Source organism: Serratia sp. 14-2641 (genome assembly GCF_001692375.1).
Classification (GTDB): Bacteria; Pseudomonadota; Gammaproteobacteria; order Enterobacterales; family Enterobacteriaceae; genus Chania; species Chania fonticola_C.
The window spans coordinates 187-57857 of record NZ_LXKR01000028.1 but is presented as its reverse complement, the minus strand read 5'-3'; the positions used below and the strand labels follow the sequence as shown (position 1 = coordinate 57857).

The window sequence follows — 57671 nt, the reverse complement described above, 5'->3', positions numbered from 1 at the left end:
TCAGGATATGCTGATCCAGTATGCGGTGAATATTGTTGCCGCGATCGTGATTTTTATTATTGGTTCAGTGGTGGCTCGCGTAGTGAGTAATGCGCTCAGCCGCGTGATGAAGCTGCGTGGCATCGATGCCACCGTGGCGGATTTCCTGGCTGCGATGGCGCGTTACAGCATCCTGGCGTTTACCTTTATTGCGGTGCTGGGGCGTATTGGTGTTCAGACCACCTCAGTGATTGCCGTGCTGGGTGCCGCTGGCCTGGCTGTGGGTCTGGCACTACAAGGTTCACTTTCCAACTTTGCAGCCGGTGTGCTGCTGGTGGCCTTCCGTCCGCTGCGGGCCGGGGAGTTTGTCGATCTGGGTGGCGTTTCCGGCACGGTAGATCAGGTGCAGATCTTCTCCACTACGCTGCGTACTTCAGATAACAAAACCATTGTGGTGCCGAACGGTAAAATCATCGCGGGCAATATCATCAACTATTCCCGTGAGCCAAACCGCCGCGTGGATATCGTGGTGGGTGTAGCTTACGACGCTGATATCGATCTGGTGAAGAAAGTATTGGGTGACGTGATCGCGGCAGATAAGCGCATCATGCACGATAAAGGCGTGACTGTTCGCCTCAATGAAATGGCCCCTTCTTCACTGAACTTTGTGACCCGCTCTTGGACCACCAATGCCGAGTACTGGAACGTGTACTTTGATCTGATGGAAAACTTCAAGCGTCAGTTGGATGCTCACCAGATCGGTATTCCATACCCACAGATGGACGTGCATGTCCGCCATGTAGCGAAAGCGGCAGAGCAGCCGGAGTAATGATCTGACGTTCCCTCACTTTCTAGTGAGGGAACGGATTTCAATCAATCAAACAAACGGTGCTAACGGATCGGCGGCGGCAAAGGCCACTTCACGTTCCGCCTGCGGGGGATAGATCAACTCGTTGGTAATGGAGACTTTGATTTTCTTTCCCTCTTCTTTGGTGAATTTCACCACCTGATCCCAACCTTCGCTGTAGACCGCGCCCCAGGCCCCCAGATCCAGACAGGTAACGTAATTCACCTGGCGGTAGGGCAAGGGTTCAATACCGATCAGATCGGCAGCGACGTTATGGCCGACAAAGCGCCCTAACATAATGGCGTGCTGGCAGGTCATCAGGGCGTGATTGCCTTGATCGTCAGTACGGGCAAAGGCGACATCGCCGGTCGCATAAACCGCGTTTTGCCCAATCACTCTTAACTGCTGGTCGACATGCAGCCTGCCTTGCGGATCGCGCTCACCCGGGATTTGCCGGGTTAACGGGCTGGCCTGTACACCCACGGTTAAAATCACCGTGCTGGAGGCGATATGTTCGCCGTTTTTCAGCGTCAGCCCGCTCTCGTCAATGGCCTTAATCTCGCAATTCAGCCGCCACTCGACACCCAACTCTACCGAGGCTTGGCTAATCACGTCGCGCAGTTGCTCGCTGTAACGGCCTCCTGCCACTGGGCTGCGATCGACGACAATCACACGAATTGCAGCTGAGTCACCGAGGATCGCCCGTAAGCGTGCAGGCATTTCGGTGGCCACCTCAATACCGGTAAAGCCGCCGCCACAAACGATGACGGTATTACGTGCGGCGCTCTCAGGTTGCTCGGCCAACGCAGCAAGATGCCGCTCCAGGCGGGCTGCGCTCTCCATTTTATCGACGTCGAAGGCGTACTGCTGTGCTCCTGGTAGGGCATGAGTGATGTGGCTACCGGTCGCCATGATCAGACGATCGTAACGTACGGCAGTCAGTTGGTCCTGCTCGTTGTGGTACCAAACCTGCTGGCTGGCGCTATCAATCTCACTGGCAACCCCGGCGAGGAATTTTACCCCGGTTACTGCGAATAATGGCAGCAGCGGAGCGGCGTAGTTTTCCACCTCGGACTCATAGAAACGTGGGCGAATACGCAGCTCTGGCTGGGGGGCAAGCACGGTAATCTCGATATCGTGACGACCGTGGAGATCGGCTAATCGTGCCGCGCTCAATGCCGCCCACATCCCTGCAAAACCGGCACCCAGGATAAGAATTTGTTGTTTCATACTGTCACTCCGCTGTTGTTTCATCTGCACATTGGCTTAATCATTAACTGCGACTATATTGATCGTAGTTGAGATCATCAAGCCTTTTACACGCTATTCTGGATGTGGTTTGTTTAATTAATTGAATTTTATCATCTTTTAATTATTTATGGCGTGGAGGCATGCTGGCATTGCATCGTTGAAGGGAAGAAATTACTATTTAACTCAGAATTAATCGTGCGGAGAACACATGGCGTTCTACAGTTCCGGGGTGGAGTATGGCATCCATAGCCTGATGTGTATGGTCGATAGCAAAGGCGAAGGGCGCGAGATGAGCGTGCGTGAAATCGCTGAATTGCAGGGTGTGCCTTATGACTACCTGGCCAAGATATTCACCAAGTTTTCCAAGGCTAAACTGGTTGAAAGCACCGAGGGTAAAGGCGGTGGCTTCCGGCTGGCCAAACCGGCCGATCAGATCACCGTGCTGGATATCGTGGCGGCTATCGACGGTGAAAAGGCAATCTTCGACTGCAAAGAGATACGCCAACGCTTGGCCGTATTTGATGCAACTGCGCCCGACTGGGCCTGTGAAGGCATTTGCGGCGTACGCCAGGTGATGAATATTGCCCAGCAACGTATGGAAGAGGCGCTATCACAACATACCGTGCTGGATCTGGTGCGGCGGATGTTGAGAAAGGCGCCAGATGTCTTCCCGATTCAGATTGAAGAGTGGATCGATCATCGCCGTAACGATTGAGCATTAGCATTACTGATGCCTGATTAGAAATATCCATTTCCCCTAATAATTTTCTCTTCGTATGATGCGCGTGTTGAACAGCACACGCCGCTTTCCCGGCGCTGATATTGCCAGAAGGAACACCATGTTAGCCATCTATCTGCAAGGCTTTGCCTTGAGCGCCGCGATGATCCTGCCGCTTGGCCCACAAAACGTGTTTGTGATGAACCAGGGGATCCGCCGCCATTATCATCTGATGACCGCCTCGCTGTGCGCGTTGAGCGATATCATTCTGATTTGCGCCGGTATTTTTGGCGGTAGCGCCTTGCTCAGCAGTTCACCAATGCTATTGGCGTTGGTGACCTGGGGCGGCGTTGCTTTCCTGCTGTGGTACGGCTGGGGGGCTTTCCGTACCGCGTTTAGCCAACATCTGGAGCTGACAGCGGCGCAAGAGATGAAGCAAAACCGCTGGCGCATTGTGGTGACCATGTTGGCTGTCACCTGGCTGAACCCGCACGTGTACCTCGATACCTTTGTGGTGCTCGGCAGCTTGGGAGGGCAACTGACGCCAGACATTCGATCCTGGTTTGCCCTTGGCGCGGTCAGTGCTTCGGTCGTCTGGTTCTTTGCCTTGGCATTGCTGGCCTCATGGCTGGCTCCGTGGCTGAAAACCCTGACGGCACAACGGATTATCAACGTTCTGGTCGGGCTGGTGATGTGGGTCATTGCACTGCAATTGGCCTGGCATGGGCTAACCGCTAATTGGTAATAATCGGCCGTAGGAGCGAGCCGGGCGCAGCATGCGGCGCCCCTACAGCCCGATTAGCCCTTATATTTGTCACTAATCCGAATTCCATGGGCGGCAGGATGTGTTAGCTTTGAAGGCAAGCATTTAGTCATTCAAGGAGACACTGTGAAGCTTAAAGCATTGGCCATGGCCGCAATGATTGGATTAGGCACGTTACCTCTGGCGCTGCAGGCAGCAGAAGTACCTGAAGGGCCGCATGTGGTCACTTCCGGTACGGCCAGCGTGGACGCCACCCCGGATATTGCTACGCTGGCGATCGAAGTCAGCGTCTCTGCCAAAGATGCCGCCCAGGCGAAAAAACAGGTTGATGAACGCGTAGCGCAGTATTTTGACTTCCTGCAGAAAAACGGCATTGATAAGAAAGATATCAATGCGGCCAACCTGCGTACCCAGCCAGAATATGACTATCTGAAAACCGGTGAATCGCAGCTGAAAGGCTACCAGGCCGTGCGCCAGGTGCAGGTAACCTTGCGCCAGTTGGATAAACTCAACGAGCTGTTGGACGGTGCGCTGAAATCGGGTTTGAACGAAATTCGTGCGGTTGAGCTTGGGGTAGCCAAGCCAGAGGTTTATCGCGAGCAGGCACGTCAGAAAGCGATTGAAAATGCCACTCAGCAAGCCGCTTCGTTGGCGCAGGGCTTTAAGGCCAAGCTGGGGCCGGTGTACAGCATTCGCTATCACGTTGCCAACTACCAGCCGATGCCGGTAGCTCGCATGTTTAAAGCCGCTTCTGCGGCACCGGAAAGCGATGCCGCTCAGACTTACGAGCAACAAAGCATTCACTTCGACGATCAGGTGGACGTGGTGTTCGAGCTGAAAACCAACGCCGCGCAGTAAGCAATCTCTTACCTGGGCGCGGCGTCATGCTGCGCCTTTAATCCTGCCTTAATACCTGATGCCCATGCGAAAGCAGCGCATCGGTGACCTTACGCATCATGCGGCTTTCCGGTGCAAAGCGGTGCCAGAACAGCATACGGCGCTGGAACAGACCCGGTGTCAGGTCGATCAGTTCTCCGCTGGCCAGCTCTCTCTCAATCTGCAAATGCGGGATCATACAGCAGGTGGTGCCTTGCCGTGCCAATTGAACAAACGCCTCTGACGAGTTAACGATATGGCAGGGAACGCTGCCCGGCGAGAGATCGAAGTTCTGCTGTAAAAACGCCTGATGCATATCATCAAGATGATCGAATGCCACCGCCGGTGCCTTCAGCAGGGCGGAACGGGTCACGCCATTAGGGAAATAGCGATCGGCAAAGGCTTTCGAGGCGACGAACAGATAATCCAGCGCGCCCAACCGATCGACCAGGCAGCTCGGCAGCGGCTGCGGCTGGATACTGACCGCGCCCACCACTTCCCCCCGGCGCAGACGTTCCTGCGTGCGGGTTTCGTCTTCCACCTGTAAATTCAGGCGCACCGGGGAATCGGCCAGCACCGGTTTTAGCGCCGGTAACAGCCAGGTTGCCAGGCTGTCGGCGTTGACCGCCAGTGACAGCAACAGCGGCGTATCGACCCCATTGTCATTCCCTAACCACTCCTCTTCCAGCAGCTCGACCTGATGCAGCAAGGCCAACAGTTTTTGACCCTGCTCGGTTGGGCGCGGTGGCACGGTGCGTACCAGTAGCGGTTGGCCGAACAGGTTTTCCAACTGTTTGATGCGCTGGGATACCGCCGATTGGGTGATGCAAAGTTTTTGTGCCGCGCGCTCAAAGCCACGCTCACGGATCACCGCGTCCAGCGCTTGCAGCGTTCTATAGTCTGGGCGTTTCATCGGAGAGAAGATCCCTTTTAGTAAGTTGATTCAGGCACTATGCCACATTTTTGCACTTTCTCAGGTGAAAAAATCCCGCCGCTCTTTTCAGAGCGGGTGTCGTAGGGAGGGGCAGAAATGTGCGTCAGGTTAAATAAGTGTGTTTTAGCCTAAGTTGCCATCAGTGATTTACCCTATAATACGCACACGTTTTCGTACATAGGCAATGAACACATCATGACTCAGGATGAACTGAAAAAAGCGGTAGGCTGGGCAGCATTGGAATACGTGAAGCCTGGCACTATCGTGGGCGTGGGCACCGGCTCGACTGCGGCTCACTTTATCGATGCGCTGGGTTCGATCAAACACCAGATCGAAGGTGCGGTATCCAGCTCAGACGCGTCGACCGCCAAGCTGAAAAGCCTGGGGATCCACGTTTTCGATAGCAATGAAGTGGATTCGTTGGATATCTACGTTGACGGTGCCGATGAAATCAACGGCCACATGCAGATGATTAAAGGCGGTGGCGCAGCGCTGACCCGCGAAAAGATCATTGCTGCCATTGCCCGTCAGTTTATCTGCATTGTCGATTCCACCAAGCAGGTTGATGTGCTGGGTAAATTCCCGCTGCCGGTAGAAGTGATCCCGATGGCTCGCTCCTACGTGGCTCGTGAACTGGTCAAGCTGGGCGGCCTGCCGGAATACCGCCAGAACGTTGTAACCGATAACGGCAACGTGATCCTGGATGTGTACAACCTGGAAATCCTCGATGCCATAGCGTTGGAAAACAAAATCAACGGCATTGCTGGCGTGGTTACCGTTGGCCTGTTTGCCAACCGTGGCGCGGACGTCGCGTTGGTTGGCACACCGGATGGCGTAAAAAAAGTGGTCAGATAATCTGGCCGTAAAGCGGTGAGCCTGCTGACAAAGTCTCAGCCGGTTCGCCGCTTTTTACTGGCTTACGGTCCGCCACGCATAATTCTTGTCTTAAAATATCTTTTCTTAAAACGGGCGAATTTGGTGACATATGTCACATTCCGTTAATAACCTCCGTTAAGCTTCTGCCTAAATCTTTCCCAATGGCATTTTCCACCAGAAACCACCGACATCGCTGAGCCTTGTACTAACGGGCAGGCAATCGTTTGTATTGCCGGGCGCGTTATTTTTGTTATGTTGGAGGGACGTGCTGTTGATTTTGGGTTGCTGCCAGTGTGGTGGCAATTTGAAAGCTATCCCCGTCGTGTGGTTTAAAGGATGACGGGTATAAAGGGGAAAACAGCCGCTTCTGAAGTCTGAACATAGGGTCGGGTAAATGGCAAAAGTATCATTGGAGAAAGACAGGATTAAGTTCCTGTTGGTAGAAGGGGTTCATCAGAGCACCGTGGATAACCTGCGTGCTGCCGGATATAGCAACATCGAATATCACAAAGGTGCGTTAGACACCGAAGCGCTGAAGGCATCGATCCGTGATGCACACTTCGTGGGTATCCGATCGCGCACGCATCTGTCCGAGGAAGTCTTCGCGGCCGCAGAGAAGCTGGTTGCGGTGGGCTGTTTCTGTATCGGCACCAACCAGGTTGATTTGAAAGCGGCGACCAAACGCGGCATTCCGGTGTTTAACGCGCCTTTCTCCAATACTCGATCCGTGGCCGAAATGGTGCTGGGTGAGCTGCTGTTGATGCTGCGCGGGATCCCAACGGCCAACGCCAAGGCACACCGTGGCCAGTGGCAGAAACTGGCCGTGGGCTCGTATGAAGCGCGGGGCAAGAAGCTGGGGATCATCGGCTATGGCCATATCGGTACTCAGCTCGGCATCCTGGCGGAAGGCCTGGGGATGAAAGTGTTCTTCTACGATATCGAGAACAAGCTGCCGCTGGGTAATGCCCAACAGGTGCGCCATCTGTCCGATCTGCTCAATATGAGCGACGTGGTCACGCTGCACGTGCCGGAAACGCTGTCGACCAAGAACATGATCGGCACCGAAGAGCTGGCGCTGATGAAGCCAGGTGCGATCCTGATCAACGCCTCACGCGGCACCGTGGTGGATATCCCGGCACTGTGTAACGCCTTGGCGAGCGACCATTTGGCCGGTGCGGCAATCGACGTGTTCCCGGAAGAGCCTGCAACCAACAGCGATCCGTTCAATTCTCCACTGTGCGAGTTCGATAACGTGTTGTTGACGCCGCATATCGGCGGTTCAACCCAGGAAGCGCAGGAGAACATCGGTGATGAAGTAGCTGGCAAGCTGGCGAAGTATTCCGATAACGGCTCAACGCTGTCTGCGGTCAACTTCCCTGAGGTGTCGCTGCCAGCACATGGCCCGAACGCCAGCCGTTTGCTGCATATTCATGAAAACCGCCCAGGCATCCTGACGCAGATTAACCAGATCTTCGCTGAAGAAGGGGTGAACATCGCGGCCCAGTATCTGCAGACCAGCTCGGAAATCGGCTACGTGGTTATCGATATCGAAGCGGAAACTGAACGTGCTGATGCAGCGTTGCAACGTATGAAAGCGATCGAAGGGACCATCCGCGCCCGCTTACTGCTGTAATCGGTAACCGACGGAACACCAAGGCCGGAGCAATCCGGCCTTTTGCTATGCGGAGATTGGCCAGGCCCAGGTTTGTGATGGGGTGATAATCTCTGGCAGAGGGATATCCCATTGCTCCACCGGCAGGGCGCTAACCTGTTGGCAATCGTGCGCAATCCCCAGCGGATAGGGGCCTGCGTGCTGCCAGTTTTGTAAGGTGCGATCGTAAAACCCGCCGCCCATCCCCAGACGTTGCCCTGCCGAATCGAAGGCGACCAGCGGCGTCAATACCACATCCAACAGTGACACAGGTAAGACGTGGCGGACATCGAGCGCTGGCTCAAGGATTTTGAAGCGGTTACTCACCAGCGGCGTTTGCGCAGTGTAATGCAGGAATAACAGGTTGCCAGGGCTGAATGGATGCAAAACGGGCAGATACACCCGTTTACCCAGCTGCCACAGCCGCTCGATCAGCGGGCCTGTATCTAGTTCGCCATCAAAAGAGAGAAACGCCGCAATGTGTCTGGCTGCCTGAATGCGTGGATGTTGCGCAATATTGCTGGCCATTTGCTGGGCGAAATCATGCTGTTGAGCGGGCGTTAAGGCACGGCGTCGTTGGCGTATTTCGTTACGGATGAGTTGGCGTTGCTGAGCGAACTGAGGTTGCAAAGACATAGTGTTAGATTCGCCAGTAGTGGTGAGTTAACACACTGAAAACGCAGGTGAAGGGATCTCCGAGATGCCGTCGCAGGCTGTAACCCTTGAACCCATGGTTCAAGGTGAACGTGCTGTCACAATCTTAAGGCTTCTCGGACGGGCCGAGCATGCACACCGATCGTGGATCATCACATTCTGTTGGTACTAAATATCGGCTCAGGGGACTGGCCCGCTGGCAAACATCTCAGAGAAATTTTTCACTCATTGCCGGAGCCTTCAACTCCAGCAACTTAAGTTATTCGAATTGTGCATCCTGACGTTCAGAGATGCGACCCTGTTCAAGCAGCGCTTGTTCAATGGTCTGTTGCAGCATACGAATTCGTTGTTCCATATTGGCCGCATAGTCACGCGTTTTCAAGCGTTCTTGAGCAAGTTCGTGACAGACGTTCAATGCTGCGATAAATACGAGTTGCTCTGTATTTGTGACTCTAGTGCGAACTTTAAGATCTTGCAACCGTTGGTTAAGATCTTCTGCTGCCATGTTCAACGCATCTTGTTGTTCTGGCGGGCAATTGACTCTTAACGAGCGGCCAAAAATTTGAATATCTACCGGTTGTGCAGACATGCCACCTTCCTGCCTAAATTTCGCGCCAGCACCGGTCAGCCATTGCCGGGCCACCGAAGCGGGCGCCACTATATATACCTGGGTACCAAGATTCAACACTTTTTCAGTACCTGGTTGTAATCTACCGCGCCTAACATTACCAAACAAAAAACGGTTGCAAAATGCGTATTTACCGTACGTTTGCCCGGACTGCGCTGATTATAACTAGCCACTGAGGTGTTGCCTCAACTGGTATACCAACGGACCTTGGTGGTAGCATAACACGAACTTATCCTGCCAACGATGACGAATGCGCATGTCTATACAGAATACATTTCCAAGTTACCAATCTTTGACCGTGGCTCTTAACCAGCAGGCGGTTGCTTTGACCGCAGCCGAGATGCACGGTTTGATCAGTGGCCTGCTGTGCGGTGGCAACCGTGATGCCAGTTGGCAGACGCTGGTGTTTGATCTGACCAACGAAGGCATTGCCTTCCCGCAGGCGTTGAGCCAACCGTTACAGCAACTGCATGAAATCACCCGTGATACGCTGGAAGATGACGAATTCATGTTCCAACTGATGATGCCGGAAGGCGAAACCGTCAGCGTGTTTGACCGTGCGGATGCCTTGGCAGGTTGGGTAAACCACTTCCTGTTGGGGCTGGGCATGATGCAGCCGAAGCTGGCGCAGGTGAAAGATGAAGTGGGCGAGGCGATCGACGATCTGCGTAATATCGCTCAACTGGGTTATGACGAAGGCGAAGACCAGGAAGAACTGGAACAGTCGCTGGAAGAAGTGGTGGAGTACGTGCGCGTTGCTGCGCTGCTTTGCCATACTGAATTTACCCGCCAGAAACCGACGGCCCCGGAAAATAAAAGGCCAACGTTGCACTGACCGGCGGATCCCACGTCCGTTGGCCGAGAGCGCTGATAACCCCTACTGACTGCGTTCAGCAGGTGGCATAAACCGATTTCAGGAGATGTGATGACCCAGCAGGAATTCCATAAACGCCGTCAGGCTTTGTTGGCACAGATGGCTCCGGCCAGCGCGGCAGTGATTTTCGCCGCACCGGAAGCGACGCGTAGTGCAGACTCTGAATATCCTTACCGTCAGAACAGTGATTTCTGGTATCTGACCGGTTTCAACGAGCCGGAAGCGGTGTTGATCCTGGTGAAGAGTGATGAAACTCATAACCACAGCGTGCTGTTCAACCGCGTACGCGATCTGACGGCAGAAATCTGGTTTGGCCGCCGTTTGGGTCAAGACGCGGCTCCGGCCAAGCTGGGGGTAGACCGCGCGCTGGCCTTCGACGAAATCAACGATCAACTGCACCTGCTGCTCAACGGCCTGGACGTGGTGTATCACGCGCAGGGGCAATATGCCTATGCCGATGAAATCCTGTTCGGCGCGCTGGATAAACTGCGTAAAGGCTTCCGCCAGAATCTGGAAGCCCCTGCAACCCTGACGGATTACCGTCCGTGGCTACATGACATGCGCCTGTTCAAATCGGCAGAAGAGGTTGCCGTTATGCGCCGCGCCGGTGAAATCAGCGCCATGGCGCATACCCGTGCGATGGAAAAGTGCCGTCCGGGCATGTTCGAATATCAGCTCGAAGGGGAGATCCTGCACGAGTTTAACCGCCTGGGCGCCCGCTTCCCGTCTTATAACACCATCGTCGGCAGCGGAGAAAATGGCTGCATCCTGCATTACACCGAAAACGAATGTGAAATGCGTGACGGTGATTTGGTGCTGATTGATGCCGGTTGTGAATATCGTGGTTATGCTGGCGATATTACCCGTACCTTCCCGGTTAACGGCAAGTTCAGTAAGCCGCAGCGTGAGGTATATGACATCGTGCTGGCGTCGATCAACAAGGCGCTGGAAATGTTTAAACCGGGTATCAGCATTCGCGAAGTGAACGATCAGGTCGTTCGCATCATGATCGCCGGATTGGTTGAGCTGGGCGTGATGAAGGGCGACGTGGAACAGCTGTTTGCCGAGCAGGCACACCGCCAGTTCTTTATGCACGGCCTGAGCCATTGGTTGGGGCTGGATGTGCATGACGTGGGCCACTATGGCTCAGCGAGCCGCGATCGCGTGCTGGAGCCAGGCATGGTGTTGACGGTAGAACCTGGCTTGTATATCGCACCGGATGCTGATGTGCCGCAGGAGTATCGCGGTATCGGTATCCGCATCGAAGATGACATCCTGATCACCCAGGACGGTAATGAGAATTTGACCGCCAGCGTGGTGAAGGATGCCGACGCGATTGAAGCCCTGATGGCGGCGGCCAGATAACATGAGCGTAATCATTGTGGGCGGTGGGATGGCGGGCGCTACGTTGGCGCTGGCGATTTCATCTTTGACTCAGGGCAAGGTGGCCGTCGATCTGGTGGAGGCAACCCTGCCAGACGATCGTGCGCATCCTGGCTTTGATGCACGGGCTATTGCTTTGGCGCAGGGAACCTGCCAACAACTGACGCGTATCGGCGTTTGGGCTGCGTTGCGGGACTGTGCCACGGCGATCACTCACGTCCACGTCAGCGATCGCGGGCATGCCGGTTTCGTGAACCTGCATGCGCAGGACTATCAGGTGGAGGCGTTGGGGCAGGTGATTGAACTGCACGACGCTGGGCAGCGGTTATTCGCCCTGCTGGCAAAGGCCCCTGGGATCACCCTGCATTGCCCGGCTAAAGTGGTCGATGTGCTGCGTACCGTCGATCGCGCTGAAGTGCAGTTGGATAACGGGCAGCGCCTGACGGGCCAGTTGCTGGTAGCGGCGGATGGTTCACGTTCGGCGCTGGCGCAGGCCTGCAATATCCAGTGGCAGCAGAGTGATTACCCGCAGTTTGCCACCATTGCCAACGTTTCGACGGCCGAGGCTCCGCAAGGGCGGGCGTTCGAACGTTTCACCCGCTACGGGCCGTTGGCGCTGTTGCCGATGTCTGGCGGGCGTAGCTCGCTGGTGTGGTGCCACGCTCGGGAAGCTCGTCAGCAGGTCGATAGCTGGAGTGATGAGCGTTTTCTCAGTGAGCTGCAACAGGCCTTCGGCTGGCGGCTGGGCAAGATGCTGAAGGCGGGTAAGCGCCACAGTTACCCCCTTAGCCTGCTGAGGGCCAATCAGCACGTTAGCCATCGTCTGGCGCTGGTTGGCAACGCGGCGCAAACGCTACATCCGATCGCCGGGCAAGGATTCAATCTGGGTTTGCGAGACGTGATGTCGCTGGCGGAAACCCTGGCAGAAGCCGCGCAGGCTGGCACCGATCTGGGTGACTATGCGCTATTGAGCCAATATCAGCGACGTCGGCAACAGGATCAGCAGGCGACCATCGGCGTCACCGACGGTTTGATCCGCCTGTTTGCCAATAGCTACGCGCCGCTGGTCGCCGGGCGTAATCTGGGGCTGATGGCAATGGAGCAGCTACCGGCCATGCGCGATGCCTTTGCCAAACGCACGTTAGGCTGGGTTGAACGCTGATTTATTCCCTCATATTCCTTGTCGGAGAGGGTTGGGTCGAAGTTGGGATGAACACTAATTTTTGCCCTACCTGCCTTGCCGAAGTAGGGCAATATTTTGATAAAAGTCACCGAATCAGCTCCCTCTCCCTGTGGGAGAGGGTTGGGGTGAGGGGCAAATTTAAGGAACTCAAGCAGCATGCAATCATTTGATGTGATTATCGCCGGTGGCGGTATGGTGGGATTGGCACTGGCCTGCGGTTTGCAGGGCAGTGGCCTGCGCATAGCGGTGCTGGAACATCGGCAGCCAGATTTATCACCGCTGCCAGAACAGCCAGCGTTGCGCGTATCTGCCATTAACGCCGCCAGCGAGCGCTTGCTGCAAAGCATTGGCGTGTGGGATGAGATCCGCAACCTGCGCGCCAGCCCGTATAACGCGATGGAAGTCTGGGATCGTGACAGCTTCGGCAAGATCGCGTTTCGCGGCGACGAATGTGGTTTCAGCCATCTCGGCCATATCATAGAAAACGAGGTGATCCAGCAGGCGCTGTGGCACAAGGCGGCCACCTTGGCCGATGTGACGTTGCTCGCCCCGGCTGCGCTGAAACAGGTGGCATGGGGGGAAAACGACGCCTTCGTCACGCTGGAAGATGGCCGTATGTTAACCGCCCGGCTGGTGATCGGTGCCGACGGAGCCAACTCCTGGCTGCGTCAGCACGCCGATATCCCGTTGACCTTCTGGGACTACCGCCACAGCGCGCTGGTGGCCACTATTCGCACCGAAGAGCCCCATTTGGCTACGGCCCGCCAGGTGTTTCATGGCGAAGGGATCCTGGCTTTCCTGCCGTTTAGCGATCCGCATTTGAGTTCTATCGTCTGGTCGGTTGCGCCAGAAGAAGCTGAACGGCTGCAACAGCTGGAACCGGAAGCCTTTAACCGCGAGCTGGCAATGACCTTCGATATGCGTCTGGGCAACTGCAAGCTTGAAAGCGAGCGGCTGACCTTCCCGCTTACCGGGCGATACGCTCGCAGCTTTGCCGCCCATCGTCTGGCGCTGGTGGGGGATGCGGCACATACCGTGCATCCACTGGCCGGACAGGGGGTGAACCTGGGCTTTATGGACGCCGCCGAGCTGATATCCGAGCTGAAACGCCTGCAACGTCAGGGCAAGGATATCGGCCAGCATCTGTATCTGCGCCGTTATGAACGCCGCCGCAAGCACGGTGCCGCAGTGATGCTGGCGAGTATGCAAGGGTTCCGCGAACTGTTTGCAGGCCATAACCCGGCGAAGAAGCTGCTGCGCGACGTGGGCTTAAGGCTGGCCGACAGTCTGCCGGGCGTGAAGCCGAAACTGGTGCGCCAGGCCATGGGGCTTAACGATTTGCCGGACTGGCTCGCCTAGTCAGCTTGGAGCTGACAAACCTCACTACGGGGCGCCACATACTGCGCCCGCGAATCTGCATGTTTACCCGTCATCGATTTCCCTTATATCTCCCTTCGTTTGAGAAATTCTAATTTAAGGCAGAATTTCTCATTACTTTTTCTAATTCCATGGTCGGTTATCAAAAACCGAAATTCTCTATCCCAGCCCCTGTTTGTTATATAACTTCGGATTTTTGCCGCTTTAATTGTTAATTTTGTGCCTCAAAGCGCATTTTTCCAGTGAAAAACTCTGCAAACTAACGCGGCATTTTACTGACCCTGAACTCGGTCGAACCTATTTTAACTTATGGTTAATAGGGGCGTTCGGTGTTAACGTCAGGGCAAAGGTATCGTTTGCGTCGTTAACCATTGGCGAGGCAATTGTGTTGAGCAGCCAGCGTGTTTCGCGCAATCAGGCCCGCGAGCTACACCCGCCTTATTGCGTAATAACACCCTGTCTTCGGCTACTTGAGTGGAAAGAGGGAAAAGATGGCAAAGCAAACCCCACTGTACGACCAGCACGTGGCGTGCGGTGCGCGCATGGTTGATTTTCATGGCTGGATGATGCCGCTGCACTATGGCTCCCAGATTGATGAACACCACGCCGTGCGTCAGGATGCCGGCATGTTCGATGTCTCCCATATGACCATCGTGGATCTGCGCGGTGCTCGTACCCGTGAATTCCTGCGTTATCTGCTGGCGAACGATGTCGCCAAACTCACTCAATCGGGTAAAGCGCTGTATACCGGCATGCTGAATGCGTCCGGCGGTGTGATCGACGATCTGATCGTCTATTTCTTTACCGAAGACTATTTCCGCCTGGTGGTGAACTCCGCCACCCGTGAAAAGGATCTGGCCTGGATCGAACAGCATGCGGCTCCGTTCAACGTTGAGCTGACGGTGCGTGACGATCTGGCGCTGGTTGCGGTGCAAGGCCCACAGGCCAAAGAGCGCGCCGCCACCTTATTTACCCCAGAACAGAAGCAGGCTGTAGAAGGCATGAAACCTTTCTTCGGCGTGCAGGCGGGGGATCTGTTTATTGCTACCACCGGCTATACCGGAGAAGCGGGCTATGAAATTGCCCTGCCGAAAGAGCAGGTGGTGGATTTCTGGCAGAAACTGCTGGCTGCTGGGGTAAAACCTGCCGGGCTGGGCGCTCGCGACACCCTGCGTTTAGAAGCCGGTATGAACCTCTACGGCCAGGAAATGGACGAAGGTGTTTCACCACTGGCTGCCAATATGGGCTGGACCGTTGCCTGGGAACCGCAGGATCGTCAGTTTATCGGCCGTGAAGCGTTGGAACAGCAGCGCGAAAATGGCACCGAACAACTGGTCGGCTTGATCATGACGGAAAAAGGCGTATTACGTAATGAGCTGCCGGTACATTTCACCGATGCTAACGGTCAACCTCAGGTTGGGGTGATCACCAGCGGTTCTTTCTCACCGACCTTGGGCTTCAGCATTGCGCTGGCAAGGGTTCCGGCCGGTATCGGTGAGCAGGCCATCGTACAGATCCGTAACCGTGAAATGCCGGTGAAAGTCTGTAAGCCAGGTTTTGTTCGTGCCGGTAAGTCACTGATCAATTAGTTTTTATTCTTCGAAGGAGTAGCAGGCCAATGAGCAATGTGCCAACAGAATTGAAATACGCCACCTCCCATGAGTGGGTGCGTGATGCAGGCAACGGCGAATACGTTGTCGGTATCACCGAACACGCGCAGGAACTGCTGGGCGATATGGTCTTTGTCGATCTGCCGGAAGTCGGCACCACGGTTTCCGCGGGTGATGACTGTGCCGTCGCAGAGTCGGTCAAGGCCGCTTCCGATATTTATGCGCCAATCAGCGGTGAGATCATCGCGGTTAACGGCGAACTGGAAAGCTCCCCAGAGCTGGTCAACAGCGAGCCATACGGTGAAGGTTGGCTGTTCCGCATCAAGGCATCCGATGCGACAGAGCTAGACAAGCTGCTAGATGCGGGTGCTTACCAGGCCTCCATCGACGAATAATCACTATCACGCCCCACTACCCTGTGGGGCGTTTTGCAGTTCAGGCTATATCCCGTACCCCGCAAGCATTCAGGAATTTGTAGCAATGACTCAGACACTCAGCCAACTTGAACACAGCGAAGCGTTCATCGAGCGCCACATCGGCTCTTCCGCAGAGCAACAGCAGCAGATGCTGGAAGCCGTGGGCGCTCGCTCGCTCAGCGCGCTGATCCAGCAGATTGTGCCAGCCGATATCCAACTGCCAGGGCCTCCGCCGGTAGGCGATGCGGCCACGGAACATCAGGCGCTGGCCGAACTGAAGGCGATTGCCTCACAGAATCAGCGCTACAAATCCTATATCGGTATGGGTTACAGCGCGGTGCTGACGCCGCCGGTGATCCTGCGCAACATGCTGGAAAACCCAGGTTGGTATACCGCTTATACCCCTTATCAGCCGGAAGTGTCGCAAGGCCGCCTTGAGGCGCTGCTCAACTTCCAGACGCTGACTCTCGATCTGACCGGGCTGGATCTGGCCTCTGCCTCTTTGCTGGATGAAGCTACCGCTGCCGCAGAAGCGATGGCGTTAGCCAAACGTGCCAGCAAACTGAAAGACGCCAACCGCTTCTTTGTGGCTGATGATGTGCACCCACAAACGCTGGACGTGGTGCGTACCCGTGCCGAGACCTTTGGCTTTGACGTGATCGTCGACAAACCGGCGAAGGTGTTGGAGCTGCAAGGCGTGTTTGGCGTACTGCTGCAACAGGTTGGCACCACCGGTGAGCTGCACGATTACAGCGCCCTGTTGGCAGAACTGAAAACGCGCAAAATCATCACCAGCATGGCAGCCGATATTATGGCGCTGGTGCTGCTGACGGCACCGGGCAAGCAAGGGGCCGACGTGGTATTCGGTTCTGCACAACGCTTTGGCGTACCAATGGGCTACGGTGGCCCACACGCGGCGTTCTTCGCCTGCCGTGACGAATTCAAACGCTCGATGCCTGGCCGTATTATCGGGGTGTCCCGCGATGCTGCCGGCAATACTGCGCTGCGTATGGCGATGCAAACCCGTGAGCAACATATCCGCCGTGAAAAGGCCAACTCGAATATCTGTACCTCGCAGGTGCTGCTGGCCAATATCGCCAGTCTGTATGCGGTGTACCATGGTCCACAAGGCCTGCAACGTATCGCCGGGCGTATCCATCGCCTGACCGATATTCTGGCCGCGGGCCTGCAACAAGCGGGTCTGACACTGCGCCATCAAACCTGGTTCGATACGCTGACCGTGGAAGTGAAAGACAAGGCGGCGGTGCTGGAACGCGCGCTGGGCTTTGGCATCAACCTGCGTACCGATATCCACGGGGCAGTCGGCATCACGCTGGATGAAGCCACTTCCCGTGAAGATGTGCAGACGCTGTTTGCCCTGTTGGCAGGCGATAACCACGGTTTGGATATTGATGCGCTGGATGCAGCCGTGAGCAAAAACAGCCAGTCGATCCCGGCGGCCATGCTGCGTAAAGATCCGATCCTCACGCATCCGGTGTTTAACCGCTATCACAGCGAAACCGAGATGATGCGCTATATGCATCGTCTGGAGCGTAAAGATCTGGCGCTGAATCAGGCGATGATCCCGCTGGGTTCCTGCACCATGAAGCTGAACGCCGCTGCGGAAATGATCCCGATCACCTGGCCTGAATTCTCTGAACTGCACCCGTTCTGCCCACCAGAGCAGGCCGCAGGTTATCAAGTGATGATTGGGCAACTTTCTCAATGGTTGGTGCAACTGACCGGTTACGATGCGGTGAGCATGCAGCCTAACTCGGGCGCTCAAGGTGAATATGCCGGTCTGCTGGCGATCCGCCGCTATCATGAAAGCCGCAATGAGGCAGGGCGTAATATCTGCCTGATCCCAAGCTCGGCGCACGGTACCAACCCGGCTTCTGCCCAGATGGCGGGCATGGGCGTGGTGGTCGTGGCCTGTGACAAGAACGGCAACATCGATCTGCACGATCTGCGGGTGAAAGCCGAGCAGGCCGGGGAAGCCCTGTCCTGCATCATGGTGACCTACCCGTCAACCCATGGCGTGTATGAAGAAACCATCCGCGAAGTGTGCCAGATCGTGCATCAGTTTGGCGGCCAGGTTTACCTTGACGGCGCCAACATGAATGCGCAGGTGGGGATCACCACACCGGGCTATATCGGCGCGGACGTATCGCACCTCAACCTGCATAAAACCTTCTGTATTCCTCACGGCGGTGGCGGCCCAGGCATGGGACCTATCGGCGTGAAGTCTCATCTGGCACCGTTCGTTCCAGGCCACAGCGTAGTACAGATTGATGGCGTCACCACCCAGCAGGGCGCGGTTTCTGCTGCACCGTTCGGCAGCGCCTCTATCTTGCCGATCAGCTGGATGTATATCCGCATGATGGGCGCGGAAGGGCTGAAGCAGGCCAGCCAGGTGGCGATCCTCAATGCCAACTACATCGCAACCCGCCTGAAAGACGCTTATCCGGTGCTGTATACCGGCCGCGATCACCGCGTGGCGCACGAATGTATTCTGGATATCCGCCCGCTGAAAGAAGAGACTGGCATCAGCGAGATGGATATCGCCAAGCGCCTGATCGACTACGGTTTCCATGCGCCGACCATGTCGTTCCCGGTGGCAGGCACGCTGATGGTTGAACCAACCGAGTCGGAAAACAAGGTGGAGCTGGATCGCTTTATTGATGCGATGCTGGCAATCCGCAGCGAGATTGACCGCGTGCAGCAAGGCGAATGGCCACTGGAAGACAACCCATTGGTCAATGCACCGCACGTGCAGGCGGAACTGGTTAACGACTGGCAGCATGCTTACAGCCGCGAGCTGGCAGTGTTCCCGATAGCGGGTGTGCGTGAGAACAAATACTGGCCGAGCGTGAAGCGCCTGGATGATGTCTACGGCGATCGTAACCTGTTCTGCTCTTGCGTACCGATGAGCGACTACGAATAACACCATCTGCCAAAACGATGATCGAGGGACACTGCATGATGCCGTGTCCCTTTTTTATTGCAGCACCGCAGCGATTGCTGTTCACTGATTAACCTATCTTTGAGCAGCAGTTGTCTGGCTTGCCCTCGTGAGTACCCGCTATTATTTCTGATCTCAACAGCAAGGAACCGTAATGACAAAAGTAGTGTTAGTGACCGGTGCCAGCCGGGGCATAGGCCGTGCGACGGCGTTATTGCTAGCTCAGCAGGGCTATGCGGTGGGTGTCAATTATCTGCGTGATAGTACTGCTGCTGAGTTAGTGGTGGCGCAGATCCGCCAACAGGGTGGCAAGGCACTGGCTCTGCAGGCAGATATCGCCGAGGAAGCAGAGGTGGTGGCGATGTTTGCCGAACTGGAAACCACGTTGGGGCCAATCAGCGCTTTGGTCAATAACGCAGGCATTCTGTTCCAACAGGCGAGCATTGAGCAACTCACCGCCGAGCGGATCAATAAGGTGCTGACGACTAACGTCACCGGGTATTTTCTCTGCTGCCGCGAAGCGGTAAAACGTATGGCGCTACGGCATGGTGGGCAGGGCGGAGCGATCGTCAACGTGTCTTCCGCAGCGTCGCGACTTGGGGCTCCGTGGGAATATATTGACTATGCGGCGTCAAAAGGGGCGGTGGATACGTTGACTACCGGTCTGGCGTTGGAAGTGGCGGCACAGGGGATACGCGTCAACTGTGTTAGGCCGGGTTGTATTTACACCGAGATGCATGCCAGCGGAGGAGAGCCGGGGCGGGTAGATCGTGTGAAGTCTGCGTTGCCAATGCAGCGGGGTGGTCAGCCAGAGGAAGTGGCGCAAGCTGTTGCCTGGCTGCTTTCCGATGCGGCGTCCTATGTCACCGGCAGTTTTATCGAAGCCGCTGGCGGACGTTAAGTACGGCAATCGCGGAGTCCCCTCACCCCGCCCCTCTCCCACAGGGAGAGGGAGCCAGTTCAGTGTGATGGTCAGGTGCCGTGATCACTCTGCTTCCCGGTGCAAAGGAAACTGATTCAGGAGGTTGGTTGGGCAGGTTTCTGTAACTGATAGCAACTCGATCGGTCCCTCTCCCAAAGGGAGAGGGAGCCAGTTAAGTGTGGTGGTCAGGTGCCGTGATCACTCTGCTTCCCGGTGCAAAGGAAACTGATTCAGGAGGTTGGTTGGGCAGGTTTCTGTAACTGATAGCAACTCGATCGGTCCCCTCTCCCTGTGGGAGAGGGTTAGGGTGAGGGGCATTACTTCAGCCAGCCTTTACGCTGTGCATCCTGCAAATGCTGCTCCAAATATTGCCACAGCTCGGGATGGATATCGGCAATCATCGTATTTCGGTCCAATACCTGTTGCAGGCTGATATCATTCTCTACCCAGCTCTGACCGCCGTTGTGCAGGTTCATCAGCATTGGCATGCAGCGATCCAGCACCAGTGCAAAGCGGGCATCGGCGCTTTCGCCTGCTTCATACTCCTGCCACAGCGCGGTGAAAACGCCACGTTGAGGTTCCGGCAATATCCCAAACAGCCGTTTTGCCGCCGCCACTTCCTGATCGTGGATCGCCGCCCGTGCCGCCAGATCGTAAACCATGACGTCACCGGCATCGATCTCGACGATATCGTGCAGCAGAGCCATCTGGATCACGCGCTGAATATTCACTTCATCGCTGGCATAAGGGGCCAGACTCAAGGCCGCAATGGCAAAGTGCCAACTGTGCTCGGCCGAATTTTCCTGACGTTGGGTGCCCATCACCTTGGTACGGCGTTGCACGCTTTTAAGTTTGTCGATTTCCATCAGAAACTGGATGGTTTGAGTCATGGAGCCAAAGTCTAACGCGGGTACAGCGGATGACATGGTACGAACCTCGAGGTGAATGATGGGGTACCCGCCGTCTTCCAGCCGTAACTGAAATCCATAGGGTGCAAAGCATATCGATTGTAGCCCAGCGGGCTGAGGATTTCGATGTTAGCGTGGTGTTACAAGCATACACAGTTTTATTTTAGCGTACACGTGTACACTGGAATCGTTCTCAGTTAATCTCATTTGCAGTTAATTCGCACAATATGCGTTGTTTTGAGGGGTTGCGCGGTATGGGGAAAAAGGACGAAGTGAAAGTCGGGGCAGACCAGTTGCCCGCCACGGCTTATCCATGGGCAGAGGAAATTGCCAATAGCATCAGCCACGGTATCGGTTTGGTGTTTGGGGTTGTCGGCCTGGTGCTGCTGTTGGTTCAGGCGGTAAACGACGGCGCTGGGGTAACGGCCATCACCAGTTATAGCCTGTATGGCGGCAGTATGATCCTGCTGTACCTGGCTTCTACGCTGTATCATGCTATTCCACATCAGGGAGCCAAGCACTGGCTGAAAAAATTTGACCACTGCGCTATCTACCTGCTGATCGCCGGAACCTATACGCCATTCCTGCTGGTGGGCCTGGACTCACCGTTGGCGCGAGGGCTGATGGTGGTGATCTGGGGGCTGGCGCTGTTCGGCGTGATTTTCAAACTGGCATTTGCACACCGTTTCGAGGTGCTGTCGCTGGTGACCTATCTAACCATGGGCTGGTTGTCGCTGATCGTGATATATCAGTTGGCAATGCGCCTGGACGTCGGTGGAGTCACTTTACTGGCGGTGGGCGGTGTGGTGTATACGCTAGGGGTGATTTTCTACGCCTCGAAACGCTTCCGTTTTGGCCATGCGATCTGGCACGGTTTTGTGCTCGGCGGCAGTGTGTGCCACTTCATGGCGATCTACCTTTACGTATAACCTGCCCGTCTGTTGTCGATATATTGCCAAAGCGTTTCTTTTGGGTTAAAAAGAGGCGCTTGTTTCTTTCGGGTATCCAGCAAGCCTTAGCTTTATTTCTGAGCCCGCCAAACCTCTCGCTTTCAAGTCGCAGGGGGTTGGCTGCGCTTGCTGCTGGCTGACCTGCATCTTGAGATCTATGGGGTATTTGCACCTTCCGGTGCCTTTAATCATTACCCAGGACTCTTCACTATGATCGTTCGTTTATCCAAAGCCCTGCTGGTTTGCGCTATTGCGCTATTTGCCTCACTGGTAGCCTTTGGCAATATCACCGATTACGACACCAACTTCGCTTTCGTACGCCATGTTTTTATGATGGATACGATCTTCCCTGATGCCACTATCACCTATCGTTCCATTCAGTCGCCATGGCTGCATCAGGTGGGATATATCGGCATTATTGCGTTGGAAACCCTTACCGCTATTTTGTGTTGGATTGGGGGGATCCGCCTGCTGTGTGGCCTGAAATTGCCTGCGGCCAGCTTTAACCGGGCCAAGACTTTTGCCATCGCAGGGTTGACGTTAGGCTTCCTCACCTGGCAGGTGGCCTTTATGTCGGTTGGGGGCGAGTGGTTTGGCATGTGGATGTCAAAACAGTGGAACGGGGTGCCCGATGCCTTCCGCTTCTTTGTCACTATTTTGCTGGTGCTGATTTATCTGGTGCCGCGTGATGGGGAATTGGACGAATAACTCGTCTGGCCGCAGGCGCGATGCCTGCGGCCAAACCACTTACTTTTCTTCTGCCAGTGAGTAAGGCAGAGGCTTGATGGCGAGCTGACTGCTGGCATCATCGCGTACGCGCAGCACGCTGTCCGCTTCCAGATCGTTATTCATCACCACCTGTACCCACAGCGTTCCGTCAGCCAGCGAGATTGCCGCCAGCACGCTGCCGGTGCGGCGCCAGTTGTCACCCAGCTTCAACTCCAGATCGTCACCCGCCTGTGGAGCTTGGCTGCCTTTACCTTCCAGCCAGTACAGGGCACGTTTGTTGGCCCCTCGGAACTTGGCGCGAGCCACCATTTCCTGCCCGGTGTAGCAGCCTTTGCTGAAGCTGATCCCCTCCAGCGCCTGAAGATTGGTCGCCTGAGGGATCAACTGCGCACTGTTTGCTGCATCAATCACCGGATAACCGGCCTCGATATCCAGTGCCAGCCATTGGCGGCTGTCGTTCAGCTCAGCCTGTCCTTCCAGCTTGGAGGCTAGCAGAGCGGCGGTTTCTGCCGTGGTAATCAGCACAAAACGTTCTGCTGGCAGCGCAAAGTGCAGCAAGGTGGTATCGCTATCTTGCACCACTTGATGTTCTGCATCCGGCAGGGTGCTAAACACCTTCGCCAATGCGGCCCGCGCCTCAAGGCCAGCGAGGCCCAGCAGCACCGCATTGCTGTCTGCCGCGATGGTGATTTTGGAGAACACCGCGTATTTCTTTATTTCCGCCAGTTGGCTTTCCAGCACGCTGCGGCGCTCAAGATAGGCAAAGCCTTCACCGCGGTAGAATAAACGCAGGTTGCTCCACATTTTGCCTTTGGCATCGCAATGGCCGCACAGCACGTGTTGATCGGCCGCCAGTTTGTCGATATCAGCCGTTACCTGGCCTTGAAGATATTTTACCGTGTCTGGCCCGCTCAACTGCACCATGGCCCAATCTTCCAGTGAGATCAGCGTCAGTGGCAAATGGGAAGAGGCGGAAGGTTGACGGGGTGGAAAAGGAATATTGAACGCCATAATCGGTTCCTGCTGCATGTTTAGCATACCTGTTGGGGTTGCTACCATGGTAAAAGAGGTGGCTGGCTTTGCAAACAGTTATTACCAGGCAGCGCTTTTTTTGACATTTTACGTTTTGTTGGGTGAACGCCCTTCCCGGCGAGTATGTCAAATTGTTACTCTAGGCGCTTACGGCCAACGAGACCCAATTGCACCCAAATCGTTGGCTGACGGAATTAAATTGCGCGCGCGTTGCCATACCAAGTGTCGGTTGCCCAAGAGCATGGCAAGCCATGCCGAAAAGAGGTTAGTCATAACAACATGGATATTAATAATAAAGCACGTATTCACTGGGCCTGCCGCCGCGGCATGCGCGAGTTGGATATCTCGATCATGCCGTTTTTCGAACATGAATACGATACGCTGAGTGATGCAGACAAGGCCGTATTCATCCGCTTGCTCGAATGTGACGACCCCGATTTGTTCAACTGGCTGATGAATCATGGCGCTCCGCAGGATCAAGATCTGCAGAGAATGGTGTCCCTGATCCAAATGCGAAATAAAGCCCGTGGCCCAGTGGCGATGTGATGTCCGCGTTTCCTGGCGTACCCAGTTAGTCTCATTGCTGACTCACGGCCTGCTCATTTTGCTGATCCTGATCGCCCCGTGGCCGGAAGGCTATGGCCCGATCTGGTTAGTGCTGTTGACGTTGGTGGTGTTTGAGTGCATTCGCAGCCAAAAGCGCATTGCATCCAGGCAGGGAGAACTGCGGTTGCTGGCTGAACGCCGGATTGAGTGGCATGGCCAGGAATGGCTGATGGTGAACAAGCCCTGGATGCCTGGGTTCGGTATTTTGCTGTCGCTTCAACAGATCGACGGCAAGAAACGCCATCGGCTGTGGTTGGCTTCGGATTCCATGAGCAAAGCGGATTGGCGTCAACTGCGTCAACGGTTGTTGTTTGAACAATCCGCTACCGACGAGGACGTATAATGAAACCGCTGCTTTGGCTGGTAGAAGACGAGCCCAGCATTGCGGATACGCTGATTTATACCCTGGAGAGCGAAGGCTTTCAGGTGCGTTGGTTTGAACGTGGCGAGCCTGCTTTACAGGCTTTGCAACAGGGCTTACCGGCGTTGGTGATCCTCGACGTCGGCCTGCCCGATATCAACGGTTTTGAGCTTTGCCGTCGGCTGCTGGCGCAGGCGGCGGATTTACCGATCCTGTTTCTTACTGCCCGTAGCGGCGAGCTCGATCGCCTGATCGGGCTGGAAATCGGTGCCGATGACTATGTCGCCAAGCCCTTTTCCCCGCGTGAGGTCAGCGCCCGCGTGCGCACGATCCTACGGCGTTTACACAAGCAGCAGCGCTTGCAACAGCCTGCCCTTTATCATTTTGGTGCCTTCAGCCTGGATGAAGAGGGGGCCACGATCTGCTACCACCAACAGCCGTTGCCGCTGACCCGCTATGAATTCTTGTTGCTGAAAACCCTGTTGCAAGCGCCTGGCCGGGTGTTCTCCCGCCAGCAGTTGATGGACATCGTTTGGGCACAGGCGGAAGAGAGCCTGGATCGTACCGTTGATACCCATATCAAAACGCTGCGGGCCAAACTGCGGGCAATCGACGCCGCAGAACCCCCGATCCATACCCATCGTGGCTTAGGCTATAGCGTGAGCCGCCAGCCATGAGGATTGGCCTGCGCCTGCTGTTGGGCTATTTCCTGATTGTGGCGGTGGCGGGCTATTTCGTACTGAGCATTTTCGTGCAGGAGGTCAAACCTGGCGTACGGCGTGCCACTGAAGGCACGCTGGTGGATACCGCCAACTTGCTGGCACAGGTGGCGCGGCTGGATATGAGACATGGGGATGCGGCAAAAGGTCAGTTGGCACAGGCTATCGCCCAACTAAATCAGCGGCCGATCGGGGCCAATATTGCCGGGATCCGTAAAGATCGTAACGAATATCGCGTCTATCTTACCGATGGGCGCGGCAAGGTGATTTTCGATTCATCAGGCCAGGCGCTGGGGCAGGATTACTCCCGCTGGAACGATGTTTATCTGACATTACGTGGCCAATACGGTGCGCGTAGTACCCGGACGATTGCCGATGATGAGAGCAGTTCGGTGATGTACGTGGCCGCACCGGTAGTGGAGCAAGGGCAGATTATCGGCGTGTTGAGCGTCGGCAAGCCTAACAGCACCATGGCACCGGTGATCCGCCGCAGCGAGCGGCGTATTTTGCTGGCGGGTGCTGTGTTGCTGGGGATTGCGCTAGCGATCGGGCTGGGCTTCGTCTGGTGGATTAATCGCTCGATCAACCGCCTGGTGAGTTATGCCGACGGAGTGGCGCACGGCGAGGCGGTGCCGTTACCACGCATGGGCAGCGTTGAACTTACCCAACTGGCGCAAGCGCTGGAAAGCATGCGTATGAAGCTGGAAGGCAAGGCTTACATTGAACAGTATGTGCATACCCTGACTCATGAACTGAAAAGCCCGCTGGCGGCGATCCGTGGCGCGGCGGAACTATTGCAGGAGTCACCGCCTCCGGCGACGGCAAAACGCTTTTTGACCAACATCGAACAGCAGAGCGCTCGCATTCAGCAATTGGTCGATAAGCTGTTGGTGCAGGCGCAGTTAGAAAGCCGGCCCGGTTTGGAACTGGCTGCGGTAGCGATGGTGCCGTTAATCCGGCAGATTGTCGCGGGTAAAGAAGCACAGGCGGCGCAGCGTGGTGTCACGATTGAATTGGGAGCGTTGGCGGAAGCATCGCTGACTGGAGATGCGTTTTTACTTGGGCAGGCGCTGAGCAACCTACTGGATAATGCCCTGGATTTCACCCCGGTGGGTGGCTCGGTTAGCATTGATGGCGAGCGGTTAGAGCATCATTACCAAATCACCCTTTGCGATACTGGCAGCGGCATACCCGACTATGCGCTGGATAAAGTGTTTGAACGCTTCTATTCCCTGGCGCGGGAAGATAAACCCAAGAGCAGCGGTCTGGGCCTGAACTTCGTGCAGGAAGTGGCGCGCCTGCATCGTGGCACCATCCGTTTGCAAAACCTGCAACCCACCGGCGCGAAGGCCGTTCTCACTTTACCTCTCTGATTACAACTTTTTGTCCGCACTTCACCTTCTCTTCACATAACCACATTCTGATTTCACTTGCCGACTTTATCGTAGCGACATTACCTACAAGGAGTCTGCCACGATGTTTAAATCGGTACTGTTTTGGAAAATAACCACCCTGCTGGGATTGATGATCCTGATGATGATCCCGGTGGGCATGCTCATGGATGTGGTACAGGAACGCAGCGGCTATCGCCAGAGCGTGGTGGGGCAAGTGAGTGAAAGCACCAGCCGGGCGCAGCGTATTCTTGGGCCAGTGATCGTGATCCCGTACACCTTGCGCGAAGAGAAGAAAAACGAAAAAGGTGAAATCAAGATAGAGACCAGCCGCTATCAACGCTTTGTCTTGCCCGAATCCTTGGTGGTGAATGGCAGGCCCAACGTTGAGATCCGCAAGCTGGGTATCTACCAGACTCAGGTGTATCAGGGGCCACTGGATTTCCAGGTGAAATTCGGCCAACCTGATCTGGAGGATTTGCAGCATAGCAACATTACGGTCGGCCAACCCTTCCTGATGCTGTCATTAAGCGATTCTCGTGGTATCAAAAGCATCTCTGCCCTCAACGGCATTCAACAGCAGGCCAAGTTTGAACCGGGTACTTTGGTCAGCGGGCTTTCTCAGGGGATCCATGCACCGCTGGCCCTGGCCTCGTTGCAGAAAGAAGGGCTGACGGCGGATTTCACACTGAACCTGGCAGGGACCAGCAGCTTGTCCCTGGTGCCGGTAGGGCGCAGTTCCGAGTTGCTATTACAAAGCAACTGGCCGCACCCGAACTTCCTCGGCAACTTCCTGCCGGATGAGCGCAAGGTGACCGATAAAGGCTTCTCTGCCCGCTGGCGCAGCACCTGGTTTGCCAACAACATTAATAGCGCCTTCATGTATGACAACGGCATTATGGAAGAGGAAAAGCTGCCGACCTTCACGACTAGCCTGATCGAACCGGTCGATCACTATCAATTGACCGAGCGAGCGGTGAAGTATGCGGTGCTGTTCCTGGGGCTGACGTTTATGGCGTTCTTCCTGTTCGAAACCCTGACCGGGCTGCGGGTACACCCGATCCAGTATCTGCTGGTGGGGGCGGCACTGGTGCTGTTCTACCTGATCCTGCTGGCTTTCTCGGAACATCTGGGATTCGACGTAGCCTACCTGCTGGCAAGCGTGGCCTGTAGTGGACTGATTGCCTTCTACCTCAGCGCCGTGCTGCGCGGGATGCGCCGTGGCATGCTGTTCGCCGCCAGTCTGCTCCTGCTGTATGGCATTCTGTATATGCTGTTGCAGTCGGAAGATAACGCGCTGGTATTAGGTTCGGTGCTGCTGTTCGGGGTGCTGGCAGGCATTATGCTGCTGACGCGAAAACTGGACTGGTATCAGGTGGCCGACCCGGCTCGCTTGAAGGGCAACGCTGCTGAGCCAGAAACCGCTGAGACGCCAGCCAGTAATGGCGAGAGCCGTTTCAGGTTGTGGAAATAAGGACTTTGTTGGGCGCGATATCGCGCCCAATTTCGTTACAGCAGCGGTTCCATTTCCAGCAGGATCTGTTCACACCACTGTTGCAGGCGTTCTTCGCTCAGATCGTACTGGTTCACCTCATCCAGCGCCAGGCCAACAAAGTGTTTGCCGTCGGCGCTGAGCGGTTTGGGGCTGGTGAATTCAAACCCGTCAATCGGCCAGAAACCGATAAACTGCACGCCCTGCGGGGCAAGCTGGTCGTGCAACATCCCCAGCGCATCCAGGAACCATTCGCCATAACCCAACTGATCGCCCATCCCGTACATGGCGACAATCTTGCCTTTCAGGTCTAGTTCAGTCAGTTGCGGCCAGATCGCTTCCCAATCCTCTTGCAGCTCACCAAAATCCCAGGTTGGAATACCCAGGATCAGGATGGAATAGTCTTCCATCAGCTTGGGAGAAACGTCTTTCAGGTTGTGCAGGTCGACCAGGTCTTCACCCAGAATCTCACGGATTTTTTCTGCCGCCATCTCGGTGTAGCAGGTGCTGGAGCCGTAAAACAGACCAATCTTCATATTTAAACCGTTTATAATGCCGTGTGTAGAATTGCAACGAGTATACCTTAAGGCATAATGCCTGTGGCATATACCCGTCGTCTTTCAAGCTGCAGCTTGAAATCCATAGGGTATGAAGATAATGAAGAGGGGACCGCGTGCAACAGCAAGACAGTGCGCTGATTGAGCAATTCCTGGATGCGTTGTGGATCGAACGCAATCTGGCAGAGAATACGCTGGCCTCTTATCGGCTCGATTTACAGGCGCTGGCCGGTTGGCTGGCTCTCAACAACCGCAGCCTTTTACAGGCCGAAGCTCTGGACTTACAGGCCTTTCTCGCCGAACGGGTAGAGGGAGGATACAAAGCGACCAGCTCAGCCAGGTTGTTAAGCGCGATGCGCCGCCTGTTCCAATATCTCAACCGTGAAAAAATGCGGGCGGATGACCCCACCGCGTTGCTGGCCTCGCCCAAATTACCGCAGCGGTTACCCAAGGATCTGAGCGAAGCGCAGGTTGAGGCCTTGCTACAGGCGCCTTGCGTCGATCAACCGTTGGAGCTGCGTGACAAGGCTATGCTCGAGGTGTTGTATGCCACCGGCTTGCGCGTGTCGGAGCTGGTGGGGTTGACCATCAGCGATGTCAGCCTGCGCCAGGGCGTGGTGCGGGTGATCGGTAAAGGCAACAAAGAGCGCCTGGTGCCGTTGGGCGAAGAAGCGGTGTACTGGATCGAAAATTATCTGGAACACGGCAGGCCCTGGATGCTGAACGGCCAGACGCTGGATGTGCTGTTTCCCAGCAACCGCAGCCAGCAAATGACCCGCCAGACGTTCTGGCATCGGATTAAACACTATGCGATCCTAGCGGGTATCGACAGCGAACGGCTGTCTCCGCATGTGCTGCGCCATGCTTTCGCCACCCATTTACTGAACCATGGGGCCGATCTTCGTGTCGTACAGATGTTATTGGGGCATAGCGACCTCTCAACCACACAAATTTATACTCATGTAGCCACTGAAAGATTGAAACAGCTACATCAACAGCATCACCCGCGCGCCTGACGCGCAGGGATCGAAAGGATTGGAAGAATGAAAAAAGGTTTAATGCTGCTCTCCCTGCTGGTGGCCTCGGTTACCGGCGCGGCCCATGCTGACGATGCAGCCATTCAGAAAGCACTAGGTAGCCTGGGCATTAAGCAGGCAGACGTGCAACCCTCGCCGGTCGCCGGTTTGAAAACCGTATTGACCGAAGGCGGCACGCTGTATGTGACGGAAGATGGCAAACACGTGCTGCAAGGGCCGCTGTTTGACGTCAGCGGCGGTGAGCCGGTCAACGTGACTAATCAACTGTTGATGACCCGTCTGGAAGCGCTGAAAGATCAGATGATCGTCTACAAAGCGGCGAAAGAGAAACACGTGATCACCGTGTTTACCGATATCACCTGTGGCTATTGCCATAAGCTGCACGAGCAGATGAAAGAGTACAACGATCTGGGGATCACCGTGCGCTATCTGGCGTTCCCGCGTCAGGGCCTGGAATCTCAGGCAGAGAAAGATATGCGTTCCATCTGGTGTACCGCAGACCGGGCTAAAGCCTTCGATGCCGCCATGAAGGGCGACGCAGTGTCTCCGGCAACCTGCAAAACCGATATCAGCCAGCATTATGCACTGGGCGTACAGTTTGGTATCAACGGTACTCCGGCTATCGTGCTGAAAAATGGCATGGTTGTCCCTGGCTACCAAGGGCCGAAAGAGATGGCCGCGATGTTGGATGCGCATGCAGCCTCCGCAGCCACGAAATAAGTCACGGTGAGTATTAAAACCCAATTACGCCGCCGCGAGGCGGCAGATGCCAGCCATTTACCCGCCAGCCTGCCCCCCCTGTTGCGTCGTTTATACGCGTTGCGTGGAGTTAAGGGCGAGCAGGAACTGGAGCGTAGCGTCAAGGGCATGTTGCCTTGGCAACAGTTAAGCGGTATCGATGCTGCGGTAGCGATATTGCAGCAGGCACTGGCCGATGGTCGTCGCATCATGGTGGTGGGCGACTTTGATGCAGATGGTGCCACCAGTACCGCACTGACGGTGCTGGCCTTGCGTAGCATGGGCTGTAGCTCCATCGAATATCTGGTGCCCAACCGTTTTGAAGATGGCTATGGCCTGAGCCCTGAAGTGGTGGAACAGGCGGCAGCTCGGGGTGCCGAGCTGATCGTTACGGTTGATAACGGCATCTCTTCTCATGCGGGTGTAGACGTTGCGCACGGCTTGGGAATACAGGTGCTGGTCACCGATCACCATCTGCCGGGCGATACGCTGCCTGCGGCAGAGGCGATCGTTAACCCGAACCTGCGTGACTGTGATTTTCCCTCCAAATCCCTGGCTGGTGTTGGCGTTGCCTTCTATCTGATGTTGGCGTTGCGGGCCAAGCTGCGTGACAGCGGCTGGTTCGAACAGCGTGCGCTGGCTATGCCTAATTTGGCCGAATTACTGGATCTGGTGGCATTGGGCACGGTGGCAGACGTGGTGCCGCTGGATGCCAACAACCGTATTCTGGTGTATCAGGGGCTGAACCGCATCCGGGCTGGCAAGTGTCGGCCAGGTATCCGCGCTTTGCTGGAGGTGGCCAACCGCGATGCGCGGCAATTGGCCGCTAGCGATCTCGGTTTTGCCCTTGGGCCACGGCTGAACGCGGCAGGGCGGCTGGACGATATGTCGATCGGCGTAGCCATGCTGTTGAGCGACGATATTGCCCAGGCGCGTATGCTGGCCAACGATCTCGACGCGCTCAACCACACCCGGCGTGAGATTGAGCAGGGGATGCAGGTGGAAGCGCTGGAGCTGTGCGATCAACTGGAGCGCACGACCACTGAACTGCCTTACGGGTTGGCGATGTATCACCCGGAGTGGCATCAGGGCGTGGTAGGCATTCTGGCTTCGCGTATCAAAGAGCGTTTCCATCGCCCGGTGATCGCCTTTGCCCCTGCGGGCGACGGCATTCTGAAAGGCTCTGGCCGCTCGGTGGCCGGGTTGCATATGCGTGATGCGCTGGAGCGGCTCGATACCCTGAATCCTGGGCTGATGATGAAGTTCGGCGGCCATGCGATGGCGGCGGGCTTGTCGTTGGAGGAGGCCAAGTTTGACGAGTTTCGCCAGCGTTTTGGCGAACTGGTCGGCGAATGGCTAGATCCCGCCATGCTGGAAGGTGTGATCTGGTCGGACGGCGAACTGATGATGCAAGAACTGACCCTGACCACTGCAGAACTTCTACGTGAGGGCGGGCCGTGGGGGCAGGCGTTTCCTGAGCCAACCTTTGACGGCAAGTTCCGTATCCTGCAACAGCGGCTGGTGGGCGAAAAACACCTGAAGCTGATGATCGAACCGCTTGGTGGTGGCCCATTGCTGGACGGCATCGCCTTCAACATCGATACCACGCAGTGGCCGGACAGCAGCATCAAAGAAGTGGAACTGGCGTATAAGCTGGACGTGAATGAGTTCCGTGGTAACCGTAACGTGCAGTTGCTAATCCAACACCTCTGGCCGCGTTAACCGGTTTATCAGGGCACCTTCGGGTGCCCTGATCTCAATCCCCCACAAAAACTGACCAACTCGCTATAAACTGGCCGCTGGATCCGCTAGAATTACCGGTTCCAATGGCATTTCGCCATCGACGACATCAACGTAAGAACGCAAAAAATCATGTTTGAAATTAATCCGGTAAAAAACCGCATTCAGGATGTGTCCGAGCGGACAGCCGTTCTCAGGGGGTATCTTTGACTATGATGCCAAGAAAGAACGCTTAGAAGAAGTTAACGCCGAGCTGGAACAGCCGGACGTTTGGAACGAACCTGAACGCGCACAGGCATTAGGCAAAGAGCGCTCGTCGCTGGAAGCCATTGTTGAAACCATCGATCAGCTGGAACAAGGTTGTGAAGACGTCACGGGTCTGCTGGAACTGGCGGTCGAGGCGGAAGACGAAGACACCTTTAACGAGACCGTGGTTGAGCTCGATCAACTGAGCGCCAAGCTGGAACAACTAGAATTCCGTCGTATGTTCTCTGGCGAATATGATAGCGCGGACTGCTACCTGGATATCCAGGCGGGCTCCGGCGGCACCGAAGCACAGGACTGGGCCAGCATGTTGCTGCGCATGTACCTGCGTTGGGCGGAATCCAAAGGCTTTAAAACGGAAGTGATTGAAGAGTCCGACGGCGACGTCGCGGGCCTGAAATCGGCAACCATCAAGATTATCGGCGACTACGCGTTTGGCTGGTTACGTACTGAAACCGGCGTGCATCGCCTGGTACGCAAGAGCCCCTTCGACTCCGGTGGCCGTCGCCATACCTCCTTCAGTTCCGTATTTATCTATCCGGAAGTGGATGACGATATCGATATCGAAATCAACCCGGCCGATCTGCGCATTGACGTTTACCGCGCCTCCGGTGCCGGTGGTCAGCACGTTAACAAAACCGAGTCGGCGGTGCGTATTACCCACTTGCCAACCAACATTGTGGTGCAGTGCCAGAACGATCGCTCTCAGCATAAGAACAAGGATCAGGCATTCAAACAGCTGCGCGCCAAGCTGTATGAATACGAGATGCAAAAGAAAAATGCTGACAAGCAAATGCTGGAAGACAACAAGTCTGATATCGGCTGGGGCAGCCAAATCCGTTCTTACGTGCTGGATGACTCCCGCATCAAGGATTTGCGCACCAACGTCGAAACACGTAATACGCAGGCCGTACTGGATGGCGACCTGGATAAATTCATTGAGGCAAGTTTGAAAGCCGGGTTATGAGGAACAGAAATGTCTGAGCAACAAGCACAAGGCGCCGAACAGGCGTTGGATCTCAACAACGAGCTGCAGTCACGCCGTGAAAAACTGGCCGCGCTGCGCGAGAACGGCATTGCGTTCCCGAACGACTTCCGTCGTGATACCACCTCCGACAAGCTGCATGCCGAATACGGCAGCAAAGAAAATGAAGAGCTGGAGTCTCTGGGTATCGAAGTGACCGTGGCTGGCCGTATGATGACCCGCCGTATCATGGGTAAAGCCTCCTTCGTGACGCTGCAGGACATGGGTGGCCGCATTCAGCTCTACGTCGCACGTGACGATCTGCCTGAAGGCGTTTACAACGAGCAGTTCAAGAAATGGGACCTGGGCGATATCCTCGGCGCACGCGGTAAGCTGTTCAAGACCAAAACTGGCGAACTGTCTATCCACTGTACCGAGCTGCGTCTGCTGACCAAAGCACTGCGTCCACTGCCAGACAAGTTCCACGGCCTGGCCGATCAGGAAACCCGTTATCGCCAGCGTTATCTGGATCTGATCGCTAACGAAGAATCCCGTAACACCTTCAAGATCCGTTCTCAGGTGATGGCGGCGATCCGTAACTTCATGGTGGGTCGAGGCTTTATGGAAGTCGAAACCCCGATGATGCAGGTGATCCCTGGCGGCGCGTCTGCTCGTCCGTTCGTTACTCACCACAACGCGCTGGACATCGACATGTACCTGCGTATCGCGCCAGAGCTGTATCTGAAGCGCCTGGTGGTAGGTGGCTTCGAGCGCGTGTTCGAGATCAACCGTAACTTCCGTAACGAAGGCGTTTCCCCGCGTCATAACCCAGAGTTCACCATGATGGAACTCTATATGGCGTATGCGGATTACAAAGACCTGATCGAACTGACTGAGTCGCTGTTCCGTACGCTGGCGCAGGACGTGCTGGGTGACACCAAAGTGCCTTATGGCGATGAGGTATTCGACTTCGGCAAGCCGTTTGACAAGCTGACCATGCGCGAAGCGATCAAGAAATATCGCCCGGAAACCAATCTGGACGATCTGAACGATATGGCTAAATCCGTAGCGATTGCCGAGTCGATCGGCATCAAGGTTGAGAAGAGCTGGGGCCTGGGCCGCGTGGTTACCGAGATCTTCGAAGAGACCGCTGAAAGCCATCTGATCCAGCCAACCTTCATCACCGAGTATCCGGCAGAGGTTTCTCCGCTGGCACGCCGTAACGACGAGAACCCGGAAATCACCGACCGTTTCGAATTCTTCATCGGTGGGCGTGAAATCGGTAACGGCTTCTCGGAACTGAACGACGCAGAAGATCAGGCGCAGCGTTTTGCCGATCAGGTTAGCGCGAAGGATGCTGGTGACGACGAAGCGATGTTCTACGACGAAGACTACGTCACCGCGCTGGAACACGGCCTGCCGCCAACTGCAGGCTTGGGCATCGGTATCGACCGTATGGTGATGCTGTTGACCAACAGCCACACCATCCGCGACGTGATCCTGTTCCCGGCCATGCGCCCGAGCAAGTAATCTTCGCCAAGTGATTAAACCGGTGCAGGCGACTGTGCCGGTTTTTTTTCGCCTGAAGAGAGCAGGGTGTTGCTAACCGCTTAAAACATCGGCAGTTATGCACTTTCTTCTCTTGCCCGGCGCGCATAACCGGTTATAATGCCAGTCGCACACCTAAGCGGGTGTAGTTCAATGGTAGAACGGCAGCTTCCCAAGCTGCATACGAGGGTTCGATTCCCTTCACCCGCTCCAATCTCAAGTCTCCCCGAACTCCACCAAAATCAACAATTCTCTGATTTAACAGCGTTTTTATCATTTTCCATATCAACTTGGTTTAACCCGCATTTCCCCAATCAACCCAGTATCTTGTACAGAAATGCCTGTAGTTGCACCTATGCAGTTTGAAACGACACAAATTGCGTGATTTCAGAGGTGGAAACTATACTCATGCCATCTTGGAAAACCACTTCTGCGTAGATCTGACAAGCCGCCTTACAATTAGAGGGGAATAAGGCATGGTTCGGTTGGTAATGATTTTATTGGGGGTTGATTATTTGCGTAACCGCTGGCGAGGGTTGATGACTGCCGGTTGGTTAGGTGTGTTAGCGGGCTTAATCGTTTTCATCGATGCGTTAGATAACGCGATTTATTTCCCTTTGCATCCCTTCGCTTTCCTGTTGTTGGTTGAGGGACTGGCAACGCTGATGGTCGCGCATACCGGCATCGGCGGGCAACGTACCTTGCGTTACGTAAAAGGGGGCGCATTTTCCCTGGCTGCGGTATTGATCTTGAGTGGGCAACACCATGGCCATTTTATTTTATCGATGATTTTTGGCACTTTGTTTTTGGCCGATGGGCTATTGCAAATTGTCTCCGCTGGGGTCGTGCGCTATAAAAACTGGAAGTTGGTGGTGGCTGGCGGTGTATTGGAAGTCATGTTAGCTATTTTCTTCTTTCAGCCCTATCCGACCCATTATGTCGGCACCGTGCCTTATTGTTTAGGCCTGGGGTTGATGTTTGGTGGGTGGAATATGGTTATGCTGGCGATGCGCGTCAAAAAGCTGGAGGTCAACCCAGCAGTTTTGGGTAATAAGGCCGCAGAGGAAGCCAGTAGCGCAATAACCACGCCTTTGGTAACTGAATGGGAAGGCCCTCCGGCTGATGATGAACCTGCACTGACCATACATGTCTGGACTCCAGTGGGATCCTCGAAGAGTGCAACGGTGCCTCATCCTGTTATTGATCGTTATATTGCTGCGGTGGATAAAAACGGAGTGATTTCCACTGGCCATGCTGCACTTGAATCTCCGGAAGGTATTTATATCAGTTTGTATCCGGCGGTCGATATTGACCGGTCGCCAGATCAATTTACCCGCTTGCTACGGGCAACCGCAGACAATAATGTTGAAGGGAGATTCCAACCGGATTATGTGACTGAGTCAGGTGCATGGTGTCCTTCAACCCAGCGTGTGAGGATCAGAAACTACGATGCTGAACGTCTGAAACGGTTCTGGGAAGTTTATCGTGAAGACAATACTTATAATCTTACGCATCGTAACTGCTCAAGCAGTGTGGCGCGGGGTCTTGAAGCGGCGCTGGAAGGTGTAGTGAGCAAAATATGGGGACAACGTGGTCACTGGTGGGTGTTGAGTAAAATTCTCACGACGCCGGAATTATGGGTGGCGGTACAAATACGTAAACGAGCAAAAACGATGGCCTGGACACCAGGGCTGGTGCTTGACTATGCACGTGCATTAAGCATGTTGGCGGATCCACGGCCGGCCGGTTGGATAACTACCATACGACGTGCCCTAGAGAAAATGTTTTCTTTGCGCAAGCAATGGCGCGATGAAAAAGCGCAGGGCACAATAGCGTCAGGCGTTCGCAATGAGCCCTCAAATGACAAAGGCAACTAGCGATTATGGCAATGTTTCCCCTTTTATACGTAGGGCTTTATTATTTGCATCAATGGCATGACGAACACTTTGCTGATTGGTATCAAAAATATCGTCAATAAACCATTGCCCATTCTCAGCCACTAAATCAAACCCGGTGGTTGTCGTAAGGTTGCTATCACTAAAAGCGCGAAAGGTGACTGTGGCATGCGATTTTTTATTATCGTTAGAGAGAATATTGATATTCTTCACCACCAGGTTCTGATAATCCTGACACTGGCAGATCGGGTCAGCGTCAAGATAGCCTATATCGCCCGGCAAGGTTAGCGCCTGATCCTCTGCCAGCACCGCGATGAATTTCTTTGAAGCAATGCGCTTCGGACCCGTTTGGCTAATGAATGCGACTGAAACATCATCATGGCTATAGGTGGCATAAATCCGTGCTAAAAAGGCACTGGGATTTTCAATGGCCAATGCGGGCTGTGGGAGTGCAGCAAACGAAAGGAGAGAAAAACAAAGCAAAGCCAAAAAACGCATGGTTACCACCCCCTTAAAAGTTCTCTATCCCTTAAATCAGCTGGTCCATACTACGGAGCGCTCACGTTGATGGCAACGCCAGATGGCTCTTACTCAGCCCTGTACGCAACCAAAGTATACGTTGGAAAACTATTCCTAAAGAAAGGGATGCGACCAAAGATCACCACGGTGAACGCGATGATTAATAACATAACCAAAAACAAAATCACCAGAGACATCGCAAACCAGAAGCCACTCATTTCAATCGTTGTAAGCCCTATAGATACACCATACAAGGCCCCGCATATAAGGATAAGTGACGTAGTGATCCCAACGAAGTTTGCCAGCCTTCTTCGAAGGCTTTTCTTCTGAAACTGAAACGTCGAGGGGTTAACATTGAAGTCATAGAAAACCTCCTCAGAAATCACCAGCTCAGGCCGTTGCAGCGAGGCAATCTGCATCAGTATTGCACGTGTAATATCCCAGTAATACTTGAATTTCTTTATTTCATGCACCGGGACTAAATTTTCTTTCGTTTCACCAGATTGGTTTACGGTGTAGATAACCAGGTTTTTAGTGTTGTTTTTATAGCCCGTATTACGAAAGCCAATCGTGGCCTTGGTGCCGTCCTCTAACGAGCCAGTGACTTCTGGCCATAGTAGCTGATAATGACTTACACCGCCTGAAAGATCGTTGTATCGCGTGTAAAAAACACCTTCAGAGGTGACGTTAAAGTATACCTCTCCATGCTTTAATTTTAAGTTGTCGCTAATTCTTTTAAAGAATAAATAATTCAGAGGGAGAAGGAACAATAAAAATAAAACACCCAGTAGAAAGGTGTCACCCTCGATAAAAAATAGGGTTGGCGTAGCCAGAGATGCAATGAAAACAAGTGTGAAAACGGGAGAAAGCAATAAGTAGAGCGTCTTTGTCGCTATTCTACGCTCGATGGCAGACACATCATCACATCGCTTGGAGGGGCTGGCGAAAAACGCGGTATGTTCGGCAATCATACTTTTATATCCCTATAATCAATCACATAATCACTGACGTGATGCCTTACTGTACCATAGGTAGTTAGCGGAAGGCTTAAAACCCAAGAACTCAAGCCTGGTAGATTACCAGACTCAGGGACTATTTTCTGCTTATGATAAAACGGCTCACTGCAAGGGAAATCTCCGCTTCTGGGGGCATGTGCCCGACAAGATTATTGCAGGATGCAAGGTGTCAGGTTCGGCCGCGTATGTCAGCCATGTTAATGCCTCATCGGTGTTATCGGGGTTCAGTAGCTTTGGTCAGTTCGCTTTCCTGTTTATGACAATCAAGCTTTGCATCGCGGGTGTAAGCATAGAAAGAATAAATATACATCCATTAATAACCCCGGCGGTTCGCCAGGGTTATTGCCATAATAGGTTATTTAAAGGCTGACTTTCCTGCAAACTGTGCTGACGAGCCCAACTCATCCTCAATTCGCATGAGCTGGTTGTATTTTTCGATACGCTCACCCCGGCACGGGGCTCCTGTTTTGAGATGACCTGCACGCATGGCCACTGTCATATCGGCGATAAAGCTGTCGATCGTCTCTCCGCTGCGGTGTGAGATAAAGGCACCCCAGTTGTTGTCATAGCAGAGCTGAACCGCATCAAAGGTTTCACTCAGGGAGCCAATCTGATTGAGTTTAATCAATGCAGCATTCGCAAGATTTTCATCAATCCCGCGCTGTATATACTTCACATTGGTCACAAACAGATCGTCACCAACCAGTTCAATCTGATCTCCCAATCGATCATGCAGAATTTTCCATCCTGCCCAGTCATCTTCCGCAAGGCCATCTTCAATAAGGACAATCGGGAAGGTTTTAACCAGCATCTGGTAGTAGTCCGCCATCTCCTGCGAGGTCAGCTCGGCATTCTCCGTACGCAGATGATATTTTCCGTTTCGATAAAACTCACTGGAGGCTGGGTCCATACAGATAACGATATCTTCATTAGGGCGGAACCCTGCTCTCTCTATGGCAAGGACAATCAGTTCCAGCGGTTCACGATTTGAAGAAACTGCCGGGGCAAAACCGCCTTCATCGCCCACACCGGTCGACAGGCCCATTTCAAGAAGAACCTGACGAAGCGACTGATATACTTCGCTACCCCAACGCATGGCCTCCCTGAACGTTGGTGCACCGTAAGGCGCAATCATATATTCCTGAAAGTCAGCCCCCTGACCGCGGGCATGAACGCCCCCATTGATGATATTCATGCAAGGCACCGGCAGCAGATTTGCCCCAATCCCACCAAGATAGCGGTACAAAGGCGTATGAGATAGTTGAGCGGCGAGCCGTGATACGGCCAATGAAACGCCCAAAATAGCATTTGCCCCCAGGCGCGCTTTATTATCCGTCCCATCCAGGGCAATCATAATGTTATCGATGCCGCGCTGATCGCGTACATCATGCCCTTTAAGGCTGTTATGAATCTCAGTGTTAACGCTTTTGATCGCGTTGAGGACTCCTTTCCCGCCGAAGCGCGCTTTATCACCATCGCGGCGCTCTATAGCCTCTCGCGAACCGGTACTTGCTCCGGAGGGGACGGAGGCTCTTGCAACAGTACCGCATTGGGTTGAAACATCGACTTCCAGGGTTGGGTTACCCCGAGAGTCCAGAATTTCACGGGCATGGATTGTTTCAATAATAAAGCTCATATAAACCTCTAATATCAGTTGGTTGCAATATGCTTAATCAACACGTCAATGGTCAGATGGTTGACGAATTCAATTGAATGGGAAGAGAGCATCCCGAAAAGTCTGTTTTTATGTCCCATAATGACCAGATCTACACCCGCATCGGCGACGTAGGCCTCTACGTCTTTAAAGCGGCTGATCGTCACTATCTCTTTCACATCCACGGGAAAATTGACTGTCTTCACTAACCGACTAAGCATTGTTTTTGCCGCAATAATTTCAGCAGACTGCCGGTCTTTCGTTAAAGAGTCTGAGGTAATGTCTAACTCTTGAAGATCTGAAGTGAGGTGTCCAAGGGTGATCACCGTCCCTTGTTCATGAAAACCCCTGGCGACACTTTGAAGCAGAAACTGGCCGTCGGTTTCATCGCTGAGCATTAACAGAGCATGTTTATACATTTGCATTGATTACCTCGAGGAGGTTGAGAGAGTATCCGTCAGCCACGGCAGTATCTCTTTTTTCCTGCTTATAATGCCTGGAAGAGACAGACACGTTAGATTGAGCGCATTATTTTCTGAGAAATATATCGTTGTGTGTTTCTTAAAGATGTCCGTGACAGCCAACATCGCAATGTCAAAATCGCCGGACTGACACTCTTTTGTTAATGCGATAAGTAGGTCAGCGAGCATTGCATCTACTGCTGACATGCTTGCGACTTCGATTTGAGAAAGCAGCACCGACTGGGCGTTAATCCGGTAGCGCTTGGCATCTTTCTTAAGAAGTGAGTCTGGTGTTTGCGCCCTTATATCTGTTTTCGCGATCAGCAGCTCTTTCACGAAAGAGTCATAATTGAGTTGGCTTATGGAGGATAATGACTGCACGGCAGCGATGTCTTGAGCTGTAGTGGTAGGTGATGTGAGCGCAACAGTATCACTCAGTATCGCTCCTAACATCAGGATGGCCTGAGATGAAGAGATCGGCTGAGGATTTTCAAGGGTAAGGATTTGCCAGATCACCGTGGCACAGCAGCCGTAGGAACGTATCCAAACATCCGGAGGATCCTGTGTCATAACGGTGCCCAGCCGGTGATGGTCTATGATGCCTACAATGTTGCCGTCGGCAAGTGAGGAAGGGCCCTGTTCCAGATCGGTAAAGTCGACCAGCCATACCTGTTTGCCACTGAGGTCTTCGTCGAGCAAGGGGGGAGGGGCTACGCCGGCCTGCTGCAGAATAAATGCCGTTTCAGGTGTAATGTCACCGAGCCTAAAAGGAGTCGCGCGCTTGCCGAGATTTGTCAGCCAGTCTGCTGTAATGAGCGCGCTGCAGATGCTGTCGCTGTCGGGATTCTGATGGCCAAAGACATAGATCATTTCAGCGTCTCCTCTGAGGAATCAGACGCAAGAAAGATCAAAGGTAAAAGATGATTTTTTTTCATAAGTGTACCTGACATACGTGCCTAAGGATAAAAGCAAAAATGTATATCAGGCGTCATCATCCGAACTGGACAGTCCGGCGGTTGGGAAAGGTGGAACACCATCACCTTGAAAAAAAGCATAGGGCAAAATTATAATCTGTGCAACAAAAATGCCGGCTACTTTGACCGTGATCATTTTTTTCCTGACATTCAGAAAATCGTTTAAAGCTTCACTACTCTGAATTCTAGGAGGATTTTATTATTCTGAATTACGTTTCACGACTACATTGAAGTACTCTACAACCGGACCCGGCGCCACCGTTATCACAGCGGCATCTGTCCAGAGGCCTTCGAAAAGGCCTCACCGTGAGGACAGAAGCTGTCTGTAGAATTGGGTGTGCTCCAGTGATGGAATAATATACGATTAATCACTAAAAGCCATATCCTATATCAAACGTCCCTATGTTTACATTGTAATTGTGCATTTTCATCCGTTGATAAGATAAGCCGATATTCCAATTTTGCTCATCACCAAAATAATATTTCCACCCAACGGCGCCATAAAGGCCAAGTCCGTTTTTACTCTCAATAGTATTATCTTCATGATAAAGGTTAGTGCCTGCTCGAATATAGAGTGAATGATGCCCCAAAGGCAGCGTGGCTTGCAAGGCGAGCGGAATTGTATGATAGGTTATATTTTCAGGATGAGCGTAACCATCTGAAATAATTAGGGCTGTATCGCCAGCTAGACTAGCATGTCCATAGGCATAGCCAGTATAAATGCCCAGGTTTTTTGTAAAACCATATTGATACCCTATTTGTATATGACCACCTGCATCATTACCTTCTATATAAGTAACTCCAGAATTTAAAGATAACTCTTGCCCTGCAAGTGCAGATAGTGGAGCAATGAGGAAAAGCAAAGCATAGCATGTTTTTTTAGTTTTCAAAATACACCCCTTAGATATAACTAAACGTTCTATGGTGGGAAATGTTTTTTGTTGATATCACCATGATGTAATGCCTAATGGTAATATTAACAAACTAAACAATGGTTTCGTCTATTTGTTGATACTCTAAAAGATAATCTACCTAGTCTTTTAATTGCGGTTTTTGTATGGGTGGGATGATGGTTTGACACTCCTCTCATAGAAGCGCTCACCATATTGTTAACTAAAAGAATGGTACCTATTAAAAATAGGGTTTTTAAAAATTTATTCATGATGGCAATGTCCAAAATATGCGTATTTTTATAACTCACTGTTTTAAAAAACATTTTATGATGTTTTTTATTGCTAATTACAGATCGTGAGGAATAGGAGAGGTAATAAATACAGGGTAAAACAAAGGCAAGGATGGATTTAGAGGGTTTATTCTCTACGTGTACCAAGTAATAATAGGTTTTTGTTGATTTTTTCATGACGATACCTGACAAGTTAGCCTATTTGAATAAGCGAAAATATATCAGGCGCCATTATCCACTTTATAGGTTAATTATAAGTGGCGGTTCGGAGAAGGTAGAGCACCATTACCTTTGTGTCAATTATCATTCAACAAAACAGGGAAATCAAGAAAAAAATAAAAATGGAAGCCAAGATGTTCAATATACCTAAGTAATGACAAATGGCGTATCACTAACATATTGTATTATATTTGTTTTGTTTTTAAAGGTTACACAGCAGCATCATTATCATGCACATCTTACTTACTAATTGGCTACATTACTCACTATAGTTTAACTTATAATCAATGCAGCAGCGCCACAAATGCAGTTTAAAATCCATGATGATTGTTTACTTTAAATTAAAAGTGATTTTAATAATACCTTCCATGTAATCCACTTTGATGATTGGGGGGAGTGATTTTTCTAGGCATGGTTTAATGTTGGGTAATGTTTAATGGCATATGATTTTATGCTATGATTGAGCTTGATTAACTATGAGTAAGAGATTGATTAAATGAAGGTAGATGCAATACTTTGGGATTATGATGGAACACTGGTTAATACCGTCCCCAAAAATATTTCCATCACTAAGGAGATTCTATCCATTGTCGCGCCACATTTGACAAAAGAAAATTCGCCCAAATGCTTACAGAGTGAAGAGTTATACCATGTCGCTAATCATAGAGCTAAAAATTGGCAAGAGCTATATATTGATTACTATGGGTTGTCGCATGAAGAAATGTTAATTGCCGGAAGCCTGTGGGCAGAGTTTCAAGATAAAAATAAAACCAAAGTTGTGCTTTTTGATGGTATTAAAGATGTTTTAATTAAATCAAGAGATATCCCTCATGGTATTTGCTCACAAAACTCAAAGGGAAATATCCGTAGAGTGCTTGAAATAAATGGGGTGTCTGAATTTTTTAAAGCTATTGTTGGTTACGATGATGTTCCAAATCATTACCAAAAACCACATCCATTTGGTGGTGTTAAATGTTTAAAGTCAATTTTTGGCCATACTAAAAATCATTCAATTATGTATATAGGTGACCATGAGTCTGATACGCAATTTGCTCGTAACATACAATCCGAACTCGGAGTTAATGTTATCTCAGTAGCTGCAGCATATAGTCTTTCTGAACCTAAACACTGGAAAGTTAAGCCAGATTATATTGCATATACTACAAAGGAACTTTTATCTATTATTGATGTTCACATGTAAATAGATTAAACAGGGTTTTAACTCAGGCGATCTTGCAGGCGAAACGTTGCAATGCCCTGGTCATATCACGCATCAACACTACTTTAGTTTGTCATGCTTTCAGTCCAGACCTACTTATAGCACCTCCTTATCTCATATGACATGTACGAGCAGCCTCTTCGGGCTGCGCATTCTCGTCTTCAAGTTACTTCAACCGTTCAACGTCGGGCTGTACTGGTCCACGGATGGCAGATCATATTTTTTAATATTACCAGTAATGATAATGAATTTCTTCAGTTAATAGATCCCATTATCACTTCAATAATGATAATTATTATTGAGCTCTATTTTTGTATGTTTGTCTTATTTTTCATTAAAATTATCTTTCATTTTTTGAATGATGATAATTATTTTGTATCACGGAATTGGTAAGGGGATATATCAAAGTGTAAATCAAAAAAACATATTTATGTAAGGCTGTTTTTATTTATGAAACTAAAGATTTCAACAAATTTTCTTATTCCCTATAAATAGCAATTAAAACAAGGTATTGTTGTTTTTTATATCCATTCTGTAACATAGATAAAAACGATCGATTGAGGAGTTTTCATTGGTAATAACGTGTTTTACTGCGAGTGTTATTGATTTAGTCTTTTGCGAAAATTCTTAATTAATATTTAAGGGGTTGTAATGAAATGTCATTTTTTCAAAGCAAGAAGCTTGTGTTTTATACTGGGGGCGGCAATTTCTGTCGTGGCTAATGCGAGTGTAAATAGCAGCTCTATTTCTGGTGAAATTTCAGTTTCCTTGAATGTATTACCCGGCTGCGTTGTTAAATCTGCCCAGCAACCCAGTGATTTATCCACCGTTTCTGATGGCCAGCAATGGATGACGTTAGCTTTTCCTGATACAGGTGCAACTGCAGGCTCTCAACTAAACGCACAAGATAAAATTAATATTCAATGTACGGCGGGAGCGCAACCTTCATTGATTTTAGATGCAGGGAAACAGGGTGATAACGACGCATACAATATGTTGAATGAAGATAATACAACGAAAATGCCCTATACCCTTTCCATTGATCAAGAAGGTACCAGTATTATCAAACCGAATCAGCCAGTAAAAATCACCAGTTCTGGCGATGTCTCACTTTATGCTAAGGCCACTGTCCCACAAAATGCTCAGGCAGGGAAGTATACGGATACCATTGAAGCAACCATAAGCTGGTAATTGAAGGTCATGGGCATCAAATTGTCTTCAACATCCTTGATACTGGTGCTGGGGTTATCCACCATGAATTCCCCTGTACAGGCTAAGGCTGGCCAGCAAGTCAGCGCGAAGTTTGATGTCACGGCCACTATTAATAACGGTTGCAGATTCATAGGGAGCAATAAACTTTCTGTGGATCTGCCTGACCTATTGATTGGCCAATCCTCAGTTTCCAGCCAAGCCTATTTTAACCTGCAGTGTACACCTGGTGCTAACGCAACCATTGGTATTGATAGTGGGCAGCATCCCTTAAGCAGGGGTAACCGAGCGTTAGCATTGGATGGAGGAAATGACCAACTGATCCCCTATCAGATTTTTGCAGTGAAAGAGGGAAAGAAGATTGAATGGGAAACTCCCATTATATTCACCCCCGATGAGTTAAATAACAAAATTGAAATTGACGTGGAAATAAATCACCCTCCATCTCCACTTATACCAGGTCATTATACAGACACAGCAACTATAACTGTCTCTTACTAAATGCAAAATAAATTATTTGGTGGAATACCGCATGAATAAATTACTTTTTTCTTTTGCCATGCTGGCATTTTCTACTCATTGCTTTGCAGCAGCAAATATGGAAATCTGGCCGGTCACGATTTCTTTTACTGGTAGTGCTAAGAACAGCGTTTTTTGGTTAAAAAACGTAGGTAGTGAAAGTGTCAGTCTGCAAGTCAGGGTATTGAACTGGCAACAGGCAGACTCTAAGAACTTGTATGCAGAACAAAATGAGGTTTATACGGTACCTGCTTTTACCATTATCCCGCCACAAAAAAAGATCCCGATAAGGATATATGGTATCAAGAATCAAGGCGACAAAGAGCATGACTTAAAGGTTATTATCGACGAGTTACCGACGCCTGATGTAAATCAAAAGAGCACACAGAACAATATAAAAATCCGTATGCAATATATTCTCCCCCTGTTTGTCTATGGGCAAGAGTTGCAACCCGCTATTCTTCCTGGTGCAGACGGTGTACCAAAAGAAAAACATCATTTAATCTGGTCTGTTAAAAAAAATACGTTATGGATAGAGAATCATGATAAGACACACGTAAAAATCACCTCCATTGATTTTAAATGTGGAAAAAAAGCATGTTATCACCAGGATATTCCCGTCAGCTATGTTTTGCCAAATGCTAAAATGGCGTTCGTACTCCCTCATGATCATTTAATTCCAGCTGCTGCAAGCGCTTTGGAAATTCATCCATCCAGATAAGTAGCAGCAATTTCCCCTGCGCCTGGCTGAGAGCGAGAGCGAAATGATAATGAATAAGATTACGGTATGTCTGTTAATCATAATACCGACGACGATGGTTCATGCAGCAACCTACGTTGACACTATTCCCACCCAGAACAACGCAGGGCAGGACCATATTTTTATGGTCAATATTAGCGAAAACGGGAAACATTTGCCCTCTCCTGAGCGGGTCATCATGAATGGCAGTGTGATTGCTCTGCCTACAGAGACTCTGGACAGCCTACACATTCGTTACGCAGGCTATCAGGTGAAAGATCACTATGTGGATATAAGAAAAATCAGCGGTGTCACCGCCATTTATAATACCAAAACGCTGGAGCTGGCGATTGATATCCCTCCAGATTGGATACCATTACAGCTCGTTAAAATCCCGGATCGCTGGAATTCCCCCTATTACGCTGAGAATGTAACTCCAGGTTTTGTTTTTGATTACGATATTTATGATGAGCACCCTCGTAACAGTGGTTATTTCTCTTCCTGGATGAACGGGCGCTACTTTAATCACTTTGGCTACGTGAATCTTTCCGGGCAGTATATTAATCTCCATCAAGGGGGGCACGGCTATTCCAGATTCAAGCGGCTGAATACCAGTTGGGTTTTCAATAATCGCAACAGTGCACAAAAGCTGATACTTGGTGACATTCAAACCGATTCGGGCAATGGTTTTGGTGGTGTCTACATGGGGGGAATTCAGCTCCGTCGGGACTACACGCTGCGCCCCGATATTGTCACTTATCCCTCTCTGCGTCTGAGAGGCACAGCTTCGACGCCCTCTTCGCTAGACTTTTTTGTGAAGGGCTATCGTTCGGCCAGTTCTCATGTCGATCCTGGCGCTTATGTTATCAACAATATCCCTTTTATTAATGGTGATGGAACAATGACGGTAGTGACCACCGATGCGAATGGTCGGCAGGTCTCTAGCCGTATTCCTTACAGTATCCAGACTGACATGCTGCGTCCTGGATTAAGCGACTTCAATTTTTCAGTTGGAGCGCTGCGCTACAATTATGGTTGGCAGGATGATCAATACAAGAATATCGCCCTCAGTGGTTCTTATCGCTATGGTATGACCGACCGCCTCACCGCACTTTCCCATATTGAGGGTGCGGATGGGTTGAAGATGCTGGGGGGCGGATTCCAGTTCAATATGAATAGCTGGGGCCGTCTTGATGCCACGGTCACCATGAGTGATGCGCAATACTCGCGGCGAGGTGCCAGAGAATACCTTGGTTACAGCAAACAATTTCAGCGCGCCAATATTAACATCAGTCACATCCGCTCAAGCGGCGGCTACCGGGATTTAGACAGTTTTGATTCTGATTACGGTAGTGCATTAGCCTCGGATCAGATATTTGCTTCTTATGCACTTGGCGCTTCGGCTGGCGTCCTGGGGGCTGGGTTTATTTATCAGCGCGATGATATTGGCATTACGCATAAAATAGCCAATTTGTCATACAGTACCCTTGTCGCCAACCTTTTCAGTCTGTCGATTTCTTACAGTAAAGCCTTCTCTGAGGACCGGGCGGATAACTTTATGCTCGGGATATCACTTCCTTTCGGCGGTAATACCCGAATCGGTGTACAAAATATGCAGAGCAACAGTAACGCCAGTACGAATGTCGTTTCACTGACGCATAACTCCGGTTCAGATCTAGGGGTTGATTGGGATCTGAATTATAGCCGCGAGAGAAATGCCGACATGGGCTATCGCGATATGTCTGCCACTTGGAAAATGCCAGCGTTCATCGCCAGTGGTGGGGCATACGGTTACAGGGATCTAACGCCATGGGTTGGGCTGCAGGGGAGTGTAGTGTTTATGGATAAAAGCGTCTTTTTCACCAAAACGGTGGGAAATGCGTTTGTCAAAGTGGACACCTATGGCGTAGAGGGGGTCCCGTATTACCTGGATGGAGCCTTGAAAGGCAAAACGAATAATCAGGGGATTGGTTTTATCAGTGACGTCGTCCCCTATGAAAAAAATCTGGTCACGATCGATCCTTCCTATTTGCCTGAAGATGTCAATGTCACTGACGTGAGAAAGAGTTTCTTTGTGCCGGAAAACTCGGGTTACAGCGCGAAATTTTCCCTACAAAACTTGAATGACCAAGTATTGCTGCGCCTTGTTCCGCCACGTGGAGTGACTTTAACATCAGGAAGCGAGATCCAGGATCAACATCACCATACCGTCGCGCTGTTGGGTAATGGTGACTTGGTTTCAATGAAAAGGCCGCGGGTGACCGAGACTTACACGCTGGTTTCGGACGGACAAAAACGGTGTTCCTTCCAGCTTTCAGCAGAAAATAAACACGGCATTGAGGTAGCGACATGCGCACGATAACCCTGCATTTTCTTTTGCTGGTGCTTAGCCTGACTTTTGTGCCTTCGACTTGGGCTGTTACCCTAAACTGGTCTAGGATCTGTGATATTAGCTGGACGGATGAGGTAGTCGATTTCACTGCGGGTGGGGCAGTTTCTCCGTTGGATCTGGCCGATACCCCGCAGGATTACAGCCAAGCGGTTCATGTCTGGTGCTATGAAGCGCCCGATATAACCAGCGGAGATGCTCAGCATATGGGGTTAGTGGTAGAGCAGCAGCATAATAGCGCGACTTCTTTTCTGGCCATGTCGGCAAATCAGGCGAACCAAAGTTTATTGCCCTTTGTCTTTTGCCTTGGTAATCATGGGTCCAATCTGCTTTGCGTCGATACGGTGAATAAAAAATTAACCTACAATTGGGGAACGGATGCATCTGTTCCTTCTCTGATGCCGCAGATTTTTCAGAAAGTCACCGATGGAGAAATGCCTGATGATTGTGCAATAAAGGGAACGTGCGGTAAAGGTCGTGTATTCCCTATCCCCAAAGGGCCATATGTTTACGTTGCGCATGTGCATATCACCACCGATCCGAAAAAGATTTCCTTATCGCCTCCTATACCAGGAGCTTACTCTGATAAAATTACTCTTCGTCTCGACGGGCAGGTGGCCTCTGGCCGCTGGTGGAGTCCTGATATTAACATTGGTGGTAATAACAACCCGACGGTTACCTTGGCGGCAACGCTGAAAGACGACTGCCGCATTATCAATACCCCAGATGTGCATTTTGATGGTGCCTTTTCATCGGAGCTGACGCAAACGCAAGATATTACCCTGCGTTGTACTAACACGACCCCCTATACCATTAGCTTTCAGGGGGAGAACGACAGCATTGGTTGGCACCAGATGAAATCACAGACCTCGGATACTTTTTTACGTTACCAGATGTATAAAGATGAATTACATACTCAGGTATGGGATGCAAATCAAGCCGCGGGGGAGGGTAATGGCAAAGAGCAAAAATTGAGAGTCTTCTATGCTACCGATCCATCACAACAGAATGTGCCGGCGGGGAGCTATAAAGATACCGTTACGATGACGTTATCCTATTGATTATTAGTACGTTGAACCTGGAATTCAGGAAAAGTTAATCTGGATGAGCAGAGAGCGTTTACTGGCATCCACCACTTACGGGGACATGTACCCTAGAAGATTATTTCAGGATGAAAGGCAACAGGAATGGCTCAGTAGATTGCTCTAGTAGAGTGATAAGTTCGGGGTCCATATATTGGTAGTCATCAGGTATATCGAGAACATGCAGCGGTTTATGTTCCAACAGGCGGCGATACTCGGCCACCAGCCGGTTTTTGTGTTTTTGCTCCATGACAAAAATCATATCTGCCCAGTGCAATAACTCCGGTGTCACCGTTTTTATGGCATGACGGCTGGTCCCGGCCGACCTTGCGGTCAGGCCGGGAGTCCGTTGCCAGATGCGTTCTGCGGTAGGGCTGCGCCATTGATTACGGCTACAGACAAACAGCACATTCATGGTTATTCGATCTCATCGAGTGCGTTACGCCGGGCTACGGCGCGGGATATCTGCGGATACTCTATGCCTAATTGACTCGCTCGCGTTATTTTATGTGAGCGGGTGTAGAGCATTTTCCATTGCTTCTCTTTGGTGAACTTGGGTTGAAAATCCCCCATCTCACGGTGTTTGTTGCGTTTGTTGTTAACCAGGCGCCAGGCCCGGCCACGTATGTCAGTCATGTTAATGCCTCATCGGTGTTATCGGGGTTCAGCAGCCGCGATAATACGAGAGGTGGTGCAGCAGCATCTTATGCCGCCCGTTAATGCTAACATTTCGGCTATAAACAATAAATCGTCTTGATACTGTGGCCGCTGGCCTGACAAGTCGCAGCCTCTCTACGGGAAATAAAAGGAATGCATGATGTCAGTGAAGGATAGGTTATTGGCGCTGTTCGTGGTGGTAGCCTGGGGGCTGAACTTTGTGGTGATTAAAGTTGGGCTGTATGGCATGCCACCGTTTTTATTGGCAGGCCTGCGTTTTGCGTTAGTCATGTTCCCTGCCATCCTGTTTGTCAAACCACCGAAGATCCCGCTTCGCTGGATGCTGGCGTACGGTATCACCATCAGCTTTGGTCAGTTCGCTTTCCTGTTTATGGCGATCAAGCTTGGCATGCCTGCGGGCTTGGCATCACTGGTGTTGCAGGCTCAGGCTTTCTTTACCATTTTGCTCGGCGCGCTGCTGCTGGCCGAAAAGCTGAAGTGGAACCATATTGCCGGGATTATGATTGCCACCGTTGGCATGTTTATGCTGGCTAGTGCGGGCATGGCTGGGCAAACGACGGCAGGCATCACGTTGACCACCATGATGTTGACGCTGGCCGCAGCGTTATCCTGGGGACTGGGGAATATCACTAATAAGGTGATTATGCGCGATCGCAATGTGCCGATCATGTCACTGGTGGTGTGGAGCACGCCCGTACCAGTGGTGCTGTTCTTCATATGCTCATGGCTGTTTGAGGGGAAAACTCAGTTGATTGACAGCCTGGTGCATATTCAAGGCGAAACTATTCTAGCGCTGATCTATCTGGCGTTTGTTGCCACCATTATGGGTTATGGCATCTGGGGTAACCTGTTGAGCCGTTACGAAACCTGGCGCGTTGCTCCGTTGACGCTGCTGGTGCCGGTTATCGGTATTCTCTCTGCCGCATGGCTATTAGACGAAAGGCTATCATTGCAACAAATGATCGGTGCATTGGTTATCATCGTGGGCTTGCTGGTCAATGTGTTTGGTGGTTTGCTCAAGCCTGCCATCAGAAAATATCAACAGCGCTAGTGGTGTGAAGGGGGGAATGCTGAACTCCTTCATCTACTCATTTTTTCATACTGTGTCCGTTATCCATTGAAGGTAGCGCGATAAAGCATGAACCAACTTTACCATCACCAGCCCTAATCTAATTGTTTCACCCCCACACATTTTGCGACTATTTCGGATCCATCGCTATAGGCATCGGTGGTACAGTGGCGCGATTTTCATTCATTTGATGTTTTTTTGGCTGTTGAACGCCGAGGTGTGAGTATGAGTAAGTTTATTGCTGCGGGCCTGCTGGCCGTTTTACTGTCCGGGTGTGCTACCGAGTCGCCTTGCGTACCGGTCTATGATGACCAAGGCCGTCTGGTTCATACCAATACCTGTATGAAAGGCACCACCCAGGATAACTGGGAAACCGCTGGGGCGATTGCAGGCGGGGCGGCAGCGGTGGCTGGCCTGACATTGGGCATTATCGCGTTAACCAAATAGTGATTTTTTAGTCGGGGCGCAGCATAGGCGCCCCGATACTATTATTGCTGTTGAGCCAGTTTTTTGCTGTCACAGCCGGTACTCTTGCATTCCCGCTCTACGCTTTTCAGAAAATCGATACGGCTTTGCATGGTCTTGTTTGAGCAAGCGACATTGATCATGGAGTCGTCGCTACATTGACTGTCCCGATTTTTCAGCCATTCGATCTGCGACTGCTTCAGCGTCTGCTTCTGCGGCTGAGTCAGCAGCCCCATCACCTTTTTGTATTGCACATTGATTTCTTGATCCAACTGCACCATCTCCAATGCCGCGCAGTAGGTCACGTCATAAGGGGTACGCGGGCTGTCACAACCCCCGGCCAACGCTGTGGCAGAGACCAACAGCAGCGAACATCCCAAGATTGTTTCTTTAATCACTTTGCACTTCTCCTTGTTTGGTTTTGAACTGGCTACACAGTAAACCAATGCCCGCGTTTGCAATAGCCCGATCGAATACAAATATTCAACCGGGCTTATGCAGTGCCTTTACTTCAGTCTTAGCCCTCGGTTTGCGGTGTGACCTTTTGCTTATCGGAGTTCATACAGCTGTAGATCACCGGCAGCACCAACAACGTCAGCACGGTAGCGAAGCCCAGGCCGAACATGATCACCACCGCCATGCTCTGGAAGAAAGCATCGCTAAGCAGTGGGGCCAGACCGAGTACGGTGGTAAAGGCCGTCAGCAGGATAGGGCGCAAACGCGAGGTAGAAGCGTCGATGATAGCTTCCAGGATCGGTTTTTCCTGCCGCTGTAACCCGATCTCCTCTACCAGCACAATGCCGTTACGGATCAACATGCCGCTTAAACTCAACAGGCCAATCAGCGCCATAAAGCCAAACGGAATACCGGTTAGCAGGAAGCCCACGGTGACCCCAATCAAGGCCAGTGGAATGGTCAGCCAGATCGCGACGGCATTTTTCAGCGAGCTGAACATCAGCACGGTGATGATGAACATGATCACAAAGGCCACCGGCAGGCTGGTGAACAACCCGGCCTGGGCTTCCTTGGTGCTTTCATAGTCGCCGCCCCAATTCAGTTCATAGCCGCGCGGTAAGGGGATGGCATCAATATCCGGTTTGATGCGTTGCAACAGTTCGGCAGAGGTTTCACCGCTTTGGGAGCTAGGATCGGCCTGAACCGTCAGGGTACGCTTGCGATCCCGGCGCATGATCAGAGGATCTTCCCACTCGGTAGTAAAGCCGTTGACCACGTTGTCGATGGGAATAAACGCCTGCCGCGCCTGGCTCCAGATCATCACGTCGTTCAACCGTTCGGCATTCAACCGCTCCGAGTCCGGCGTTCTTAACACAATCGGCATTAACCGTGTGCCATCACGATATAGGCCAACGGCTATCCCGCCAAAACTCATGCGCAGCGCACTGTCGATTTCGCGTTTATCCACCCCTAATTCACGGCCAAGATAATCCGAGAACTGCGGACGAATGACCTTGCTGCGCTGTTGCCAGTCGTGCATAACGCCGTCGGCATTGGGGTCAGCGCTGGCGATGGTTTCTGCCTTGGCCGCCAGCGTTCGCAGGACGTTCGGATCCGGGCCGATAAAGCGCGCCTCAATGGAACTGTTATTCGATGGCCCGAACATGATGCGTTTGGCCTGGGCGTTCACCTGGGGGAAATTGTTGCGTACGTAGCCCTCTATTTGGCCGATCATACCCGGGATCTGGTTGAGCTGTTTGGCTCGTACCATTATCTGTGCATAGTTGGAATATTGCCGCTGCGCGTTGTAGGTGAGCATAAAGCGCATTGCCCCCTGGCCGATGGTGACCATGGTATCGCTGACGCCGTCTTGCGCCTGGATATGCTGCTCGATCTGGGCTGCAATCTTTTCGGTGTAGGCGATATCGGTGCCGTAGGGCAGCCAGAGATCGACGAAGAAGATCGGCGTATTGGACGGCGGGAAGAAGCTTTGGCGCACGTTGCCAAAGCCGATCACCGAGACGACCATCAACGCAGCCAGCACCCCCAACGTAATGGTGCGCTGGCGCAGCAGTTTGCCCAACAGATTGCGATAGACGCGGAACAGCCAACCATCATAAGGGGATTTGACCGGCTCATCGGGTTTTGGCTCGGCCATTTTCTGTTTTTCAAACGCCCATTTGGTGAATACCGGCGTCAGGGTCAAGGCGGTGAACCAGCTCAGCATCAGGGAAATCAGCAGTACCTGGAACAGTGACTTACAGTATTCCCCGGTGGCATCGTTGGATAAGCCGATCGGTGCAAACGCCAGAATGGCAATCACCGTCGCCCCCAGTAGCGGGAACATGGTGCGTTTGACCACGTTATTAATGGCCTGCAGGGTCTTCTCACCCTGTTGCCGCCCAACCAGCACGCCCTCGACGATCACAATGGCGTTATCCACCAACATACTTAAGGCGATCACCAGCGCCCCGAGCGAAACGCGCTGCAGCTCAATGTTGAACAACTTCATGATCAGCAGGGTGCCAAGCACGTTCAGCGCCAGCGAGGCGGCGATCACCAGCCCGCTACGCACCCCCATAAAGATCAGCAGGGTGCCGACCACGATCAGCAGCGCCAGCAAGAAGTTCATGATAAAGCCGTTCACCGCGCCTTCTACTTCATGGGACTGATCGTAGAAAACGCTGATATCCATCCCGGCGGGGCGTTCTGCTTGCAGTTGGGCCAACCGGGCCTTGACCGCCTCGCCCACCACAATCACGTTCACATTCGGGGCAAAGGATACGCCGATGGAGAGCGCAGGCCGCCCGTTGGCACGGTAGATATTATTGGGAGAGTGGGTTACGCCCTGGCTGATAGTGGCGATATCGCGCAGGTAAACGCTGCGCGGGCTGCCTGGCTCGCTAATCAGCAGGTTCCCCAATTCTTGCACGCTGGCAAATTCCCCGGTGGGATGCAGCCTGATCGACTCGCTGCCCACCAACAGATCCCCGGCGTTGGATACCACGTTCTGCCGGCTCAACAGATCGTAAAGCCGCTGTGGGATAATATTGGCGGCAGTCATCTGGGCGCGGGAAATCTCAATCTGCACCTCTTCCGGGATCACCCCGACAATCCCCACCTTACCTACGCCCGGCACCACCACTAACTCACGGCGTAGCAGCTCGGCAAAGTTGCGCAGCTCCTGATTGCTAAAGCCATCGCCATATAGCGAGAAGAAGAAGCCGTACACATCGCCAAAATCATCGTTCACTATCGGAGGGCTGGCACCGGGCGGTAACCGTATCGCGGCATCGCCAATGCGCCGGCGCAACACATCCCAGATTTGCGGCAGTTCAGCGGCACCGTATTCGGCACGGATATTAATGGTGATCTGCGACAGCCCCACGCTGGAGATGGAGGTAACGTTGTCGATATAAGGCAGTTGCTGAATGGCATTTTCCAGTGGCAGGGTGACTTCTTCCTCCACCTGCTGGGCCGAAGCGCCGTCATAGCGGGTGACCACCACCGCAGTCTTGATGGTAAAGGCCGGATCCTCCAGCCTGCCGATGTTGAGAAACGCCAGCACGCCGCCAATACCTAGCAGCAGGATCGCCAGCCAGATTCGGGTGCCGTTGTTGATAAAGTTCTCTGTCAGTTTCATTACAGACCTCGCTCACGGACCCAGGCGCGCACTTCTTGATTTGGGCGCAGTTCGCGAGTACCGGCGGCGACAATCCGTTCACCATCGGCCAGACCGGAGACGATCTGTATTCCGTTCGCGGTCAGTTGTCCGGTTTCAACCTGACGAGATTCCACAAACAGTTTGCCATCACGTTCCTTGATCACCCACACATGGGGCTGATTGCGTGGGCTGTTATCTGGGTTAAATATCGCTTCTACGGGCACAATGACATTGGCCTTCTGCGAAGCCCCGGCCAGATTACCGAGATTGATTTTCACGCTGCCGCTCATTCCCGAGAGTAGTGGCAGGTCTTGTGGGCGCGGCATGGTCAGGGTCATTTGATAGGTCAATGAGCCCGCTGTGGTATTGGTGGTGTGTTCTTTATAGCGAGCGGTAAACTCGCGGCCTGGCAAGTTGTTCAACAGAACAATAGGTTGGTACTGTGCATTGTTTTCATCAATCACAATGAACAGATTTTCGGGGATGCTGAAGACTACATCCAGCGAATCCAGCGAGTTCAGGGTCGCTATCGGTTGGCCTGCCGGGATCACTTGATAGTTACGGGCAGTGAGCGTGGCAATCACACCGGTAAAGGGGGCACGGATTTGCATATCGCTCACTTCTTCCCTGGCCAACTTCAAGGCGGCCTGTGCCGAGTCACGCGCTGCGCGATGAACATCCAGTTCGGCACGGGGAATAACATTGCGGGCACTCAGGGTGGCGAAACGATTGAACTGAGCCTGCGCCAGATCGAATGTGGCCTGCCGATCACGTAGCCGCAGGCGTGCGTCATTACTGTTTAGCTCGGCAATCACTTGCCCCTGGTTGACTCGTTCCCCTTCTCGTACCAGCAATTGCTGCAGTTGCCCTGGGCGCTTAAAGGCCAGGTCGGTACGGTCACCCGCGATAATCCTGGCAGGGAAGATGCGTACTCCTTGCTGGGCACTGTTGCTAACTTCAAAAATGTTCACCGGACGGACGCTTGTGGGTTCTTCAGGCGTCTCTCTGTCACAGGCAGTAAGAAAAAGTGTGCAAAGCACAACGGCAACCAGTTTTATATTCACGATGCAATCTCTTAGGATCGGATTTTAGGGGGAGCGATGAGTTAACTCGTTGACCATATGCATCACGTCTTACCGCTCGTCTAGGCCAGCTCCGGCCTTTGTTCTCGCTGCTGCGGGAACTTAATCTTGCTACTGTGACCGTAGGACACAACCGCCTCGGATTTCACGCACTCCCGGCGCTATTCCCCTTACCCACTAGCGGGCGTGCGCAACCCATATTGTTTCCTTCAGTTTCAACCACTCGTAGACTCTTCAAGCTTAGTATGCCGTTTGCCAATGTGAGTAAATTATCTTCAGTTGATGCCGTCGGCCCGGTTTTTGGCTATGGCTAATCAATCAACGCTAATGATTTCCCGGCTAAGGTGATCGGTAACAGATAATCAGCACCCGCGGTGGGATGATGCCGATGATGGTACGGATTGAGATGATTCCTGGTTATGATCTGAATCATTTTCCGCATTATGGTGTTGGCTATTTTTTGCAGATCGACATCTTATTTAGGTTTTGTTTAGGAATCTTCTTTTTTCAATGTTTTGTAAATATTCCTATTGGGTGATAAATATCCCGTGATGACGGTTTTGGAATTACATTTACGATTAATTGTCATTTACACCTGTTGTGAAATTGTAATCCCTAGCTGTTTTGTGGTTATGATTTGGCGCAAAAAACCAACAAATTGTGTGATGATTAGAGGTGTGTCTGTCTCTTATACACATCTCCGAGCCCACCTGTCATTCACAGTCTCTTATACACATCTC

Annotated in this window: 53 protein-coding genes, 1 tRNA gene, 1 other RNA gene and 1 riboswitch (1 of these 56 running past the window's edge); of the genes, 36 read left to right on the top strand and 19 right to left on the bottom strand. The window is 52.3% G+C overall.

What is annotated here, in order from left to right:
- A protein-coding gene (gene mscS / locus A6U95_RS10775) for a small-conductance mechanosensitive channel MscS (RefSeq protein ID WP_024531362.1) crosses the window boundary here: on the top strand, nucleotides 1–808 show its 3' portion. It extends 59 nt beyond the left edge of the window; only the last 808 of its 867 coding nucleotides appear in the window; the start codon falls outside the window, past its left edge; it ends in the stop codon at nucleotides 806–808.
- Between the two features lie 48 nt (nucleotides 809–856).
- Here mscS and A6U95_RS10770 read toward each other — a convergent pair whose 3' ends face one another.
- On the bottom strand, nucleotides 857–2056 hold the full coding sequence (locus tag A6U95_RS10770) for an FAD-dependent oxidoreductase (RefSeq protein ID WP_065684491.1): 1200 nt from the start codon (nucleotides 2054–2056) through the stop codon (nucleotides 857–859).
- 229 nt (nucleotides 2057–2285) lie between these two features.
- Between A6U95_RS10770 and A6U95_RS10765 the strand changes: the two genes are divergently transcribed.
- The 3 genes from A6U95_RS10765 (at nucleotide 2286) to A6U95_RS10755 (ending at nucleotide 4416) form a co-directional block, all read left to right on the top strand.
- Complete coding sequence (locus tag A6U95_RS10765; protein ID WP_024530748.1) at nucleotides 2286–2792, top strand: Rrf2 family transcriptional regulator; 507 nt, start codon at nucleotides 2286–2288, stop codon at nucleotides 2790–2792.
- 124 nt (nucleotides 2793–2916) lie between these two features.
- Nucleotides 2917–3540 carry an arginine exporter ArgO gene (argO, locus tag A6U95_RS10760; protein WP_024530749.1) on the top strand — a complete coding sequence of 208 codons (624 nt, stop codon included), beginning with the start codon at nucleotides 2917–2919 and terminating at the stop codon, nucleotides 3538–3540.
- Nucleotides 3541–3684: 144 nt separating this feature from the next.
- A complete protein-coding gene (locus tag A6U95_RS10755; protein ID WP_074423340.1) occupies nucleotides 3685–4416 on the top strand; it encodes an oxidative stress defense protein in 732 nt (243 codons plus the stop codon).
- Nucleotides 4417–4453: 37 nt separating this feature from the next.
- Here A6U95_RS10755 and A6U95_RS10750 read toward each other — a convergent pair whose 3' ends face one another.
- Nucleotides 4454–5347, bottom strand: coding sequence for a LysR family transcriptional regulator ArgP (locus tag A6U95_RS10750; RefSeq protein ID WP_021179788.1), 894 nt, complete (start codon nucleotides 5345–5347; stop codon nucleotides 4454–4456).
- Nucleotides 5348–5563: 216 nt separating this feature from the next.
- Between A6U95_RS10750 and rpiA the strand changes: the two genes are divergently transcribed.
- Both rpiA and serA read left to right on the top strand, forming a co-directional pair.
- A complete protein-coding gene (rpiA, locus tag A6U95_RS10745) occupies nucleotides 5564–6223 on the top strand; it encodes a ribose-5-phosphate isomerase RpiA (RefSeq protein ID WP_024530750.1) in 660 nt (219 codons plus the stop codon).
- Between the two features lie 415 nt (nucleotides 6224–6638).
- On the top strand, nucleotides 6639–7877 hold the full coding sequence (gene serA / locus A6U95_RS10740) for a phosphoglycerate dehydrogenase (protein WP_024486383.1): 1239 nt from the start codon (nucleotides 6639–6641) through the stop codon (nucleotides 7875–7877).
- Nucleotides 7878–7922: 45 nt separating this feature from the next.
- On the opposite strand, the gene A6U95_RS10735 is transcribed toward serA, so the two are convergent.
- The 3 genes from A6U95_RS10735 to zapA all read right to left on the bottom strand — a co-directional run bounded on the left by A6U95_RS10735 (nucleotide 7923) and on the right by zapA (nucleotide 9138).
- Nucleotides 7923–8531 (bottom strand): 5-formyltetrahydrofolate cyclo-ligase, encoded by a 609-nt coding sequence (locus A6U95_RS10735; protein ID WP_065684490.1) that lies wholly within the window; start codon nucleotides 8529–8531, stop codon nucleotides 7923–7925.
- Nucleotides 8532–8583: 52 nt separating this feature from the next.
- Nucleotides 8584–8767: non-coding RNA, 6S RNA (gene ssrS / locus A6U95_RS10730), on the bottom strand.
- 41 nt (nucleotides 8768–8808) lie between these two features.
- Nucleotides 8809–9138: a cell division protein ZapA gene (zapA, locus tag A6U95_RS10725; protein ID WP_021179791.1), complete on the bottom strand. Its 330-nt coding sequence runs from the start codon at nucleotides 9136–9138 to the stop codon at nucleotides 8809–8811.
- Nucleotides 9139–9433: 295 nt separating this feature from the next.
- On the opposite strand from zapA, the gene A6U95_RS10720 reads away from it, so the two are divergent.
- The 8 genes from A6U95_RS10720 to A6U95_RS10685 all read left to right on the top strand — a co-directional run bounded on the left by A6U95_RS10720 (nucleotide 9434) and on the right by A6U95_RS10685 (nucleotide 19883).
- Nucleotides 9434–10012: a YecA family protein gene (locus A6U95_RS10720; RefSeq protein WP_024486381.1), complete on the top strand. Its 579-nt coding sequence runs from the start codon at nucleotides 9434–9436 to the stop codon at nucleotides 10010–10012.
- Between the two features lie 90 nt (nucleotides 10013–10102).
- Nucleotides 10103–11416: a Xaa-Pro aminopeptidase gene (gene pepP / locus A6U95_RS10715; RefSeq protein WP_021806207.1), complete on the top strand. Its 1314-nt coding sequence runs from the start codon at nucleotides 10103–10105 to the stop codon at nucleotides 11414–11416.
- Nucleotide 11417: 1 nt separating this feature from the next.
- Nucleotides 11418–12596, top strand: coding sequence for a 2-octaprenyl-6-methoxyphenyl hydroxylase (ubiH, locus tag A6U95_RS10710; protein ID WP_065684489.1), 1179 nt, complete (start codon nucleotides 11418–11420; stop codon nucleotides 12594–12596).
- Between the two features lie 177 nt (nucleotides 12597–12773).
- Nucleotides 12774–13976 (top strand): FAD-dependent 2-octaprenylphenol hydroxylase, encoded by a 1203-nt coding sequence (gene ubiI, locus A6U95_RS10705; RefSeq protein WP_024530755.1) that lies wholly within the window; start codon nucleotides 12774–12776, stop codon nucleotides 13974–13976.
- A gap of 509 nt (nucleotides 13977–14485) precedes the next feature.
- On the top strand, nucleotides 14486–15583 hold the full coding sequence (gcvT, locus tag A6U95_RS10700) for a glycine cleavage system aminomethyltransferase GcvT (protein ID WP_065684488.1): 1098 nt from the start codon (nucleotides 14486–14488) through the stop codon (nucleotides 15581–15583).
- Between the two features lie 29 nt (nucleotides 15584–15612).
- Nucleotides 15613–15999, top strand: coding sequence for a glycine cleavage system protein GcvH (gcvH, locus tag A6U95_RS10695; protein ID WP_065684487.1), 387 nt, complete (start codon nucleotides 15613–15615; stop codon nucleotides 15997–15999).
- Nucleotides 16000–16084: 85 nt separating this feature from the next.
- A complete protein-coding gene (gcvP, locus tag A6U95_RS10690; protein ID WP_065684486.1) occupies nucleotides 16085–18964 on the top strand; it encodes an aminomethyl-transferring glycine dehydrogenase in 2880 nt (959 codons plus the stop codon).
- Between the two features lie 172 nt (nucleotides 18965–19136).
- The gene (locus A6U95_RS10685; protein WP_065684485.1) at nucleotides 19137–19883 is read left to right on the top strand and encodes an SDR family oxidoreductase; all 747 of its coding nucleotides are present in this window, start codon (nucleotides 19137–19139) and stop codon (nucleotides 19881–19883) included.
- A gap of 338 nt (nucleotides 19884–20221) precedes the next feature.
- On the opposite strand, the gene A6U95_RS10680 is transcribed toward A6U95_RS10685, so the two are convergent.
- Nucleotides 20222–20830: an HD domain-containing protein gene (locus A6U95_RS10680; RefSeq protein WP_065684484.1), complete on the bottom strand. Its 609-nt coding sequence runs from the start codon at nucleotides 20828–20830 to the stop codon at nucleotides 20222–20224.
- A 236-nt stretch (nucleotides 20831–21066) separates the two neighbouring features.
- Here A6U95_RS10680 and A6U95_RS10675 point away from each other — a divergent pair, with 236 nt between their 5' ends.
- Together A6U95_RS10675 and A6U95_RS10670 are read left to right on the top strand one after the other, a co-directional pair.
- The gene (locus tag A6U95_RS10675; protein ID WP_065684483.1) at nucleotides 21067–21741 is read left to right on the top strand and encodes a hemolysin III family protein; all 675 of its coding nucleotides are present in this window, start codon (nucleotides 21067–21069) and stop codon (nucleotides 21739–21741) included.
- Nucleotides 21742–21972: 231 nt separating this feature from the next.
- Nucleotides 21973–22470, top strand: a complete 498-nt coding sequence (locus tag A6U95_RS10670; protein ID WP_021179803.1) for a DUF2165 domain-containing protein — start codon at nucleotides 21973–21975, stop codon at nucleotides 22468–22470.
- 39 nt (nucleotides 22471–22509) lie between these two features.
- Here A6U95_RS10670 and ygfZ read toward each other — a convergent pair whose 3' ends face one another.
- Nucleotides 22510–23502, bottom strand: a complete 993-nt coding sequence (ygfZ, locus tag A6U95_RS10665) for a tRNA-modifying protein YgfZ (protein WP_065684795.1) — start codon at nucleotides 23500–23502, stop codon at nucleotides 22510–22512.
- Nucleotides 23503–23802: 300 nt separating this feature from the next.
- On the opposite strand from ygfZ, the gene sdhE reads away from it, so the two are divergent.
- The 5 genes from sdhE to creD all read left to right on the top strand — a co-directional run bounded on the left by sdhE (nucleotide 23803) and on the right by creD (nucleotide 28074).
- Nucleotides 23803–24069 (top strand): FAD assembly factor SdhE, encoded by a 267-nt coding sequence (gene sdhE / locus A6U95_RS10660; RefSeq protein ID WP_021179805.1) that lies wholly within the window; start codon nucleotides 23803–23805, stop codon nucleotides 24067–24069.
- Nucleotides 24050–24472 (top strand): protein YgfX, encoded by a 423-nt coding sequence (locus A6U95_RS10655; protein WP_065684482.1) that lies wholly within the window; start codon nucleotides 24050–24052, stop codon nucleotides 24470–24472. The genes sdhE and A6U95_RS10655 overlap by 20 nt, the downstream gene beginning before the upstream one ends.
- Nucleotides 24472–25167 carry a two-component system response regulator CreB gene (creB, locus tag A6U95_RS10650; RefSeq protein WP_065684481.1) on the top strand — a complete coding sequence of 232 codons (696 nt, stop codon included), beginning with the start codon at nucleotides 24472–24474 and terminating at the stop codon, nucleotides 25165–25167. The genes A6U95_RS10655 and creB overlap by 1 nt, the downstream gene beginning before the upstream one ends.
- On the top strand, nucleotides 25164–26582 hold the full coding sequence (gene creC, locus A6U95_RS10645; protein WP_065684480.1) for a two-component system sensor histidine kinase CreC: 1419 nt from the start codon (nucleotides 25164–25166) through the stop codon (nucleotides 26580–26582). Before creB ends, creC begins: the two co-directional genes overlap by 4 nt.
- A gap of 103 nt (nucleotides 26583–26685) precedes the next feature.
- Complete coding sequence (creD, locus tag A6U95_RS10640) at nucleotides 26686–28074, top strand: cell envelope integrity protein CreD (protein WP_065684479.1); 1389 nt, start codon at nucleotides 26686–26688, stop codon at nucleotides 28072–28074.
- Nucleotides 28075–28109: 35 nt separating this feature from the next.
- Here the strand turns inward: creD and fldB are convergent, their stop codons facing one another.
- Entirely contained in the window at nucleotides 28110–28628 is a 519-nt protein-coding gene (gene fldB, locus A6U95_RS10635) for a flavodoxin FldB (protein WP_021179810.1), read from the bottom strand.
- 137 nt (nucleotides 28629–28765) lie between these two features.
- Here fldB and xerD point away from each other — a divergent pair, with 137 nt between their 5' ends.
- The 7 genes from xerD to A6U95_RS10600 all read left to right on the top strand — a co-directional run bounded on the left by xerD (nucleotide 28766) and on the right by A6U95_RS10600 (nucleotide 36817).
- On the top strand, nucleotides 28766–29665 hold the full coding sequence (gene xerD / locus A6U95_RS10630; RefSeq protein WP_021179811.1) for a site-specific tyrosine recombinase XerD: 900 nt from the start codon (nucleotides 28766–28768) through the stop codon (nucleotides 29663–29665).
- Nucleotides 29666–29692: 27 nt separating this feature from the next.
- Nucleotides 29693–30406: a bifunctional protein-disulfide isomerase/oxidoreductase DsbC gene (gene dsbC, locus A6U95_RS10625; protein ID WP_024530768.1), complete on the top strand. Its 714-nt coding sequence runs from the start codon at nucleotides 29693–29695 to the stop codon at nucleotides 30404–30406.
- 6 nt (nucleotides 30407–30412) lie between these two features.
- On the top strand, nucleotides 30413–32146 hold the full coding sequence (recJ, locus tag A6U95_RS10620; RefSeq protein ID WP_065684478.1) for a single-stranded-DNA-specific exonuclease RecJ: 1734 nt from the start codon (nucleotides 30413–30415) through the stop codon (nucleotides 32144–32146).
- 150 nt (nucleotides 32147–32296) lie between these two features.
- Nucleotides 32297–33395 (top strand): peptide chain release factor 2 gene (gene prfB, locus A6U95_RS10615; RefSeq protein WP_098929871.1). Its coding sequence is split into 2 segments (ribosomal slippage): nucleotides 32297–32371 and nucleotides 32373–33395, totalling 1098 coding nucleotides; the frame shifts between segments, so codons are not numbered across the junction.
- 9 nt (nucleotides 33396–33404) lie between these two features.
- The gene (gene lysS / locus A6U95_RS10610; protein WP_065684477.1) at nucleotides 33405–34922 is read left to right on the top strand and encodes a lysine--tRNA ligase; all 1518 of its coding nucleotides are present in this window, start codon (nucleotides 33405–33407) and stop codon (nucleotides 34920–34922) included.
- A 157-nt stretch (nucleotides 34923–35079) separates the two neighbouring features.
- Nucleotides 35080–35153, top strand: a tRNA-Gly gene (locus tag A6U95_RS10605).
- 263 nt (nucleotides 35154–35416) lie between these two features.
- Nucleotides 35417–36817 (top strand): hypothetical protein, encoded by a 1401-nt coding sequence (locus A6U95_RS10600; RefSeq protein ID WP_065684476.1) that lies wholly within the window; start codon nucleotides 35417–35419, stop codon nucleotides 36815–36817.
- 3 nt (nucleotides 36818–36820) lie between these two features.
- On the opposite strand, the gene A6U95_RS10595 is transcribed toward A6U95_RS10600, so the two are convergent.
- The 6 genes from A6U95_RS10595 to A6U95_RS10570 form a co-directional block, all read right to left on the bottom strand.
- Nucleotides 36821–37333, bottom strand: a complete 513-nt coding sequence (locus tag A6U95_RS10595) for a DUF3828 domain-containing protein (RefSeq protein ID WP_065684475.1) — start codon at nucleotides 37331–37333, stop codon at nucleotides 36821–36823.
- 89 nt (nucleotides 37334–37422) lie between these two features.
- Entirely contained in the window at nucleotides 37423–38325 is a 903-nt protein-coding gene (locus tag A6U95_RS10590) for a hypothetical protein (RefSeq protein WP_065684474.1), read from the bottom strand.
- A gap of 400 nt (nucleotides 38326–38725) precedes the next feature.
- Entirely contained in the window at nucleotides 38726–40006 is a 1281-nt protein-coding gene (eno, locus tag A6U95_RS10585; RefSeq protein WP_065684473.1) for a phosphopyruvate hydratase, read from the bottom strand.
- A 14-nt stretch (nucleotides 40007–40020) separates the two neighbouring features.
- Nucleotides 40021–40449, bottom strand: coding sequence for a universal stress protein (locus A6U95_RS10580; RefSeq protein ID WP_065684472.1), 429 nt, complete (start codon nucleotides 40447–40449; stop codon nucleotides 40021–40023).
- A 3-nt stretch (nucleotides 40450–40452) separates the two neighbouring features.
- On the bottom strand, nucleotides 40453–41355 hold the full coding sequence (locus A6U95_RS10575; RefSeq protein WP_065684471.1) for a manganese-dependent inorganic pyrophosphatase: 903 nt from the start codon (nucleotides 41353–41355) through the stop codon (nucleotides 40453–40455).
- Nucleotides 41356–41460: 105 nt separating this feature from the next.
- Nucleotides 41461–41535, bottom strand: a riboswitch (Fluoride riboswitch).
- 295 nt (nucleotides 41536–41830) lie between these two features.
- Entirely contained in the window at nucleotides 41831–42349 is a 519-nt protein-coding gene (locus A6U95_RS10570) for an outer membrane beta-barrel protein (protein ID WP_065684470.1), read from the bottom strand.
- 1008 nt (nucleotides 42350–43357) lie between these two features.
- On the opposite strand from A6U95_RS10570, the gene A6U95_RS10565 reads away from it, so the two are divergent.
- The 6 genes from A6U95_RS10565 (at nucleotide 43358) to A6U95_RS10540 (ending at nucleotide 49997) form a co-directional block, all read left to right on the top strand.
- Nucleotides 43358–44062, top strand: coding sequence for an HAD family hydrolase (locus tag A6U95_RS10565; RefSeq protein ID WP_065684469.1), 705 nt, complete (start codon nucleotides 43358–43360; stop codon nucleotides 44060–44062).
- Nucleotides 44063–44731: 669 nt separating this feature from the next.
- Complete coding sequence (locus A6U95_RS29725) at nucleotides 44732–45271, top strand: spore coat protein U domain-containing protein (RefSeq protein ID WP_074423339.1); 540 nt, start codon at nucleotides 44732–44734, stop codon at nucleotides 45269–45271.
- 9 nt (nucleotides 45272–45280) lie between these two features.
- Nucleotides 45281–45790 carry a spore coat protein U domain-containing protein gene (locus A6U95_RS10555; RefSeq protein ID WP_065684467.1) on the top strand — a complete coding sequence of 170 codons (510 nt, stop codon included), beginning with the start codon at nucleotides 45281–45283 and terminating at the stop codon, nucleotides 45788–45790.
- 31 nt (nucleotides 45791–45821) lie between these two features.
- Nucleotides 45822–46529, top strand: a complete 708-nt coding sequence (locus A6U95_RS10550) for a fimbria/pilus periplasmic chaperone (protein WP_065684466.1) — start codon at nucleotides 45822–45824, stop codon at nucleotides 46527–46529.
- Nucleotides 46530–46578: 49 nt separating this feature from the next.
- Nucleotides 46579–48909: a fimbria/pilus outer membrane usher protein gene (locus A6U95_RS10545; protein ID WP_158006210.1), complete on the top strand. Its 2331-nt coding sequence runs from the start codon at nucleotides 46579–46581 to the stop codon at nucleotides 48907–48909.
- Nucleotides 48897–49997: a spore coat U domain-containing protein gene (locus tag A6U95_RS10540; protein ID WP_065684464.1), complete on the top strand. Its 1101-nt coding sequence runs from the start codon at nucleotides 48897–48899 to the stop codon at nucleotides 49995–49997. The genes A6U95_RS10545 and A6U95_RS10540 overlap by 13 nt, the downstream gene beginning before the upstream one ends.
- Nucleotides 49998–50097: 100 nt before the next feature.
- On the opposite strand, the gene A6U95_RS10535 is transcribed toward A6U95_RS10540, so the two are convergent.
- Both A6U95_RS10535 and A6U95_RS10530 read right to left on the bottom strand, forming a co-directional pair.
- Nucleotides 50098–50433, bottom strand: coding sequence for a phosphotyrosine protein phosphatase (locus A6U95_RS10535; RefSeq protein ID WP_065684463.1), 336 nt, complete (start codon nucleotides 50431–50433; stop codon nucleotides 50098–50100).
- Between the two features lie 2 nt (nucleotides 50434–50435).
- Entirely contained in the window at nucleotides 50436–50654 is a 219-nt protein-coding gene (locus tag A6U95_RS10530; protein ID WP_065684462.1) for a hypothetical protein, read from the bottom strand.
- A 181-nt stretch (nucleotides 50655–50835) separates the two neighbouring features.
- Here A6U95_RS10530 and A6U95_RS10525 point away from each other — a divergent pair, with 181 nt between their 5' ends.
- Both A6U95_RS10525 and A6U95_RS10520 read left to right on the top strand, forming a co-directional pair.
- Nucleotides 50836–51747: an EamA family transporter gene (locus A6U95_RS10525; protein ID WP_065684461.1), complete on the top strand. Its 912-nt coding sequence runs from the start codon at nucleotides 50836–50838 to the stop codon at nucleotides 51745–51747.
- A gap of 243 nt (nucleotides 51748–51990) precedes the next feature.
- On the top strand, nucleotides 51991–52212 hold the full coding sequence (locus tag A6U95_RS10520; RefSeq protein WP_021179822.1) for a hypothetical protein: 222 nt from the start codon (nucleotides 51991–51993) through the stop codon (nucleotides 52210–52212).
- Between the two features lie 41 nt (nucleotides 52213–52253).
- On the opposite strand, the gene A6U95_RS10515 is transcribed toward A6U95_RS10520, so the two are convergent.
- The 3 genes from A6U95_RS10515 to A6U95_RS10505 all read right to left on the bottom strand — a co-directional run bounded on the left by A6U95_RS10515 (nucleotide 52254) and on the right by A6U95_RS10505 (nucleotide 56913).
- On the bottom strand, nucleotides 52254–52628 hold the full coding sequence (locus A6U95_RS10515; protein WP_024484999.1) for a lysozyme inhibitor LprI family protein: 375 nt from the start codon (nucleotides 52626–52628) through the stop codon (nucleotides 52254–52256).
- A 119-nt stretch (nucleotides 52629–52747) separates the two neighbouring features.
- Nucleotides 52748–55828: an efflux RND transporter permease subunit gene (locus tag A6U95_RS10510; RefSeq protein WP_065684460.1), complete on the bottom strand. Its 3081-nt coding sequence runs from the start codon at nucleotides 55826–55828 to the stop codon at nucleotides 52748–52750.
- Nucleotides 55828–56913, bottom strand: a complete 1086-nt coding sequence (locus A6U95_RS10505) for an efflux RND transporter periplasmic adaptor subunit (protein ID WP_065684459.1) — start codon at nucleotides 56911–56913, stop codon at nucleotides 55828–55830. The genes A6U95_RS10510 and A6U95_RS10505 overlap by 1 nt, the downstream gene beginning before the upstream one ends.
- Nucleotides 56914–57671: the final 758 nt, after the last annotated feature.

Bases quoted from the DNA above. Each gene is read 5' to 3' on its own strand.
- A6U95_RS10580 (WP_065684472.1), bottom strand. From the start codon at position 40,449: ATGCAAATGTATAAACATGCTCTGTTAATGCTCAGCGATGAAACCGAC.
- gcvT (WP_065684488.1), top strand. From the start codon at position 14,486: ATGGCAAAGCAAACCCCACTGTACGACCAGCACGTGGCGTGCGGTGCG.
- A6U95_RS10595 (WP_065684475.1), bottom strand. From the start codon at position 37,333: ATGCGTTTTTTGGCTTTGCTTTGTTTTTCTCTCCTTTCGTTTGCTGCA.
- A6U95_RS10770 (WP_065684491.1), bottom strand. From the start codon at position 2,056: ATGAAACAACAAATTCTTATCCTGGGTGCCGGTTTTGCAGGGATGTGG.
- A6U95_RS10685 (WP_065684485.1), top strand. From the start codon at position 19,137: ATGACAAAAGTAGTGTTAGTGACCGGTGCCAGCCGGGGCATAGGCCGT.
- A6U95_RS10765 (WP_024530748.1), top strand. From the start codon at position 2,286: ATGGCGTTCTACAGTTCCGGGGTGGAGTATGGCATCCATAGCCTGATG.
- serA (WP_024486383.1), top strand. From the start codon at position 6,639: ATGGCAAAAGTATCATTGGAGAAAGACAGGATTAAGTTCCTGTTGGTA.
- A6U95_RS10525 (WP_065684461.1), top strand. From the start codon at position 50,836: ATGTCAGTGAAGGATAGGTTATTGGCGCTGTTCGTGGTGGTAGCCTGG.
- A6U95_RS10550 (WP_065684466.1), top strand. From the start codon at position 45,822: ATGAATAAATTACTTTTTTCTTTTGCCATGCTGGCATTTTCTACTCAT.
- A6U95_RS10510 (WP_065684460.1), bottom strand. From the start codon at position 55,828: ATGAAACTGACAGAGAACTTTATCAACAACGGCACCCGAATCTGGCTG.
- dsbC (WP_024530768.1), top strand. From the start codon at position 29,693: ATGAAAAAAGGTTTAATGCTGCTCTCCCTGCTGGTGGCCTCGGTTACC.
- A6U95_RS10575 (WP_065684471.1), bottom strand. From the start codon at position 41,355: ATGATCTATGTCTTTGGCCATCAGAATCCCGACAGCGACAGCATCTGC.
- ubiI (WP_024530755.1), top strand. From the start codon at position 12,774: ATGCAATCATTTGATGTGATTATCGCCGGTGGCGGTATGGTGGGATTG.
- A6U95_RS10680 (WP_065684484.1), bottom strand. From the start codon at position 20,830: ATGTCATCCGCTGTACCCGCGTTAGACTTTGGCTCCATGACTCAAACC.
- A6U95_RS10735 (WP_065684490.1), bottom strand. From the start codon at position 8,531: ATGTCTTTGCAACCTCAGTTCGCTCAGCAACGCCAACTCATCCGTAAC.
- gcvP (WP_065684486.1), top strand. From the start codon at position 16,085: ATGACTCAGACACTCAGCCAACTTGAACACAGCGAAGCGTTCATCGAG.
- A6U95_RS10670 (WP_021179803.1), top strand. From the start codon at position 21,973: ATGATCGTTCGTTTATCCAAAGCCCTGCTGGTTTGCGCTATTGCGCTA.
- A6U95_RS10555 (WP_065684467.1), top strand. From the start codon at position 45,281: ATGGGCATCAAATTGTCTTCAACATCCTTGATACTGGTGCTGGGGTTA.
- A6U95_RS10535 (WP_065684463.1), bottom strand. From the start codon at position 50,433: ATGAATGTGCTGTTTGTCTGTAGCCGTAATCAATGGCGCAGCCCTACC.
- A6U95_RS10750 (WP_021179788.1), bottom strand. From the start codon at position 5,347: ATGAAACGCCCAGACTATAGAACGCTGCAAGCGCTGGACGCGGTGATC.
- A6U95_RS10520 (WP_021179822.1), top strand. From the start codon at position 51,991: ATGAGTAAGTTTATTGCTGCGGGCCTGCTGGCCGTTTTACTGTCCGGG.
- A6U95_RS10720 (WP_024486381.1), top strand. From the start codon at position 9,434: ATGTCTATACAGAATACATTTCCAAGTTACCAATCTTTGACCGTGGCT.
- rpiA (WP_024530750.1), top strand. From the start codon at position 5,564: ATGACTCAGGATGAACTGAAAAAAGCGGTAGGCTGGGCAGCATTGGAA.
- A6U95_RS29725 (WP_074423339.1), top strand. From the start codon at position 44,732: ATGAAATGTCATTTTTTCAAAGCAAGAAGCTTGTGTTTTATACTGGGG.
- creC (WP_065684480.1), top strand. From the start codon at position 25,164: ATGAGGATTGGCCTGCGCCTGCTGTTGGGCTATTTCCTGATTGTGGCG.
- zapA (WP_021179791.1), bottom strand. From the start codon at position 9,138: ATGTCTGCACAACCGGTAGATATTCAAATTTTTGGCCGCTCGTTAAGA.
- A6U95_RS10540 (WP_065684464.1), top strand. From the start codon at position 48,897: ATGCGCACGATAACCCTGCATTTTCTTTTGCTGGTGCTTAGCCTGACT.
- A6U95_RS10545 (WP_158006210.1), top strand. From the start codon at position 46,579: ATGAATAAGATTACGGTATGTCTGTTAATCATAATACCGACGACGATG.
- gcvH (WP_065684487.1), top strand. From the start codon at position 15,613: ATGAGCAATGTGCCAACAGAATTGAAATACGCCACCTCCCATGAGTGG.
- A6U95_RS10590 (WP_065684474.1), bottom strand. From the start codon at position 38,325: ATGATTGCCGAACATACCGCGTTTTTCGCCAGCCCCTCCAAGCGATGT.
- eno (WP_065684473.1), bottom strand. From the start codon at position 40,006: ATGAGCTTTATTATTGAAACAATCCATGCCCGTGAAATTCTGGACTCT.
- creB (WP_065684481.1), top strand. From the start codon at position 24,472: ATGAAACCGCTGCTTTGGCTGGTAGAAGACGAGCCCAGCATTGCGGAT.
- ygfZ (WP_065684795.1), bottom strand. From the start codon at position 23,502: ATGGCGTTCAATATTCCTTTTCCACCCCGTCAACCTTCCGCCTCTTCC.
- ubiH (WP_065684489.1), top strand. From the start codon at position 11,418: ATGAGCGTAATCATTGTGGGCGGTGGGATGGCGGGCGCTACGTTGGCG.
- sdhE (WP_021179805.1), top strand. From the start codon at position 23,803: ATGGATATTAATAATAAAGCACGTATTCACTGGGCCTGCCGCCGCGGC.
- pepP (WP_021806207.1), top strand. From the start codon at position 10,103: ATGACCCAGCAGGAATTCCATAAACGCCGTCAGGCTTTGTTGGCACAG.
- argO (WP_024530749.1), top strand. From the start codon at position 2,917: ATGTTAGCCATCTATCTGCAAGGCTTTGCCTTGAGCGCCGCGATGATC.
- A6U95_RS10565 (WP_065684469.1), top strand. From the start codon at position 43,358: ATGAAGGTAGATGCAATACTTTGGGATTATGATGGAACACTGGTTAAT.
- A6U95_RS10675 (WP_065684483.1), top strand. From the start codon at position 21,067: ATGGGGAAAAAGGACGAAGTGAAAGTCGGGGCAGACCAGTTGCCCGCC.
- creD (WP_065684479.1), top strand. From the start codon at position 26,686: ATGTTTAAATCGGTACTGTTTTGGAAAATAACCACCCTGCTGGGATTG.
- fldB (WP_021179810.1), bottom strand. From the start codon at position 28,628: ATGAAGATTGGTCTGTTTTACGGCTCCAGCACCTGCTACACCGAGATG.
- A6U95_RS10530 (WP_065684462.1), bottom strand. From the start codon at position 50,654: ATGACTGACATACGTGGCCGGGCCTGGCGCCTGGTTAACAACAAACGC.
- lysS (WP_065684477.1), top strand. From the start codon at position 33,405: ATGTCTGAGCAACAAGCACAAGGCGCCGAACAGGCGTTGGATCTCAAC.
- A6U95_RS10600 (WP_065684476.1), top strand. From the start codon at position 35,417: ATGGTTCGGTTGGTAATGATTTTATTGGGGGTTGATTATTTGCGTAAC.